Origin of the sequence: Azospirillum brasilense (assembly GCF_007827815.1) — a bacterium.
In the GTDB taxonomy this organism is placed as follows: domain Bacteria; phylum Pseudomonadota; class Alphaproteobacteria; order Azospirillales; family Azospirillaceae; genus Azospirillum; species Azospirillum brasilense_C.
This window is the reverse complement of the sequence record NZ_VITH01000026.1, coordinates 1-48,507: the sequence shown is the minus strand read 5'-3', so window position 1 is coordinate 48,507 and position 48,507 is coordinate 1. Positions and strand designations below refer to the sequence as shown.

Sequence of the window (48,507 nt, the reverse complement as noted above, 5' to 3'; positions counted from 1 at the left end):
AGCTCGACGACTTCACCGGCGACGGCCAGACCGACATCCTGTGGCGCTCGCAGAGCACCGGCGCGCTGTCGCTCTGGGCCATGAACGGAACCACCATCCAGTCCGCTCAGATCCTGGGAACCAACCCGCAGACCGGCTGGACACTGTTGTAACTGCAACTGGGCTGTAACTGCAGCCGGCTGGAGCCGGCTCTCACACTGAGACGATGTGGTGGACACGCCGCCACCACATCGTCACTTGACGGGGAGGGTCTGCCACCCGAGATTCCGCGGCACGCGTTCGCCGTGATCCAGGAGCAGCCATGGCCCCCCAGCGCCGTCACATCCTGCGCGCCCTTGCCGCCGTCGCGGTCGGTGGTGGCGCGGCGACCCTGTCCGGTCCCGCTGCGGCGTTCCGCGTGATTCCGAACGACGATCTGAAGGGCGTGCTGGACGAGGGCTGCGGCGCCACCGCCTATCATCGCCGGATGATCGACGAGGCGGTTCAGGCCGCCGGCGTGTCGCTGACGGAGGAGCAGCGCAACACGCTCCTTTCCCAGATCGCCTGCCCGACCTGCCGCTGCCCGCTCAACCAGATCGACAATCCCGCCGCGGCCGGCCTGCGCTTTTGAGCGGCTGTCACGGCGCCGCGCGCCGACGGGCACGTCCGGACACCAAGTCCCTCAGGCCGCGCGGGATCCGCGTGCGGTCGCTCCAGCGCACAGCGATCCCGGCGGCGCGGCACTCCGCGGCCAACTCGCGCCCGTTCTCGTAGCGGTGCTGGTCGAGCAGCGGCCAGCCATCCAACCCCCGGTAATCGAAGGGGCGTCCGTCGAGGAAATCCCGGAACCCGTCGAAGAATCGGGGATGCAGCACCACCGGCTTGGCTTCCCGCCATGAGCGCGCGCCGTAGAAGCGGTTGTTGGACATCCCACTCATTGGTACAGCCCCGGCCCGGCGCCCGGAGGGGTGTCCAGAACGGCCCGTCCCAACTTGTCGAGCAATCCCGCCGTCGCGATCGGCCCGTGCAGCGCGGCGAGGCGGTCCACCGCTTCGACCATCATCGCCCAGGCGACCAGCCGCTCCGGCACGCCCTCGTGGCGCCCCTCGGTCCACAGGGACCGCACCAAATCCAGCGCCGCTGTGAACTCCGCCGGAACGTCCGGCGCGTCCATGCCTTCGATCATCGTTTCCCCCGTCGCCGTCCGTCTCCAGACCTCACGCGGGAAATGTAACGTTATATCATATCAACATAAAGACAGAAGGCCACCCATGGCCGGACCTTGCGCCCCGTCACGGGGAAACGCGAGATCCGGCCGAAGGGGTGTTCAGCGCGGGGCGGTGGCGCGGTTCCAGTTGGTGGCGTCCGCCGGATTGCCGGCGGGGGCAAGGGCCGGCGCCATCGCGGCGGGCGTGGCGAACAGGGCGTCGAACTGGTCCGCGCTCATCTCGGTGAGGACGAGCGCCTGCCGTTCTTCCGAGTAGCGCAGCTGACCGGAGTCCAGCGTCACGTGGCGCCTCACCGGGTGGACCGGCGCGCCGCTCGCCACCACGAGTTGGACCGGCTCGCGCGCCGGGGTGACGACGACATCCTCCACCGCACCCAGGATGCGGTTCTCGGGAATGGACTGCACGGTCAGCCCGACCAGCTCCAGCGGCGACATCTGCGCCATGGGCCGCTGCGTGGCGCCGGTTTCCGCGCAGGCGCCGAGCGCGGCCAGGGCGCAGACGGCCAGCAGCCGGGTGGCGGGGCGGGGGGTGAAGCGTCGATGGTTCATGCGTGGCTCCTCCGTCGCGTGGGCAAGGCTATAACGCGGCAGCGGAGCGGAGGGGCCGCGGATCGGACCGGAAAAGGGCGCGGCCCACCATGGCCACGCCCCTTGTGCCATCAGCCCCTCATGCCCGCGGTACTTCCTTCAGATAAAGGGGCCGGTCCGCCGAACGACAGATCATGTGAACACATAATCGCGGCCCGCGATCAGCCCCACCGAGTCCACGGTCAGCGACGACCCGTCCCGGAAGCCGAAGGACGTGTTGGTCGCGGTCGTGGAGACGGTCAGGTCGGCAGCGGAGAAGCCGCGGAACTCGAGGCGATCGATCCCGGCCTCGAAGTAGCTGATGTCGTCGGTGCCGAAGCCGCCCGGCGCCACGTCGAATCGGAAGATGTCCGTCGCTCCGTCGCGGTAGCTGACCATATGGTCGTTGCCGGCGCCGGGCAGGAAAACGTCGGACCCGTCGTCGCGCAGCGTGTCGATCAGCCAATCATCGCCGGTTCCGCCGACCAGCGTGTCGTCGCCGCGCCCGCCCTTCACCGTGTCATTGCCCGATCCGCCGTCCAGCCAGTCGTTCCCGGCCCCGCCGAACAGCTGGTCGTTGCCCTGGCGTCCATACATACGGTCGTTTCCCGGATCGCCGGCGTAGGGATCGCCCAACCAGTCGTTCCCGAGCCCGCCATCCAGGAAATCGTTGCCGAGACCTCCGGAAAGCGAATCATTCCCCCCGTTGCCATAGACCGTGTCGGCGGCGTCGGTGCCGAGGTAGCGTTCGGCGGCGTTGGTTCCCGAAAACCTAGCCATGGTTGCCTCTCCTCAATAATTAACAAATCGTTAACATTGAGGTGGGGTGGCGGAAAGGTAAAAAAACACCGTGCTCATCGGTGCCAATTTTTGCCACGGTCCCTTGGGACTTGTTGCCCTTGTGTTTCGGTGTTGTTTCCAGATTCGAATATTCGACTTTCGGTGCAGGGGCTTCGGACAAAGAAGAAGGCCGGAGCCTGAGGGCCCCGGCCGTTTTCGCATCGGCGGTCACCGGTCGGTCGTCGCGCCCGGCGCCTTACGCCTGGGTCGGCGTCGGCATGCCCGGAGTCGGCTGGTCCGCCGGCGGCGGCATCTCCGGAGGGGTGTCGGGATTCTCGGGAACCGGGTAGGGGTCCGGCGTGGTCGGACGGTCCGGCTGCGGGGTGTTCGGGTTGCTCGGCGGCGGCACCTCGGTGGGCCGTTCCGGCGTCATGGGATCGCTCATGCGGATGGCTCTCTGTGGTTGATAAGGTGTGGGCGGGCGCGTCACTCGGCGGCGCGCTCAACGGCGCGGCCGCCGGCCTGGACATCCTGCCCGGCCCCTTCGACCGTGTTGCAGCCGACGAGCAGCGCGGCGAAGGTCAGGACGAAGCTGGCGAGGGCAATCTGGCGGACGGGGAACGGCATGGCGCGGCTCATGATCCCGAACTCCTCAATGGATGCTGTTGCTTCGTCAACGCGCCGCCGCGGGCGTTGGTTCCGGCCCATTCGGCGGATTTGCAACAGGGCGGAAGGACAATAAGCCGCCACTTGACGTGGTACGTCGCACGGTCAAGATGGCCGGTTCCGCCACCGGCGGTGACAACCGAACACAAGCGCCCCACACACAAGCGACCGACAGCCTTGATCATGCCCGACCACGCCATTCCCGCCCCTCTCCTGGCCGACCGTCTGCGCACCCATGCCGGCGAACTCCTGCGGCTGGCCGCCCCGGTCATCGTCTCGCGCGCCGGTCTGGTCGTCATGATGGCGGTGGATACGGCCATCGTCGGCCGCTACAGCGCGCAGGAGCTGGCCTATTACGGGCTGGCCCATCTGCCGGCCAACCTGCTGGTCACCACCGGCGTCGGGCTGATGATGGGCGTGGTGGCGGTGACCGCCCATGCCCTGGGGGCGGGGCAGGACGCCGAGTGCGGGCGCGTCTGGCGCCGGGCGATTCCCTACGCGCTGCTCCTCGGCATCCTCTTCGCCCTGGCCTCGCTGGCCGGGGAGCCCTTCTTCCGCCTGACCGGCCAGTCCGCGGATCTGGCGGCGGGCGGCGGTCGGGTGATGGCGGTGCTCGGCTTCGGCATGCCGGGCATGATGCTGTACGTCGCCACCGGCTTCTTTCTGGAAGGGCTGAAGAGGCCCGTGCCGGGCATGGTGGCGATGATCCTCGGCAATCTCCTGAACGCTCTGCTCGCCTGGATGCTGGTCTGGGGGCATGGCGGCTTCCCGGCCCTGGGAGCGGTCGGTTCGGCCTGGGCGACCACGGCCGTGCGCTGGGGGATGGGGCTCGGCCTTGCCTTCTACGCCTGGCACATGAGCGACCACGCCCGCTGGGCGGTGCGCGACCCGGTCCGCGACTGGTGGAGCGGCAGCCGCAAGCAGCGCCATCTCGGCTACGCCGCCGGGGTCAGCCTGGGCGTGGAGAGCGGCGCCTTCGCCACGCTGGGGCTGTTCGCCGGGATGATCTCGCCGCTGGCGCTCGGTGCCTACACGGTCGGGCTGAACCTGACGGCGCTGCCCTTCATGGCGGCGGTCGGGCTGGCCTCGGCCACGGCGGTGCGGGTGGGGGTGGCCTATGGCCGGCGTGACCCGCTGGACATGGCGCTGGCCGGCTGGACGGGGCTGGCGGTCACCAGCCTGATCCTGGCCGGAGTCGGTGTGCTCTACCGCTGGGTGCCGGAGCCGCTGGCCGCCATCTACAGCGCCGACCCTGAACTGATCGCCGCGGTGGCGCCGCTGATCGCCTTCACCGCCTGGGTTCTGGTGGCCGACGGCGGGCAGGTGGTCATGGCGAACGCGTTGCGCGGGCGCGGCGACGCCTGGGTCCCCACCGCGCTGCACTTCATCTCCTACGCGGTGGTGATGATTCCGGTGTCGGCCCTGCTCGCCTTCGGGTTGGACCGCGGCGCGCGTGGTCTTTTTGAGGGAATTTTGATCGCCAGTGTGGTATCCGTGACCATCCTTTCGCTGCGCTTCGCGCTGTTGAGCCGCCCCCGGTCCGCCAAGGCCGGAGGCCATTGACCTGCAAAGGCCAGAAACCGTGGGATTGCCGGAGCGTTGTGTGCACATGCGAAAGCTGATAGGAATTCTTATATTACATGCAGCGGCCCGAAGGGCCGTGCGGACGAGCACCGTTGAGCCTTAAGTGTTGAACCGAGTGCGTTGAACAGCAAGCGCTGAACACCGAGCATCGCCGCAGCCCGTAGAATGAGTTTGTCTCCTTGAGCACGACGCCCCTTCCTCCCGCCTCCGACATCGCGCCGGTCACCATCGAAGACGAGATGCGCCGGTCCTATCTCGATTACGCGATGAGCGTGATCGTGAGCCGCGCTCTGCCCGACGTCCGCGACGGGCTGAAGCCGGTGCACCGCCGCATCCTCTACGCGATGAAGGAGGGCGGGTACGACTCGACCAAGCCCTACAAGAAGTCGGCGCGCATCGTCGGCGACGTGATGGGTAAATATCACCCGCACGGCGACAGCGCGATCTACGACGCCATGGTCCGCATGGCGCAGGGCTTCTCCATGCGCCTGCCGCTGATCGACGGGCAGGGCAACTTCGGTTCGATGGACGGCGACCCGGCCGCGGCCATGCGCTACACCGAGGCGCGGCTGGCCAAGGCGGCGGAGGCGCTGCTCGACGACATCGACAAGGACACCGTCGATTTCCAGGCCAACTACGACGATTCGGGCAAGGAGCCCACGGTCGTCCCGGCGCGCTTCCCGAATCTGTTGGTCAACGGCGCCGGCGGCATCGCCGTCGGCATGGCGACCAACATCCCCACCCACAATCTGAGTGAGGTGGTGGACGCCTGCTGCGCCTACATCGACAACAACGATGTCACGCTCGAAGAGCTGATCGAGATCGTGCCCGGTCCGGACTTCCCGACGGGCGGCATGATCCTCGGCCGGTCGGGCGTCCGCTCGGCCCTGATGACCGGGCGCGGCTCCGTCATCATCCGCGCCAAGACCGACATCGAAGAGGTGCGCAAGGACCGCCTCGCCATCGTGGCGACGGAGATCCCGTACCAGGTCAACAAGTCCAAGCTGATGGAGCGCATCGGCGAGGTCGTCAACGACAAGACGATCGAGGGCATCGCCGACCTGCGCGACGAATCGGACCGCGACGGCGTGCGCGTGGTGATCGAGCTGAAGCGCGACGCCGTGCCCGACGTGGTGCTGGCCCAGCTCTTCCGCCACACCCAGCTGCAGACGTCCTTCGGCGTCAACATGCTGGCGCTGAATGGCGGCCGCCCGGAACTGATGAACCTGAAGGACATCATTGTCGCCTTCGTCCGGTTCCGCGAGCAGGTCATCACCCGGCGCACCGAGTTTCTGCTGGGTAAGGCGCGCGAGCGCGCCCACACCTTGGTCGGTCTGGCCGTCGCCGTCGCCAATCTGGACGCCATGATCGCGCTCATCCGCAGCGCCCCGGACCCCGTCTGGGCGCGCGAGCAGATGATGGAGCGCGAGTGGCCGGCGATGGACGTCGCCCCGCTGATCGCGCTCATCGACGAGCCGGGCCGCGGCGTGTCGGAGAACGGCACCTACCGGCTGTCGGAGGAGCAGGCCCGCGCCATCCTCGACCTGCGTCTGCACCGCCTGACCGGGCTGGAGCGCGACCGCATCGGCGCCGAGCTGAAGGACGTGACCGACCAGATCGCCGACTACCTGGAGACGCTGGCCAACCGCGCGAAGCTGCTGGGCATCCTTCGCGACGAGCTGGTGGAGATGAAGGAGCGGTTCGGCACCCCGCGCCGCACCGAGATCCAGGAGCTGGAGTTCGAGGCCGACATCGAGGACCTGATCCAGCGCGAGGACATGGTCGTCACGGTCAGCCAGTCCGGCTACGTGAAGCGCGTTCCGCTGTCCACCTACCGCGCGCAGAAGCGCGGCGGCAAGGGCCGGTCGGGCATGTCGATGAAGGCGGAGGACGCGGTCAGCGACCTGTTCGTCGCCAACACCCACACGCCGCTGCTGCTCTTCTCGTCGCGCGGCATGGTCTACAAGCTGAAGGTCTACCGCCTGCCGCTGGGCAACCCGCAGGCGCGCGGCAAGGCCTTCGTCAACCTGCTGCCGCTGATCGACGGCGAGACCATCACCACGGTCCTGCCGCTGCCCGAGGACGAGGCCGTGTGGGCGGATCTGCACGTCGTCTTCGCCACCTCGAAGGGCAACGTGCGGCGCAACCGCCTGTCGGACTTCGCCAACATCCGCTCCAACGGCCTGATCGCCATGAAGCTGGAGGAGGAGGGCGAGCGTCTGATCGCCGTCCGCACCTGCTCGGAGGCCGACGACGTCCTGCTGGCGACCGGTGGCGGCAAGTGCATCCGCTTCGAGGTCGCCGACGTGCGCGTCTTCGCCGGCCGCACCTCGACCGGCGTGCGCGGCATCCGACTGGCCGACGGCGACGAGGTCATCTCGATGACCACGCTCCACCACGTCGACTCCTCGCCCGAGGAGCGCGCCGCCTTCCTGAAGCGCAAGCGCGAGGAAGGCGTCGATATGGAGGGCGAGGCGGCGCCGGAGGCCGATGAGGTGCCGACCGAAGCCGTGACGCTCAGCATGGAGCGCTACGAGGAGCTGAAGGGCCTGGAGCAGTATGTGCTGACCGTGACCGAGCGCGGCTACGGCAAGCGGACCTCCTCCTACGAGTACCGGGTGACCGGCCGCGGCGGCCAGGGCATCTGGAACATGGAGATGGGCGACCGCAACGGTTCCATCGTGGCGGCCTTCCCGGTGGAGGACTCGCATCAGGTGATGATGGTCACCAACGGCGGTCAGGTCATCCGCATGCCGATCCACGACGTGCGCATCGCGGGCCGCAAGACGCTGGGCGTCACGCTGTTCCGCGTGGGTGCGGACGAGCGCGTGGTGTCCGTCGCCTCCATCGCGGAGGACGAGGATACCAACGGGAACGGGGCCAACGGAAACGGTGGCCTGGGCGATGATCTCGACGGCGGCGGGACGGCCGCCGTGGACGACAGCGCCGATGCCGCCGGCCCCGGCGAGACGCCCGGTGAACCGATCGAATAAGAAGAGGCGGAAGGTACTCCCATGGCCAAGCGCCGCATCGGTGTCTATCCCGGCACCTTCGACCCGATCACCAACGGGCACATGGACATCATCCAGCGGGCGTCGCGCCTCGTCGATCACCTGATCGTCGGCGTCGCCCGCAACGCCGGCAAGGGGCCGCTCTTCTCGACGGACGAGCGGGTGGCGATGGTCCGGGAGGACGTGACCGCCCTCAACAACGCGGGGGCCAGCATCGAGGTGCGGGCCTTCGACACGCTGCTGATGCATTTTGCGGTGGAGGTGAACGCCACCGTGATCATCCGCGGCCTGCGGGCGGTTTCCGATTTCGAGTACGAGTTCCAGATGGCGGGCATGAACGCCCGTCTGAACCCGAAGATCGAGACCATGTTCCTCATGGCCTCGGAGAAGAGCCAGTTCATCTCCTCGCGCTTCGTCAAGGAGATCGGGCGCCTGGGCGGCGACATCCGCGGCTTTGTCAGCGGCCGCGTGGCCGATCATCTGGCCGAGCGTTTCGCCCTGGAAGCCGGCAACGGCGACGCCAACAAGAAAGTGCAGACCCTTAAGCAGTGACGCCGAACAGCGGCGGCGGATGGCGAAATTTTTGTACGCTCCGCCCAACCCCGCTGTTGACGGGGGAGTCACTGGCCCCTATGTTGCGCCCCGCATCGGCGACAGGCCGTACGCTTCTGTGATCCGGTAGCTCAGTCGGTAGAGCACGTGACTTTTAATCATGTGGCCGTGGGTTCGAATCCCACCCGGATCACCACAGTTTCAATGACATAGCGGTCTTGACGGTGAGTGTGTCAAACTCCCGTCAGACCGCGTGTCAAACTCCCTGTTCTCGATATGTGTTCAGAGCGCCCATTCGACCGTTTCCGGAGGGCGCGAATCCGCTGGGTCCTGTTGCCAAAGGGGTTGCATGGAACTGATCTGATCGCATTTGGGCCAAGCGCCGATCAGAACCATGTTGACCGATGCGATGTGGTGTTAGCTCTTCCCCTTGTTGCCGCCGCGGAAGCCCAGAACCGGGCGTCCCTCCCTTGATTACCGGTGCCTCGGTGCGGGCCAGCCAGAGGAAGGCTCGCACCGAGGCACTCTGGCGCGGTTGGCCGGAAGACGTGATGAGCTGGTGGGGCGCTTGGCGGTGTCTGCAACGCTGGACGACTGCTGGGAACTGGAGCCGCATCGTTGCTGAACTGCGCGTATGCCGCAGGGGCGGCGGCGTGCGTCAGGCGAGCAGGACCCGGTCGCTCGCGCAGCGCCATGAGCTGCCCCTGCGTGCCGACGCCGAGAGGGCAGCTCATGGCGCTGCGTCTGACCGGTGGAGAGCGCCATGAGGTAGGCATAACTTTGCAGGAGATGTGCGTAGCCGTTGAGTGGGTAGCGCATCATAACCGATGGGCGTGCGACGGACATTCTATCGCCGAAATAGTGACGTTAGTTCTCCCTTAAAAAGGGAGTGCAGAGGCTGATAGCTTCGGAATGGTCATTTGCATGGACATAAATTAATTGTATTATTGAGCGTGCGATTGGCGAAGCACGTAATAGCTTCATATTCTACGCAACCCGTCAATTGATTGCGATAGAAGGGGGTGGGCATGTGCAATGAAGAATGTAAGAAAGACGTCGACGGAATGCCGGAGCCGTTAAAAAAAGAGAGGCTTCCCAAAAAGACCGCGCAGGTGATGTTGACTGTTTACGTCGTTTTTTCGCTTGCATTGTTTGTTTATACCCAGTTCGGCGGGAGCACATTGACAGCAATTCAAGCAACTGTTACTGTATTGGTTCCAGCCCTTTTTATAGGATGCATTTATACCATAGTGCAGTATCCGTATCTTGTCGTTCCGCTGGCGATGACAGTCTTGGTTTTGACATTATCCTTTGTTTCTTATTTTTGTTTCAGAATTTTAAAAGACATTGAAAGTTGTGATCCGTCTCCTTTGAAGGTTTACCTTAATATCTCTGACTGCGGAACCTCTAACAGAACTCTCCCCTTACCCTCTCAAGCGCCGTCGGACGGAAGCAAGAAACCCGCGAACCCATTAGTGTTCAACTTGGGTGATAAAAGTTGGAGGGAGATGCGTCTTTCGAATGTCAGATTTGAGATATCAAATGCTGGATCACCAGATGCCAAACTCAACCTTTATATCGCCGCGCAAAGCCCTCAATGTACTGTCTTTGGTGTAAATGGAAGGGAGAGAGCGGTATTGTACGCAATTCTTGGATACCAGGATGGGACATCTGCCGAGTATTTGATGAGGCCGTTTGCGCAATCAGCGAACAATCGTGGGGCAGAAATTACTGAAGGACCGAATATTGGGTCCAAAATTCCTTCGAAGGTAGATGTTCGTTTTGAGGGTAGGTGCGGGTAGAGAAATAAATATCGATTTTCTGCGAGATATTGCCTCTGTGTTAGCCGCGGAGGCAAGATTTCAAACATAATCAACTGAGTGAAGTGTGCTCCTGAACGCCATCCGAATGCTTTCGGCGGAACGCCTCCACCTTGGCAATGGCGTGCTTCGCTTGGTCACTGTCAGGGCGCCAATAGTGCTTCAGGATGTGGTGGACGCTCACCAGGGTATGACCGGTGATGCTGGCGATTTCGGGGATTGAGCAGCCGGCGGAAGCGAGGCGGCAGACACAGGTCGCACGGAGTGACCGGAACTCGATGTGGGGCAAGCCGGCGGCGTTGGCGATCTCCCGGAAGGCTTTGGAGAATGCCTGCTGCTTCCACTGCTGGCGCGTCGTCTCGGCGACAACCAACAGGATGTTCTCCTTCGGTAGCGCGGCAAGGCGGTCGCGCAGCAGCGAGGTCGCTGGCACGGTGACATAGGCGCCCGTCTTGTTCTGCACGCGACGAAGGGTTGCGCCATCCCATTCCCGGCCTCGGCGCATGTCCAGGACGTCTCCTTGACGCTGACCGGTCTCAGAAGCGAGTAGGACGGCGGTGCCGATGCTGGACCGGCTCATCTCGTCAGCCTTCGCCACAATGGCGGCGATCTCCACATCGGCCCAAATGTGCACCTCGGGTGCGTCCTTCTCCAGGCCGAGATCGGTCCACACATTGTCGGTCGCGGCACCGCGGCGGCGGCCAAAGTTCCACAGGATCGAGCCGAAGGCGGCCATCCGCGCCCGCAGGGTAGGGCGGTCATCGTATTGAGAAAGGAACTTCAGCACCGCCGGGGTGGTCATCTGTTTAATTTGCGGGTGCTGCTTTGCCTTCGACCAAGCAATCATCTGCTTGGCCAGCAGATCATACTGATATCGCGTCGCTTCAGCTTTCTTCTTGTACTTGTCGCTTTTCTGGTAATCAGCGATCAGCCATGGTAGCGTACCCTCGACTGGTCCCGCTGAGACCTGAGATCGCGCCCTATCGAGCTGCGCATTAAGTTCGCGACCACGGGCTACCGCGGCAACAGGATCGGTGATGGCGCCACCACGCTCGTCGCGCAGGCGCAACGCCCCGGACGGCCAGCCCTCCGGTTGGAGACGCTTCGGGACCTGAAAATAGAACGCCCACGTTCCGCCCCGATTCTTGGCGATAACGAACCGCGGAAGCTCCAGCGGTATTTTTGCCATGTCTATGCCCATGGATCTTCAGCCGGCGCGTGTGACGATGCCACGATTCCGCTACGCTTGTCCTGCGCGATGTCGAGCAGGTTGCGATCCCACAGGACGCGCCCGCCGCGGGGCTCGCCAGCGGGCCATATCCCCGCGCCCACCTCTTCAGCGAACTTCCCCGGCGACACACCGACATAAGCGGCTGCCTGATCGCGTGACAGGCACCGCGGCCAGAAGGGGAGGCCGGATAGATCGGCGCGCTTGGCACTCATCCCTTCCTCCCCCGACGCCCCAGCCCCAGCAGCGGGAGCGTCAGCGTTTCGCCTCCCTCCAGTTCGGAGTTGTGCAACTCCACCAACAGGCGCCCACGCCGCCGCATGTAGGCCTGGGCGAACTCGACAGGGAAAATCCACACGTTGGAATGGGAGTGCCTGGACAGTGCCAAGGGCGGGGTCTGCGCGGCAGCGATCTCAAGCAGCTCGTGCCTGATCTTCCCGCCGAGGCTTCGGCGCCCCTTCTGAACGGCCCCGGCGGCATCAAGCAGTTCGAGGACGGTGACACCGGCCACAGCCGAGTTGCGGTTGTCGGCGGTGACGATCAGGTCTTGGACCTGCTGGGAGAGGGTGGCGACTTGGTGATCCGTCGACTCCATCCGCGCGATCAGCGGCGCGACGATTCCGGCCACCGTGGCGGCGATGTCCGCGCCGGGCAGGGCGGCATACCCCTTGGTGCGGATGTCATGAATCCACTCCGTGACCTGGACGGCGAAGGCCGGGCTACACCACTGCGCGAGGTGGTAGGCGACCTGGGGGTGGACCCAGGTTCCGCGGCCGGCATTCGGTCCGGTGGTGACGGTCGCAACGAGAAGGTCAGCCGGAATTCCGACTGACCTAGAAAGCTCGGCAATGAAGTCGGCAGTGCCAGCATTCTCGTTGTAGTGCTTCCACTCCTTCCCATTCGCCTTGCACATAGCCGTGGCGTTCAGATAGCCGTCGTCCCGCTGGCCGATCGGCGTCCCGTTGAAGGTGCGGGTGATGTTCGTCATCGCGTCAATCCTCCGGCTGGGGCTCGGGTAGCGTCACAAGGAAGGCATCAGCCCCAGGTGACGGGAAGGCGTCGCCGGTGAACCACTTCCACCAGCCATCCGCCTGCTTGATCCAGTGGCCGCCGTTGACGGCGTGCGCCTTGGTGCCGACCGGATAGTCGATCCATGGTCGGTCTTTGCGTTGTTGCTGGGCGTAGCTGTCCATGGCTCAAACCCGCTGCGGCATGACCAGCGCCAGCAGCGCGGCCTCGTCCGGCCCGGTCCCGACCGGCCACAGCACGACGGGTGACGCCAGATCGGTGAACCGTGCCGAGATCCGGCCGGCGGGCATGGCGCCCAGCGCTGAACCCAGCAGCTTCGAACCGAACCCGATGGACAGGTCGCCGGACCCGGACGCCTCGGCCCAATCCTCGGCCGAGACCCCACCGGAAGCGCCGGCCACGATGGCGACACCATCGGTGGAGATGTCGAGGCGCACCGACGACGCCTTGCCCTCGGCGGCGACGCGAACCCGGCGCAGGGCGTTGGCCAGGGCGTCGCGCTCGAACTCCAGGCTGATACCCCCGCGCAGCGCGTTCGTGACCAGCCACCCCATGTTGTCCGGGAACGCCCCAGCAGTCAGGCCGGTGCGGAACCGGGCTGCCCCGATCCGGAACGCCGCGGCGTTCGGGCTGGGCTGGGCGGAGGGCGACAGCGGTTTCGAGTAGCCGATGGTGACCTCGACCGGCTCATCATCGCTGGCGCCGTCGAGCAGGGCCCGGAGCGGCGCCCAGGCGGTGACCGGCAGCATGACGTCGCGGGTCGGGATGTCACCCTCTCCGGCCACACCGGTCCGCACCATGACGTGGCTGTCCGTCGCCCAGGCCTGCAGGGACCCGTCGGCCGGACGGAGGCAGGTCACGCAGAGATGCATCCTGGCCTCTTCCGTGCTGGCCGCCCAGGTCGTGGCGTCGCCGACGCGGCGCAGTTCGCCGGCCGTGATGGTCATGACCGGACCCTTGACCGGGCTGGCCGCCGGGTAGTCGCTGGCCGGCAGTGCCGGGAACCGGAGCTTGGTGCGGCCCTGCGAGATGCGGAGGAGGCCGTCATCAAGGCTGATATCCACCTTGCCGGTGGGCAGCTCGGATACCGCCTTGGTGAGCATGGCGCCGTTCACGGCGGCGTCACCGGGCGTGGCCACGGTGGCCGGGACGGAGAGGGAGGCCCATTGCGTGGTGTCGGAGCTGGCGACGGTGAAGCCGCTGTCCTTGGCGCGCAGGACAACACAATCCAGGATCGGGACGGACTTGTTGCGCCCGGAGAGCTGGCCGCCACGGCGCAGGGCGGCGAGGAGATCGGCGCGGTCGATGGTGAGGTGCATGGTCGGGTCTCGCTCACGCGGTGGCGGAGGTGGGGGTTTCGGTGTCGTCGGCGTCTTCGTCCTCGTCGGCGCAGTCGCACGTCGGGCCGTCGAGGTCGTGTGGCTCCCCGCATTCATCGCAGCGGCCCGGAAAACCCATGTGCGCGGCTTCGATCAAGCGGCGCATCGTGTAGGTCGAGCCGAGGTTGAGGTGATGATCGGCCTCGTCCTCGGCCCGCTCCACGGCGCCCAGAACGGCCATCGGCGGTTCGTGCTCGGACAGGCCGGCATCACGGACGGCATCCTCCAACTGGGCGAACAGGCCGGGCTCGTCCCCGGCGAGGCCCCAGAGCGGATCGATGTGGAGACGGACGGCGCGGGCGTAGATGCCGTGGGGAAGGTCGGTGAGGCCGGCGGGGGTGCGGAGGTGGTCGACCGGAACTGCTTCGGCGGCGACTTCTCGGGCGGTCGGGCGGGGCGTGGTCATGCTTGCCTCCATAGGCAGGCGCAGCTCGGCCGCGCCTGCCGGATCGTGGTCAGAACAGGTCGTCGTCACCGCCAGCGGGCGGCGGCGGAGGCGGGGCAGCGGCGGTGCTGGCCTTGGGCGGCTTGGTGGCGGCGGTCGACGGCGCGGCCTGCTGCGGGGCGGTCTCCACCGCCTTGGGCTGCGCGGCCTGCGCCTGCGCCGGACGCGTGACCTCGGCGAGGAGGCGGCGGTACTCGGTCTGGACCTCGGCGATCAGACCCTCCGGCGCCGCGGCGAGACCAGCGGTGTTGCTCTCCCAGAGGCCCTCCAGGGCGGCCTTGCCGGCACGGGCGGCGTTCGCCAATTCGGCCAGGAAGGAGGTCACGTAGTTCTGTTCCTGGCCGCGCATCCAGGTCCGGACCTCACCGTCCAGGGCGATCAGCTCGTAATCGGCGCTGGGTTCCGGCTCCGGGGTGGTGGGCTCCGGCTCGGGCTGGGGAGTGACCGGCTCCGGCTCGACATCGATCACCGCGGGAGCGGTGGCCTGGGCCGGCGGACTGGCCGCTGCCTTTCCCCGCGTCGGCTTCGGTGGCGCCGTATCCGCGGCGCGCTGCACCTCCTCGTGGTAGAACTCGTCCACCACATCGGCGGCGTCGTCACCGAGGACATCACCGCCACCGATCGGGGCGGCCAGCATCAACCGGGCTTCCTGCTCGACCTGCTCGATCCGCGCCCGGTTCCGCTCCCGCCGGAGGGAGATGTCCAACGCCGTGGACTGCAGTTGCTCCATGGCCCCGGCGAAGCCCAGGGAGACGACGTAGATGGTCTGCGTCTTGCCGGTCGGGTCCGTGGCGGTCTTCGGGCGGATCGACATCGTGAGCGGGATGCCCGCCAGCGGGCCGCCGGTGACGGAGGTCAGGAAGGCCAGCGACGATGTGATGCCGACGATGGTGTTGTAGGAGGTCGTCCGCAGCACATGGACGCCGCCAACGGTCGAGGCGGTGTCCAGCATGACGGCGAGGCGGCCGTTCATCTTGCACTTCGGGTAGCGCTGGTTCTCGGCAATGGCCTGGAACGCCGGGTCGGCCAGCGGGCATTTCGAGCAGTCATGCTCCTTCCAGGTACCGTCCTTCTGGAGGCGCTGGGAGGTGATGCCGTCGCCATGGCACCACAGCGTCTTGCCCTGGTAGGCGACCAACCGGGACTGGAAGTTCAGTTCGGGATCGTCGAACACCAGCCGGACCGGCAGATCGCGCGGCTTCTCGCCGAGCTGGGCGTGGACGCGCTCATCGCGGAGGTAGTTGTTGTCCTGCCCGCGCTCCAGCGTCGTGACCAGGAAGTGGTCCAGCTTCTGCGGCGGCTGGAACTCGGTGCCGCCACGGCTCGTCCGGGCGGCGCCCTTCATGCCGATCTTGATCTTGCCGATCTCGGGGAGCTGGAGCGGCATGGTCTTGATGCGGAGGCTGCGGCCCTGCGGGCGGAAGTCGGCGAGCTGTCGCCGTTCGGGGATGACGAGGTCGGTGGACGTCATTGGTGGCCTCTGGGGATGGGGAAGGGGCGCGTCAGCGGATCGTGACGCCGGTTTCCGGCACCAGACGGGCGCCGGGGATCTCCTGGCCGGCTTCGAGCGCGGCCTTGATGCATGCGGTGTCGGGGACCATGAATTTCCGGGGGATGGCGTCGTAATCGAAGATGTCGAGCCGGTACCGGACCTGCACCTTGGCCATCGCGCCGTGGTCGGTCCGGATCGTGCCCGGCGCCGGGCCGGTAGGAACGGCGGCAAGGGCATCGGCCTGCGCCTCGCGCAGCTTGGCGGCCTCGGCGGCCTGCTCCAGCATCAGCGCTCCATCCACCGGGGCGCCCTTGGCGGCGGCTTCGGCGGCATCGCGCAGGGACTGCTCGGCGGCCTGGGCCTCGGCCGCAAGGGCGGCGGCCTCGGCCTCGGCCTTGCGGCGGGCTTCGTCGGCGGCGCGCTGCAGCCGTTCGGTGTAGCGGATCAGCCGGCCCCGCAGACCGGTTCTGGCGCGGTTGTCGCCCAAACCAGCATCGAGGCGGGTACTGCGGGACTTGAAGACGGCATCAATGCGCTTCTGCCCGTCGAGATAGGGCCGCTTCGCCGCGGTGCGGGCGGACTCCTCCTCCTTCAGCGCGGCGGCGATGCGACCGGCGCAATCCGTGGCCTTGGCGGCTTGGTCGTCGTCGGCGATCTCCGGCCGTTCCGCATCCCAGCGGGCGATGACGGATTCCAGGCGGGCGCGGTTGGCGGCGCGGGTCGGGTCATCAGAGGTCGCAACGGTGAGGAGGAGGCCGTGCAGTTCGGCGACGAGCTTGGACCGGGTCGGGTCCTCGGGATCGACCAGCGCGGAGCGGAGAACGGCCAGGGCGTCGGCGGCGTCGGGGGCGCCGTTGCTGCCGGGGATGGGGGTGGCGTCGGGCATAGGTTAGGCCTCGGCGGCGGCCTTACGGCGCGCCAGTTCGTCGGAAACGGCTTTCTCGGCCTGCTCCCTGGTGTCGGTCTCGATCTCCCACGCATCGTCAGAGCCCGCGTCTTCAGCGGGAGGCAGCGTCGCGTGGAACGAGGTCCGCACAACAGCAACGTGCTCGACCTCAGCGACCTCGCCGTGCGCGTAGTTCTCGGTAATTTCGTTGATTGATGAATGACCGGTCTCGCGGTCGGAGGCGTCCCAATAGCAGGTGACTTCAATGGTCTGCATGGCGTGGTCTCCCTCAAAAAATCGGCGCCGCAGCCCGGTCGATCGGGCGGCGCGGGTTGGCGAGCGGGTGGGCGGCGGCCTCCGGGCTCACGGCGGCGTAAGTCCGCGCCCATTCGGACAAGCGGCGGAGGTCGCTGTATTCGGCTTCGTCGATGGGCTGCCAGGGCCAGCCCCGCGGCTCCCAGCCGTCGCAGGGCACCGGACGGCCGTTGACCTCCGCGACCATTTTCCAGTCGGACATCAGCTCCCAGGTCTCCGGATCGCGGTCGCCGTCGACGATGCTCACGCTGGCCGGGACATGCGGACCGTGCTTGACGAGCCGGGTCTTGAAATACCGGGTCTCGCCGGGGCGGATCGGAAGCTGGGCAACCGGACGGCGCGGGGCGGTGTTCGGGCGGCGGAGGCCCTGGGCTGGGGTTTCCATCACGCACCCCGCAGCAGCAGCGTCAGCCCGGCCTGGGCGCGGGTGATCGCGGTGTAAAGCCATTTGGGGGCATCGTTCTGGCCGGCGCGGCGGAACGCGGCGCTGTCGTCCACGATGGTGACGTGCGGCCATTCCGACCCCTGCGCCTTGTGGCAGGTGATCGCATAGGCCCAATCGAACTCGTTGATGCCCTTCTCCAGTCGGTCCGGCTTCCGGGTGCTGGCGTCGAAGTGCTGGGCGAACTGCCAGGGATGTGTCAGCAGCGGGTTCCGCGGCTCCGGCTCATCATCCAGATGGACGCGAATATCGACGTAGGGCCGGACCTCCGGTTCGGCGTCGGCGGTGGCGATGCCGAGGGCACCATTGAAAAGCCCCTCTTCCCGGTTGTTGCGGGTGCAGATCAGCTTTTCGCCCTTCAGGGGCAGCGGCCCCTCGAAGCCGAAGCGGCGCCGGGCGCGCTGGCAGATCGTCCAGCGGACACGATGGATGCCGCAGATGGCCTGCGTCCGCGGCTGGTAGACCTCGTGCTGGGTCTCCTGCGTCAGGACGGCGACACGGACATCGGCACCGTAATCACCGGTCCGGATCGGTTCGCCCAAGCGGGCAGCGGTCGCCAACCGGATGATAGGGCTGTCCGCGGCCTGACGATGGATCTCGGACAGGAAGGCGTCCGGCTCCCGGTTCGTGAAGGCCCCGGCGCCGGCCACCGGCGGCAACTGGCCGGGATCGCCCATGACGAGGATCTTCTTGCCGAAGCTGCGGAGGTCCGAGGCCAACTCGCGATTGACCATGCTGACCTCGTCCAAGACGATCAGGTCCGCGGAACTGGCTGGCCCGTCCGCGGCAAGCTCGAAGACAAGCCGGCCCTCGACCACCTTCGGCAGGTAGATCATGGCGTGGATCGTGCTGGGGTCCGGGGCGCCTTTCTGGCGGAGGCGATGCGCGGCCTTGCCGGTGTAGGCACCGGTGATGACCTTGCGGCAGCCCTTGTAGCGGCGCTGGATTTCCTCGATGGCGAGGGCGGCGATGGTGGTTTTGCCGACGCCGGCATAACCGGCGAGGTAGAATTCCTGGCGGCCACGCTCGCCATACCACTCCACGATCTGGCGGATCACGGCGAGCTGGGCGGCGGATGGGGTGATGTTGCCGGTCTTCATCGCGGTCATCCCGGATTCCGGGGTGCAGCCCCGATCCGCTTCAGGACATCGTCCAGGGCCTTCCACTCCGGCCCGCCGCGCCCGTAGCCGTCGCGGACCTCCACCAGCTTCCCAGCCACCATGGCGCGGTACTCCGCCTTGTAGGCGTCGAGCTTGGCGGACACGACGACGGCCAGGGTCTGCGCCAGATCGGCGGGGAGTTCGTCGGGGCGGATCATTCCAGCACCTCCCGAGCGGCGGCCTGCTCCCGCTCCACCGCACCGGCCTCGGCATCGGTGCCGATGCGGGCCAGGGCGGCGTACAGCTCCGGGGTCAGCATCGCTTCCGGCAGGGCGGACCAGTGTTCGCCGTCCTTGCAGGCCTCGATGCTGTAGACCTCGAATTCGGCGGGCTGGCCGGGGTCGGTCTGGGTCCGGCGCACGGCCGGATGCATGATCCCGCTGAAGCGCAGCGACCACTTGGCGATGGTGTCGCCATCGACCGTCGAGACGATGGGGGGAGCATCATGCCAACGCATGGGATCAGTCTCCGAAGGCGATGAGGGCGGCGACGGCGAGGCCCCAGATCAGCACCAGGGCGAGCAGGTCGAGGAGGGGGGCGGAGGCCGGGGGTTCGCTCATGGCAAAGCTCTCCTGTTCCGGCGCTCCGGCCGGTTGGTGTCGGGGTCTGTGGGGTGGCGCCGGTCAGGCGTGGTGGAGGCCGGGCGCAGCCCGGATCAGGCGGCCCGGAAGTAGGCCAGCGATTCCTTGCCGGTCGGTCCGGCGAGGTCCATCGCGTAGGCGGTGGCGATGTCCAGGCTGGGGTGCTCGATGTCGAGGATGCCGGCAGCGTCGCGGACGGCGAAGCGGCCACCACCCAGCGCCCAGACCTCGTAGGAGCCGAAACTGGTGATTTTGATCGGGTCCATGGTCAGGCTCCGGTGGAGGTGCTGGCCGCGGTCCGATCCAGCCGCTCGATCTCGGCGACGAGCAGCGCGGCGGCGCGGATCAGGTCGCGGCGGCGGTCCTTCGGCTTCCACCACTCGACCTTCCACGGCCAGACCAGGGGCGGGTGAGAGGCCTGCCAGCCGGACGAGAAGGACCCGGCGAGGGCATACGCCGCTCCAGCGGCAGCCAACTCCCCGCAGTCGTGCTCGGCGTCGTGATCGGCGCTGAAACCCTCCTGCTCGATCTGCCGGAGGCGTTCGTGGGTGATTTCCACCAGCACGGCGTACGTTTTTTCACTCACGGTTTTCTCCCCTCTTGTTGCCCTCCCCGAGAAAGGGCCGGAGCGGCGGGGGTGCGCGCTCCGGCCAGTTTGGGAGGAAACGCCCCGTTAGGGACAAGGGGGAGTATTTTAGGATCAGCCTAAAATGTCAACGCGCTTTTTTGGTAATGCCTAAAAATATTTTCGCCGAGCAACGGGCGGGCACGAAAAAGCCCCGCAGGCCAGGGACCTACGGGGCTTCAGATCTAAACCAGGAGGAACCGAGCCGGCGCGCGAGCGGTCAACCCTTAACGAGGCGCGGTCTCCCGCGACGCGGCACCGGCTGGGTGTCAGAGGACGCCTCGGTCTCAGCCTCGGCGAGGCGATCCACCAAGCCCATCGGCAGTGCCGTCTTGATGCCGTAGTACAGGAAATCCAAGGAAATCCCCAGCTCCACGAAGGGCTGGAGCTTGAACGGCGGCGGCAGGATTTTGCCACCCACATAATCCGAATAGGTCGGTCGGCTGACGCCCATCATGGCCGCGGCTTCGGCTGCAGTGCGGCCCAGCGCGATCCGGGCGGCATCGAGGCGGCGCCCCGTAGCGGCTTTGAAGCTGGCTTCATCCATTCGTCGTCTCCATGTCGCGGCGCACCGCGCTTCCTGATGCTCTCCTTGTACCGGAAATCTGAATTTTCGGCAACGCCTAAATGTCAGCGTTGACTTTTTAGGTTCCTCCTAAAATAGTGAGCGGGAGTTAACCCGCTGGAGGACGATATGTCCCGAACGCAAAATGAGCCGGAGCAGAAGGGGCGCACCATCATCGTCCGGCCCGACGATCGGCTGATCCACATCACGACCATCCACCAGAGACTGCAGAACGGCGAGCCCCTCAAGCTTTTGGCTGATGAATACAAAGTGTCGGTCTCGGCGCTGGGCGACCACCTGTTCGCTGCTGGCTTGGCCTGGGAGAAGCGCGGCGGCCGCCCCCGCAAAGGGGTCTCAGCATGACCGCGCATCACGCCCCGAAGGACCCCTTCACCGCGGGCCTGCTGGACCTCATGCCGGACCTGACCGCCCGCGCCCGCAACCTCAGCAGGGGCAACTCGGCCCGCGCCGAGGATCTGCTGCAGGACACCATGATCCGCGCGCTGGAGCGCCGGCACCTCTTCGACGGCACCAATCTCCGCGGCTGGCTCTACACGATCATGCGGAACCTGTCCTGCGACGTGGCGCGCCACGACGCGCAGTTCGTGCACCGCTCCGTGGATGATGACGCGGTCTCGGACGCTTTCCATCGCCGCACCGCTGCGGCCCCGGCGCAGGAAGACGCCGTGATGGTGGCGGAAACGCTGGTCTTCTTCGGTCGCCTCGGCCCGGGCCGGCTCGCCGCCCTGACGGCCGTTGCCTTCGATGAGATGACCTACGAGGAGGCCTCCGAGGCGCTCGGGATCAACGCCGGCACGCTGCGCAGCCGCATCTCCCGTGGACGCCGCGATCTGTCGGAGATGTGCGGGGTGGGGTCATGACCGCGCCGTATCCGACCAAGGACCAGCTCTTCCTGAGTGGGCAGCAACTAATCCACCAGTGGTGTGATCTGAACGGTATCGCCTGTCCGCTTGTGAAGCGCTGGAGCAAAGCGGAATGGGCGTGGGATGCTTGCGCCTTCTATCGTCCGACCACCATCAACATTTGCGTGGATGCCTGCGCATCCATCGGGACCGCCGGTCGGGCGTGGTCTTTTCCGGGGCATGCGGTTGATCGGCCCCCCCTATGGCGTGCTTGCGCACGAGCTGGGGCACCACGTCGATGTGCTGCGCAGCACGACCGTGGACCGCTACCGCGGCAACTTCAGCGCGGACCTGCGTCGTCAGGCCAGCGAACCGAAGCTGACCAACTACTGCCCGGACGATGGCGAGTGGTTCGCGGAGATGTTCCGGCTGTTTGTCACCAATCCCGATCTGCTGCGTGGGCTGCGGCCTCGCACCTATGCCGCGCTGATTGAGCGTGGTTTCTGCCCGGTTTTTTGTTCCGACGACTGGCGCACCCGCCTCGCTGGTGCGCCGGCGCGAACCATCGACATCAACGAACGCCGGACCAGCGGGGTGGGGTCATGACGGACGCCTACGCCGACTTCCTGCGCCGCAAAGCCATCATCGATCCCCCGACTGGCATCGCTGACATCCCCAACCTCCCGGATGCGCTGTTCGATTTCCAGGGCGACATCACCCGGTGGGCGCTGAAGCGTGGACGCGCCGCTCTGTTCGCCGGGACCGGCCTGGGGAAGACGCTGATGGAGCTGTCCTGGGCGCAGGGCATCCATCAGGCGACCGGCGGCAACGTGCTGATCCTGGCGCCGCTGGCCGTTGCTGCACAGATCTGCCGCGAGGCGCAGAAGTTCGGAGTTCCGGCCCGGCAGGTCAGCGACCAAAGCGAGGTCGGTGCCGGCGTCAACGTCACCAACTACCACAAGCTCCACCGCATCGACCTGTCGTCCTTCGTCGGCGTCGCGCTGGATGAAAGCTCAATCCTGAAATCGACGGACGGGAAGTTCCGCACGCACCTCATCCGCAGCACCGCATCCATCCCGTTCAGGCTTGCCGCCACCGCGACGCCGGCGCCGAACGACTTCATGGAGCTGGGCAATCACGCCGAGTTCCTTGGTGTCATGTCGTACACGGACATGCTCGCCACGTTCTTCGTGCACGACGGCGGCGACACCCAGAAATGGCGCCTGAAGGGCCACGCCGAGGATGCCTTCTGGCGATGGATGGCGCAGTGGGCCGTCATGATCCGCTCGCCGGCGGACCTGGGATATGCCGTCGGTGGTTACGATCTGCCCGAACTGCGGCAGGTTCAGCACACCGTTCAAGTCGACGCCGCCCCGTCCATGGGGACGCTGTTCGCGGTCGAGGCCCGGACGATGAGTGAGCGGCTTGCTGCGCGGCGCGACAGCGTGGCCGCCAGGGTGGCCATGGCGGCATCGATCACGCCGAGCGACAGGCCGTTTGTGTGGTGGTGCAACCTCAACGCGGAATCCGAGGCCTTGGCGCGAGCAATCCCAGGGGCTGTTGAGGTTCGCGGCTCCGACCCTGAGGACACGAAGGAGCGGAAGCTCGCCGATTTCGCCGCCGGGGGGACCCGCGTGCTGGTCACCAAGCCGACCATCTGCGGATTTGGCCTGAACTGGCAGCACTGCGCCGACACCGGATTTGTCGGCCTCTCCGACAGCTGGGAGCAGGTCTATCAGGCCATCCGCCGCTTCTGGCGCTTTGGCCAGACCAGCACCGTCACCGCCCATTTCGTCGCTGCATCCACTGAGGGTGCGGTGGTCGCCAACCTCCGAAGGAAGGAAGAGGACGCCGAGCGAATGGCCGCAGCAATGCTGCGCCACATGGCCGACCTGTCCGCCCGAGAGGTGCGCGGCATCACCAGAGACACGATGGATTACCGCCCATCAATGCCGGTGCGGATGCCGGGGTGGGTCGAAAGGATTGCATCATGACCATCAATGCAGTCGATCAGATCATCGCCGATGATTATGCCATATACCAGGGCGATGCTTGCGAACTGATCCAAGCCATTCCGGACAACAGCATTCACTTCGGCATCCATTCGCCGCCGTTCGAGGGCCTCTACAAGTTTTCCAACAGCGACCGCGACCTGTCCAACAGCGAAGGTGACGCCTTTTGGGAGCACTACGGGTTCCTCATCCGGGAGCTTCTCCGCGTCGCCATGCCGGGCCGGCTGCACAGCGTTCACGTCATGCAGTTGCCGACCAGCAAGATTCGCGACGGCGTGATCGGGATGCGGGACTTCCGTGGCGAGGTGATCCGTGCCTATGAGGCGGCGGGCTGGATTTTGCACAGCGAAGTCTGCATCTGGAAAGACCCTGTCGTCGCCCAGCAGCGTACGAAGTCCATCCGCCTCCTGCACAAGCAGATCGTGAAGGACAGCTCCATCAGCGGCCAGGGCTTGGCCGACTACATCGTGACGTTCCGGAAGCCGGGCATTAACCCGGTTCCGGTGGCCGGCGGATTTGATCGCTACATCGGTTCCCTGCCGGAGCCGGACCGGTCCAAGTACACGGCGCCGATGGATGGCCGGAACTGGTACAGCATCGAGGTCTGGCAGCGCTATGCGTCTCCGGTTTGGACCGACATCAATCAGACCCGGACCCTACAGTACCGGACCGCGCGGGATGAACTTGATGAGGTCCATATCTCTCCGCTCCAGCTCGACGTCATCGAGCGCTGCATTGATCTCTGGTCCAACCCCAGCGAAACCGTTCTGACGCCGTTCCTTGGCATCGGGAGCGAGGTCTATGCCGCTGTTGAGGCAGGCCGTCGCGGCATCGGTTTCGAGCTGAAGCCCAGCTACTTCCGGCAGGCGGCAACCAATCTGCAGTCGGCTCGCGACCGCGCCGCGGCGGGTTCGCTCTTCGACGTACTGAACGCGGCGGGGTGAGGCGATGAAACGCCCTCCCCAATTCGCCACCGAAGCGGATCTCTGCTCCGCCTTCGTGGCCCAGCTGCCGCCGGGCTGGACCGCCTATCCGGAAACCGCGGGCTGGGACATCCTGCTCGTCCACACCTCCGGGGTGCAGGCCGGCGTCCAAGCCAAGCTCCGCCTGAACGCTAAGGTCCTGGCGCAGGCATCCGAGAACTATTGGGACCTCGAAAATCCCGGCCCCGATTACCGGGCCATTCTCGTCCCGGCGGAAGCCAGCACCGACCTGGAGGCGTTGGCGGCTTACTGCTCCATGACCGTGGTCCGGTGCTGGCCGCCGCAGACCTACTGGATGTCCTCGAAGGGCAGCCATAGCCCCGACCTTCCCGGAACGGTGGGCAGCCACGAATCGTACTGGTTCCCGCTCCTGCCGACGAAGCGCCACCCGCTCCCGGATTATGTGCCCGACGTCACCGCTGGGGCATCGGCGCCGCGTACCCTGAGCCGTTGGAAGGTGTCCGCGCTGCGGGTCCAAGCCCTGCTCGATGAGACCGGATACGTCACCCGCCAGGACTTCAAAGCCCTGCAGATCGATATCCGGCGCTGGATCGCTGGTGGCTGGCAGGCGTGGCTTGAGGCCGTCCCGAACTCCAGCACCGACGACATCGGGTTCCCGCATTTCCGGCGCGGAACCACCATGCCCGACTTCGGTGCCCAGCACCCGGAGGTTTATCCGCAGGTCAAGGCGACGATGGCGGACTGGATGCCGAAGTGGCGTAGCGCCGGGGAGGTCACCCAATGACCCTCACCCTCCGCGACTACCAAGCCGATCTGGTCGCCGGCCTCCGCTCCAGCATCGCCGCCGGTGCCCGCGCGCCCCTGGCCGTGCTGCCCACCGGCGGCGGCAAAACGGCCGTCTCCGGCTCCATCGCCGATGGCGTTGCCAAGCGCGGCCGGCTGGCGTGGTTCGTCGTTCCGTCGCTGGTCCTGCTGGCGCAGACCGCCGAGAAATTCCGTGAGTATGGAATCCGGGCCGGGGTCCTGCACTCCGGATTCACCCCGGACGCCGCCGCCCCGGTCCAGATCATCACGATCCAGACGCTGGACCGCTGGGCGCGGAAAGGTCTCCTTCGTGATGCCCGGTCCGACCGGCTCTACTTCCCGGCCAGTGGTCGCCGCCCGTCACTGTGGGCGCCGGACCTCGCCGTGCTCGATGAGGCCCACCACGCCTCGGCGGCGCAATATCTCCGCGCCCACACCGCGCTGTCCGGAACCCGCTGGCTGGGCGTCACCGCCACCCCGGAACGGCTGGATGGTAAAGGTCTCGGGGTCGGGCACGGCGGCATCTTCGATGCCCTGATCGAAGGGCCGACGATCGGCGAGCTGATCGGGCGCGGCCACCTCGCCCGGCCCGTCGTCTATGCGCCAATGATCGCCGATCTCAGCGGCATCCATACCAGAGCCGGCGACTTCGCCGCCGATGAGGCCGCCGCCAAGCTGGACAAGCCGGCCATCACCGGTTCCGTGGTCGGACATTACCGCTCCCTGGCCCCCGGCGCCCGTGCGGTGGCGTTCTGCTGCAGCATCGCGCACAGCCAGCATGTTGCGGCCGAGTTCCGTGCCGCCGGCATCGAGGCCATGCATCTCGACGGTGAGGCCGATCCCGATGAGCGTCGCCGCGTCATCACCGCCTTCACTGCTGGACAGATCCGCGTCCTGACGAACTGCGCCCTGATCTCCGAGGGGTTCGATGTGCCGGCGGTCGAGGCCGCCATCCTGCTCCGTCCGACGCAATCCCTGGCGATGTTCCTCCAGCAGGTCGGCCGCGCCCTGCGGCCAGCGCCGGGCAAGGATCGCGCCCTGATCCTGGACCATGTCGGCAACGTGCTCCGCCACGGCATGCCCGATGATGATCGGGACTGGAGCCTGGGCGGCAGGGCCAGCCGGAGCAAGGGGAAATCGGAGGACAGCGGTCCGCCGGTGAAACAATGCCCGCAGTGCTTCGCCTGTCACCGTCCGGCCATGACGTGCCCGGCCTGCGGTCACGAATACGCGCCGGAGGGCCGGACGCCCGAGGAGGTCGACGGCGAGTTGAGGCCCGTGGATCGCGACGCCCTGGCCGCCGCGAAGGAGGCCGAGAAGGCTCAGCGTCGCGCCGAGGTCGGACAGGCCCGGAGCAGGGATGATCTGGAGAGGATCGCCGCCGAGCGTGGGTACAAACCGGGCTGGGTGGATCATCAGATGCGGTTCCGTGGCACCGGCCGCAGTCGCATCGATGGGCTCATCGAGCATCAGGAACGGCTCTACGGGTCGCGGAGGGCGGCGGGATGACGGCGCGCGAGACCCCCATCCTCCGCAGCATCCTGCTGGCGCTGGGCGCCCGGCCCGATGCCAGACTGTTCCGGAATAACGTCGGCACCGGCTGGGCCGGTCAGGTGGTACGGTTTTCGGCGCCATCCACGGTCCGCGTCGGGTCGGGCGACGTCGTCGTCCGCAACGCCAGACCCCTGCATGCCGGCCTCTGCGTCGGCAGCTCCGATCTGATCGGCCTGACCACCATCACCATAACGCCCGAGATGGTGGGGCGCAGCATCGCCGTGTTCACCGCCGTCGAGGTCAAGGCCGCTCGCGGCCGCTCGACCGAGGAGCAAAGAGCGTTCGTCTCCATGGTGACGCAGCGCGGCGGGATCGCTGGTGTCGCACGATCACCAGAGGAGGCCGCGGCGCTGCTGGCGGCAGGGCCGGGTGCCGCGCCGGGCGAGGGGAGGGGACCGTGAACCTCCTCCACGAATTCGCCACGGCATCGGCCCGGATCACCACTCGGCATCGCGACTTCCTGGTCTCCGCCGGCGTCCTGCAGGTCGATGCCGCCCACACCTCCTCGATCGGCTGGCGCTTGGTCGGCGGTCATCTCGAACCGGTCCGGGCCGAACCACAGACCTACACCGCCCGCCGGCTGGTCGGCTGGTCCCAGGTCTGGGCCGATCCCGCTGGGGCTGGCCTCTCCGGTGCCTTCGAGCCGGTGAGCGATGCCCCGCAGTCACCGGGCACGGAATCGGTCAAGGCCTTCATCGTGCCGGTCGGCAGTGCTGATCCCGATACCGGGATGTGGGCGGAGGTCTGGGACCTCTGCGCCTTCAACCTCGCCCGGCCCGGTCAATGGTGGCTGCGCTCCGGCTTGGCCGAGATGATCGGTGAGGACTACATCGCGGACTGCGTCGAGACCGGTGCTGCCGTCCGGTTGGTCGCCACCCCCCTGGATTGGCTCCGTGCCGCTGGCCGGGCGGCGTGCGTGCTGGATTGGTCCCGCATCGATCCCCGTGCCGCGTTCGCCGGCTGCAGTCGTGTCGAGCCCGCCGCCCCCGATCTCGGCCGGACGCTGAAGGCCAGGATTCGGCAACTCGCCCGCGCCCCGTTCGTCATCGGTGAGGCCGCGGCGACGGAGACCGCCCATGCTTAAGTCGCCCCCCATCGGTCTCGGCAGCATCGCCGACGCCACCCGCGTCATCGTGACGACGGACTCCGAGGCCAGGAACCGGCTGGCTGCCGCTCTGCCCGGCATCGCCGTGCTGGCCGGGCGCCCCGATTTCGACTGGTCCCGTGTCCCGGCGCCGGGCCGGAAGCTGGTCACGACCGATCCCGACATCGGACAGGCCCTCTACGGAGCCGGCGCCGATAAAGTCGCCATCGCGGATCTGGATGCGGTGCTGGCCGCCGCTGAGGCCGGAACCATCGAGGAGCGGTTGGCATCCATCGGTTCGGCCTGCCGGAAGCTGGACCGCATCGAGGCCGCACCCCAGGCCACCCCCACCCCCGACATCGACCCGCTGGGCTGCCCACCGGCGCGCGACGCCGAGGCCGATGATCCCGGCCCGCCCATCTATGACGACGGTCTGCCGTACCGCGCGCTGGGCTACAACCGGCGCCGCTACTACTTCATCCGGCGCGCCGGGGGCCAGATCGTGGATCTCGCCAGCCGCGACCTGAAGGAGATCGCCTGCCTCATGGAGTTGGCACCCGCCGACTTCTGGCAGCAGCGCTATCCCGGCGGAAGGGGCGGCTTCGATGGTACCGCCGCGGCGAACGCCCTGATCGCCGAGGCCCACGCCGTCGGCATCTATGATCCCGACCGCATCCGTGGTCGTGGCGCCTGGTGGGATGAAGGCCGCGCCGTCCTCCACCTCGGAAACGGGATGATCGTGGACGGCAACCCCACCGGCATCATGGCGCACCGCTCCTACTTCCTCTACGAGCAGGCCCAGGCCTGTCCGGTGCATCTGGCTGCCCCGCTGTCAGCGGCGGAGGCTAGGAAACTGTTCGACATCTGCAAGCTGGCCCGCTGGGATGATCCCGGCTTGGCCCCACTGTTCGCCGGGTTCCTCGTCGTCGCCCCGGTCTGTGGCGCCATGCCGTGGCGTGCCCACGGCTGGCTGACCGGTGAGAAAGGCTCCGGTAAGACCTGGATTCTGGACAACATCGCCAGGGCCGTCATCGGCACCATCGCGCTCCGGGTGTCGAGCAAGACCACGGAGGCCGGCGTCCGCCAGCTCCTCGGCGCCGATGGTCGGCCCGTCGTCTTCGATGAGGCGGAGACACAGAACCAGCAGGATCGGGAGCGGGTGCAGCTCATCCTTGATCTGGCCCGACAGGCCAGTTCCGAGGACGCCGCCCCGATCGTCAAAGGGACGCAATCCGGACGGGCGCAGACCTTCAGCATCCGCAGCAGCTTCCTGTTCAGCTCCATCAACCTCGCCCTGCATCAAGCCGCCGATGAATCCCGAACCCTCGTGTTCTCGCTCCAGGGGCGCGGCAACCTGTCCGAGGAGGGCGCTCTTGCCGCGGCTGAACAGTTCGCCGAGCTGCAGCGCCTCGTCACCGACACCCTCACACCGGAATGGTGCGGCGGTCTTCTCGCCAGGACACTGTCCCTGCTGGGGGTGATCCGCGCCAACGCCCAAACCTTCGCCCGCGCTGTATCGGAGCGGTCCGGTTCCCAACGGCACGGCGATACCGTGGGCGGCGTCCTGGCCGGTTTCCACAGCCTGTTCAGTTCGAAGACCCTCACCATCGACGAAGCCCGGACGTTCCTCGATCGGAGCTGGGCGCGCAGGGCCGGGGAGGATGACACCGCACCCGATCAGGACCGCGCCCTTGATCATCTCCTCGAACAGATGATCAGGGTCCAGCCCGGCTCCGGGGCGGCCTTCGAGAGGCCGGTGGCGTCCCTGGTCGCGGCGGTGGCTGGCGGCGTCCAGGACCTCACCGGAAAGCTCACCGGCGATGCTGTGGACGGCGTCTTCCCCGACGTCGCCGAGATGCATCTGCTCCACCTCGGACTGCGCGTTGACCCGTCATCCGGGATGCTCTGGGCGGCCAGATCGCACAGCCGGCTCAGCGCCCTGTTCCGGGACACACCCTGGGCGTCGGCCTGGGAAACACAACTCGGACGCGTGAATGGCGCAGTCAAAACCACACCGAAATCGATGCGATTTGGGAAAATGGTGAAGCGCGCCGTTGGCGTCCCGCTGTCCGAAATACTGAAGCCCGAGCAATAGCTTGCGCGTAACGGCGCGTCGTTACATCGGGTTTGTAACAAACCACTCGTTACATGGTGTGGAAATGTGTGAAACGGGAAAATGCAGTGAAATCAATGCGGTGACGTGTGACAAGGCGCGAAACGCCCGGTAACGACCACCGGTTACGCGTTAAGTCACTGATCTAGAACCGAAATTTGCCCTTTGTAACGAAGTAACGAAAAAACGGCGAAAGGATAGATATATATACAGAGAGACCCATATAGACACACTCTCTCATATATATATCTATATCCGTTACATATGTTACTTAGTTACAGGGGCTTTCTTATCAACCACTTAGCCGAAACCCGTGGGTGTAACCACTGGTAACGGCTGGAGAGGTCAAGGAAGCGCCCGATGACTGGAACCCAGACCACCAACACCACCGGAACCCCGCTCGCTGACCTCGACCTCGATGGTCGCCGCTGGCATGTCGTCGTCGTCGGGACCAAGCTCAACGATCACCCCAAGGCCGTGGCCGCCCTGCTGGCCCGTGGCTATCAGGTCATCGCCCCGCGGTGCCGGGAGGTCATCACGGATCGCAGGGACCAGCGCCGGGAAGTGGAGCGACCCATGTTCGGGCGCTACGTCTTCGCCGGGTCCATGCCCGGTCAGGAGGCGCGCAAGCTGGCCCTGGTGCCCAGCGTGCAGTACGTCAGCCTCGACAGCCGCCGCCGTGCCCTGGTGCTGCCGGTGCGGGCCGTGGAGGCTGTGGTGGCCCGCATGCAGGCCGGCGCTGGGATCGTGGACCTCCGTCCGGTGGAGCCGGTCCCGGTCGAACCTGCCGAGGCCGTGGTCACGGCACCCCGCTTCCAGCCCGGCCAGACCGTCCGTGTCACCGAGGGCGCCTTCGCCGGCTGGGATGCCCTGTTCGTCGCCGACGAGGGGGAACGCATCCGCGTTCTGCTCAGCCTGTTCGGCCGCCAGAACGAAGCCCGTGTGAGGGCTGCCGGCGTCAAGGCGGCGGAGTGACGTGCTCGGCGCTGCTGAGACCCTTGACAGCCTCGTTCGATTGGGGTAGGGATACCCATCCTACGAGGCCTCAAGAGGTCTCAGCAGCCGGTGCCCTGAAGGCTCCTCGGCTGCGGCAGCATGCCAGAAACAGTAGCCCGCCTGACGCTCGTCACGGCGGGTTTCGTTATTCCGGGGCGTCGCTGGCAGAGGACCCGATGGGCGACAACCCGGCGGCGATAGCAGCGCAGGCAAGGGCGATGGTCCGGCTCACCGGCTGGGTTCCGGCCTCGTAAAGCTGGATGCTCCGCTTGGTGATGCCGATGGCGTCGGCGGCTTCCTGCTGGGTCAGGCCAAGGCTCTTGCGCCAGCCCTTGAACTCGTCAGCGGTCATGGTAACCTCTGGGTTTAGGAGGTGATGCGCTTCGTCTTCCGGGGAGGTGGAGCCGGTTTCCCGACCCCACCCTGTCCGCTTACTCGTCCTCCTTCTGATCCATGGTTTCCAGTTCAAGTTCGGCGGCCAACCTCACCTTGATCCGGAACCGCGGGAAGAGGCGTTTCAGCCACCCCAGGATATCCACTGCGCATCACCTCCTTTCAGTCGGTGGGGACCATCCCCGTCCGACAAGAGAAGAATAGGCGAAATCATTTCGTCAGTCAATCGGAAAAGCGAAACCATTTCGCCTTTTGTCCAGCCCGCCCGGTTCGCCGCGGCGGGTTTTGTCGTCTCTGGGCTCACACTGGAGGGCGCCATGACCGATCCCCTGACCCTGATCTACCTCGCGCTGGCCGTCTTCGTGTCGTTGGTGATCGGCGCTGTCGTGATCGGCGTGCTGGTCTGGCGCGGCGTCTCTCGGAACATCGACCGCGCCCTGGGGCGGATGGAGGCCCGGCGGGCGGAGTTCGACCGGGGCGCCCGGCTGACAGGGCATCGCCTGCCGCTGTAGGCGGGGGACCCTGGAGGGGGTCGAGGGCCGGGGGGTCGCTCCCTGCCGCGCAAACCCACCGGCTAAGAAAATTTCCGTTTCGGGGCAGCATCAGCACCCCTCCGCTGAAAAGTGAGGGTTTCCAACGCTTTCCGGCTCTCATGGGGTGCTGAAACATGGCGGGACGGACCTACAGCCTCAGCGAGGCGGCAGCGATCCTCGGCAGGGACCGAAACACGGTCTCGAAGTGGCTCGGACAGGGCTGCCCGGCGGTGACGAAGGCTGATCGGTCGCGCGGCGTCGAGTGGGCGCTGTCCATCCCCGACATCGTGGGTTGGCTCATCGACCGGGCGGTCGGCGATGCCGTCCAGACCGCCGACGGCGAGGCCGATCGGATCACGAAGGAAGAGGCCGACCGCCGCAAAGCCGTGGCCCAGGCCATAGCCGAGGAGGTCAGCACCGCCGAGCTGCTGGACGACGTCGTGAACCGGCATGAGGCCGCGGCGGACGTGGCGGCCTTCGCGGTGGCGCTGCGGACCGGCATGGCGAACGTCTGCGGCAAGGTTGCCGGCCGGGCGGCGACCATGACGTCCGCCGCCGAGATCCAGGAGTTCCTGGAAGCCGAGACGAACAAGGCCTTCAGCGCCGCGCAGGAAGAGCTTGCGGAGAGGTGGGCGGATGCTGAACCAGCGGGCAGCGGAGGCGACGGAGAGGATCGCCCTCCACCGGGCGGGTGATTACTGCCGCGGCCGCGCCGCCTTCCGTGCCAGCCTCCTCGGGCTGATCGACAACACGCTGAAATTCCCGCGCCGGCTGACCGGTTCGGAGTGGGCGGAAACCTACGGCCGCATCCCGAAGGGCACCGGCGCCGAGCACGGCAAGGTGACGCTCTACGGCTACCAGCGCGGACTGCTGGATGCCATGTGCGATCCGACGATCCCGCTGATCACCGTCATGAAGGCGGCGCGCGTCGGCTTCACCCGCTGCGCCACCCTGGCCATCGGCTACCACCTCCACCAGGACCCGACGCTCTGCGCCGTGGCCCAACCGGTGCTGGAGGATGCCGAGGACTTCGGCGGGTCGGAAATCGCGCCGATGCTGCAACAGACGCCAGTTCTGGCCTCGATGATCCGGCCGGTGCGGAAGGGGGAGAAGCAGGACAAGGCGACGAAGCACCTGCTGTCCAATGGCGCATCGGTGCGCGTCGTCGGCGCCGCCTCGGACGACGCCTTTCGCCGCTACTCGGCCCGCTGGCTGTTCGCCGACGAGCTGGATGCCGAGGGATGGTCCCCGAAGGCCAAGACGCAGGGCGACAAGCTCAAGCTGTTCTGGACCCGCGGGGAAACGTTTTGGAACCGCAAGCAAGTCCGGGGCGGGACGCCGCTGCTGGAGGAGACCAGCCGCACCAACAAGCTCTGGCTCCAGTCCGACCAGCGCCGGTACTTCGTGCCCTGCCCGCAGTGCGGGGAGATGCAGGCGCTGGAGTGGGGCGGTCCCGATGTCCCGCATGGGATCAAGTGGTCGGTCAGCGAGGACGGCGACCTGTCGGTTTGGTACGTCGGAACCTGCGGCTGCATCATCGATGAGGGCCGCAAGGCCTGGATGGATGCGCATGGCGAATGGCGACCGACGGCCAAACCGTCCCAGCCCGGCCATGTCGGTTTCCATGTCTGGACCGGGATGAGCCTGAACCCCAACGCCGCATGGACGGTGCTGGTGAGTGAATGGCTGGAGGCGCAGAAGGACACCGCCACGCTGGTCCAACCCTTCGTGAACCTCGTCCTCGGCCGCCCCTACAAGGCGACCTACGGGCAGGAACTGAAGGTCTCGGCGTTCGCGGAGCGGACGGAGCCATACCCAACGGAGATCCCTCCGGGCGTGCGGTTCCTGACGCTGGGCGGCGACGTGCAGTCCCATCAGGGCGTCGACCCCCGCATCGAGGCCTCGGTCTACGGCTGGGGTGCCGGCAACGAGTGCTGGCTAATCGGGCATTGGGTGTTCCGCGGCGATCCGGCACAACAGGAGGTCTGGGAGCAGCTCGACGGGCTGCTGCTGACCACCTTCCTCGGGCCGGATGGGAAGCGGTTCGCCATCCAAGCGGCGTCGATCGACTCCGGTGGACACCACACGGCCGAGACGTATGCATTCTGCGCCGCCCGAGCGCAGCGGCGCGTCTGGGCAATCAAGGGGCGGTCGGAGAAGAACGGGCAGCGGGCCAAGGTCTGGCCGCGCCGACCCTCCAAGGGGCAGAACGGCGGGACCGTCTACCTGATCGGCGGCAACGCGGCGCGCGACTTCGTGTACCGGTCGCTGGCGGTCGAGAAGCCCGGCCCGCGCTTCGTCCACTTCCCGGCGCAGGTCCCGGCCGGCGCCGAACCGCTGACCGACGCCTTCTTCGAGCAGCTCACCGCCGAAAAGTTGGTTGCCCGCAGGGGCGGCTACACGGAGTGGGACAAGCCGAAGGGTAAACCCCACGAGGCCGGCGTCTGCCTCGTCTACGCCTACGCCGCGAAATGCGGCCTCGAAACGCTGCACAAGGGGTGGGCCATGGCGACGGAAGCCGACAAGACGCCGCGGGAGAAACCTGCGGTGACGGACGAGGCGTCGGCTCACGCCGATGCCTCCCAGGCCCTGCCAGCACCCGTCGAGCAGCCGAAACCCGCACCGAAGCCAGCACCGAAAAAGGCGCCGGTCCGCAAGGTCGGTCGCTCCTCCTACCTGAACCGCCTGGGGCGCTGACATGGCCTGGACGCAAGACGATGTCGACACCCTGAAGGCGGCCATCGCCACCGGGGCGCAGGATGTCCAGTACAGCGACGGCTCCCGCACGACCTACCGCTCGCTGAAGGACATGCGCGACACGCTGGCGATGATGCAGAGCGAGGTGGACGCCGCGGCGCAGCTCACCCGTCGGACCTACCGCGCCGTCCGCGTCACGCCCCGCTCGGGATACTGACCATGCGAACCGCCAAGATCCGTCTCCGGAACAAAGCGACCGGGGAATACCTCCCGGATGTCCGCATGGATGCCGGGCCGCTCGCTCCACCGGCAACCACCGCCTACCAGGGGGCGTCCACCGGTCGCCGCATGGGTGGCTGGCGCCCGTCCAGCTCCGGCCCCAACGCCATCGTCGCGGCCGAGGGGCCGGAGCTGATCCGCCGGGCGCGCGACATGCGCCGGAACAACCCGCACGCCAAGCGCGGCGTCAGCCTCTACGGCACGCACATCATCGGCACCGGAATCAAGCCAAGGTCGCTGTGCTCGAACAAGCGGGTTCGGGATGCGATCCACCGGCTGTGGGCCGAGTGGTCGGACTATGCCGATGCCGACGGCGCCTTCGACATCTACGGCCTGCAGACGCAGGCGGTGCTGGAGACGGCGACAACCGGCGAGGAGTTCGCCCGGCTGCGCGCCCGCCGCTCCACCGATGGCCTCCCGGTGCCGCTCCAGGTGCAGTTGATCCCGGCCGAGCAGGTGCCGCTGGACTACTCCGTCCCAAACGAGGAGCGGCAGGTCGTGCAGGGCATCGAGCGCGATGGACTTAGCCGCCGGGTCGCGTACTGGATGTACCGCCAGAACCCCGGCGATGCCGGCGTCATCATGGACGTGAACGGCTGGGAAAAGACGCGGGTGGATGCAGCCGATGTCTGCCACATGCGTTTCGCTCCGCCGAACCAACTCCGCGGCCTGCCCTGGCTGGCGTCGGCCATCACAACGCTGCACCAGCTCGGGCAGTGGCGGGATGCGGCACTGCTCCGCAAGCAGATGCTGGCCTCGCTGGTCGGCTTCGTGAAGCGCGCCGTCACCGAGGAGATGGACGCGGCCAAGATTGCCGAGATGTGGGGTGCCGTGCAGGAGGAGTTCGGCGAACTGCCGGCGGTCGGGCTGGAGCCCGGCACCATGCAGTACCTGAATCCCGGTGAAGACGTCACCTTCACTCAGTGGCAGGAAACGGCGGGTCAGGACGAGGTGTTCGAGCGCACCGCGCTTCGCACCACCGCTGCCGGACTGGATCTGGTCTATGAGGAACTGTCGGGCGATTGGGAGAAGACCAACGACCGCACCTTCCGGGCCGCCTTCAACACCATGAAGCGGACGGTGGCCCAGCTCCAACACCAGATGGTCGCCTTCCAGCTCTGCCGGCCGATCTGGAACCGCTGGATTGATGCCGCCGTGGCGAGCGGTGCCCTAAAGGTGCCGAAGTCCGTCACCGAGGCCGACCTGAAGCGCGTGGAATGGCAGCCGCAGGATTGGGAATACCTCCAGCCGGTGCAGGACGTGGAGGCCAAGCTGAAGGCAATTGCCGGCGGCCTGGACTCCCGCTCCAGCACCATCGCCCGCCGCGGTGACGACGCCGAGGTGATCGATGACCAGCGGGCCGCCGATGCCGAGCGGGAGCGGGCGAAGGGGATCGTCCCTGCTGCTGCGGCGCCTCCTCCAGCCACCCCGCAGGCCAACCCCGAAGACGAGGAGACTGGATCGTGAGCGCGATCGTACGAGGCAACGAGATCGTGCTGACCGGCACGGTCGGCGGTGATCCGTGGTGGGATGACGACGTCTTTTCCCAGGCCGACGTCATCAACGCCCTGGCCCAGGTCGGGCGCAACACCGATGTGACGGTACGCGTCAACAGCGGCGGCGGCGTCGCCACCGAGGGCGCCGCGATCCATTCGGTGTTTGCCGCCCACAAGGGCAAGGTGAACATGGTGGTTGAGGGCTGGGCCGCCAGTGCCGCCAGCCTCTTCGTCATGTCCGGCCACACCATCACCATGCGCCCCGGCGCCTTGCTGATGATCCACGACCCGTCAGCCGGCAACTGGGGGACCTGCGACGATCACCGCCGCGTGGCGAGCGCGTTGGACACCATGGGCAACACCTACGCCCAGGTCTACGCCGACCGCTGCGGCAAGAGCCCCGAGGAGGTGCGCGAGATGATGCGCGCCGAGACGTGGCTTGGTCCGGCCGAGGCTGTCGCCCAGGGGTTCGCCGACGCGGCCGAGGGCGACGATGCCGATGTCCCGGAGCCGGTCGCCTTCGCCCATGTCCGCGCCTACGCCCGCGCGCCGGAGCGCATCGTGGCGCTTGCGAAATCGCGCGGGTGGGGAGCCCGCGCCTCCCTGGCGGCGACCGCCGCCGCTCCCACCCGTCCAACCATGGAGGCACCCTTGCCGGAAGAGAACAAGCCGACCGACGATAAGACCGTCGTGACACCCCCCGCCGAAGCCGACGCGGTGGTCGATCCGGTCGCCGTCGCCGAGGCCTGCGCCACCGCCGGCTTCGCCACGCTGACCGCCGGCCTGCTGAAGTCCAAGGCGACGATGAAGGCGGTGAATGCCGCCCTGTCCCACGCCAAGGAGATCGCGACCGCCTGCGACACGCTGCGGGTGCCGAACATGAGGAACAGCCTCGTGCAGTTCGTGGCGGCCGGCGGCGACATGCAGGTCGCCCGCAACATGGCGACCGACGCCGCGGCGGCGCGGGACGAGGCCATCATCACCGACACGACGCGCCAACCGCTCGCGCCGGTCGCCTCCGGCTGGGACAAGGCCATCAACAACGTCAACCAGCGCGCCGCGCGATAACCGGAGGGCCACCAGATGGCAGCTTTGACCGAGGGCCGCCACGCGGCCGAATTCATCCTTTCCGAGGGCAACGGGAGCGTTTCCCGCGATGCCATCACCATCGTCTCCGGCGCCGGCAAGCTCGCGGCCGGCACGGTGCTGGGCAAGATCACGGCCTCGGGCAAGTACACCGCGTCGCCGGCCACGGGCTCCGACGGCTCCCAGACCGCGGCGGCCATCCTGCTGGCTCCCGTGGACGCCACCTCGGCCGACGCCACGGGCGTCGCCGTGACCCGCTTCTCCGAGGTCAACGGCAACACCCTGACCTACGACGCCTCCGTCGATGACGCGACCAAGCGCGGCGCCAAAGCCACGCAACTCGCCACCGTCGGCATCATCGTCCGCTAACGCTGAAAGGACATCCTGAGATGTTGGACGTTTTCAATCAGGACGCCTTCAGCGTCCGGTCGCTCACGGACGCGATCAACAAGATCAAGTTCGTGCCGGGCCGTGTCGGTCAGCTCGGCATCTTCACCGAGTCCTCCGTCTCGACCACCATGATCATGGTCGAGGAGAAGGACGGCATCCTGTCGCTGGTCAAGCCGTCGCCGCGTGGCGCGCCCGGCCAGACGATCGACAAGGGCAAGCGCACCGCCCGTCCGTTCGTGATTCCGCACTTCGAGATCAACGACGCCATCATGGCGGAGGAGGTCCAGAACGTGCGCGCCTGGGGCACGGAGAGCCAGTTGGAGACCGTCCAGGGCAAAGTGGCGGAACGCATGGCGATCCATTCGCAGTCCATGGCGGCCACCGAGGAATATGCCCGCATCGGCGCCATCAAGGGCATCGTGACCTATGCCGACGGCTCAACGCTGAACCTCTTCACCGAGTTCGGTGTCTCGCAGGAAGCCGAAGTCGATTTCGACCTGGACAACGCCAGCCCCGTCGCCGGCGCGCTGCGCAAGAAGTGCGCGACGGTCGCCCGCACCGTCGCCACCAACCTGGACGGCGTGCCGTACACCGGCATCCACTCCCTCTGCGGCGACGCCTTCTTCGACGACCTCCTGGCCCACAAGGAGGTCATGGAGTCCTACAAGGGCACGCCGATGGCCCAGGTGCTGCGGGAGGGCTACGTGCTTCCCAATGGCAACAAGATCTACGGCGCGTTCGAGTTCGGCGGCATCGTGTGGGAGAACTACCGCGGCGCCGTCGGCGGCACGGCCTTTATCGACACGGACAAGTGCCACATCTTCCCGCAGGGCGTGCCCGGCCTGTTCCGCACCGTCTACGCGCCGGCCGACTACACGGAGACGGTCAACACCATGGGGCAGCGCCTCTACGCCAAGCAGTACCCCATGCCCAACAGCAAGGGCGTGAACATGGACACGCAGATGAACGCGCTCCAGTACTGCACCCGTCCGAAGTCGCTGATCAAGGGCAAGCGCACCTGATCCTGACCGCCTGACCGACATCGCGAGGGGCCGCTTCCGGGCGGCCTTTCGCGTGTCTGGAGATCCGCATGGACTTCACCCCCCACATCCGCACGCTGTTCCAGCTCCGCGGCAAGCCGGCAACCTACACGCCCACCGCTGGCGCCCCGGCCCCATGCCGGGCGATCAGGCAAGGCGGCGGACAGGTCGTCGCCATCGGTCCGGTTGTGATCATGCTGGAGCGGGTCCAGTTCCACGTCCGTCGCGCTGAGGTTCCCTCCCCGGAGATCGGCGCCGTCCTGACCGTTGGTGCTGACGCCTTCACCGTGCAGGCGGTGCAGCCGGTCCAGCGTGACGCCGACGGGCTGATATGGGGCCTGGACGTGGCCTGGGGGTTGCCCGTGATCTACCGCTCCGCTGCGGCTTCCGGAGGCGTCCAGGGCGGGCCGTGGAGCACCGTCACGGCGGCTGCGGCAGGCGCTGCCTCCATCAGCATCCAGAGCCAGCACATCAACGTCACCGGTAAGCTCCAGCCGGGCGACATTCTCACCATCGGGGGTGCCGCCTACACGGTCGGCACCGTGATCGCCCCGAGCGCGGCGAAGTCCTTCAACAACATCCCGATCAGCCCGCCGCTCGCCGCTCCGGTGGCGGCCGGCGCCTCGGCGATGATCACCCAGCCGTCCGCGGCCAGCTACGCGCTCACCGGCGCCATGGCCGATTACGAGGCGTCCGATATCAAGGATGCCGTGCTGGTCGGCGATCGCCGCATGGTCATCCTGCAAGCCGACTTCGTAGCCGTCGGGCTGCCTGCCGGGCCGAAGCCGGGCGCATCCATCGAGGCCGATGGGCGGACCTACAACGTCATCCACACCAAGGCCCATTACGCCGGATCGGCTGTGGCGGCCTGGGAGCTTCAGGTCAGGGGGTAGCCCATGGCGCGTCTCCAGTCCTTCCGAGCCCAGGTCGATCTCTCCAAATCCCGCCTCCTCGGCGAGACCCGCCGCCAGATGCTGGTGCAGGCAGCCCGTGAAGCGCATGCCGAGGCCTCGGCCATCAACACCCGCGCGCTGGGCCATCCCGTCGAGAGCATCACCATCGTGGACGGGCGCCGCGGCGCGCCGGTGGAGAGCGTGAAGGCCGGCGGCGTCGTGGTCCACCTGTTCGCCGTCCACCAAGCGGCCGTGGAGTTCACGGCGGACACCCTGGCCCGGTATTCCCCGATCGACACCGGCCAGTATGCGGACAGCCATCGGCTGCTCATCAACGGCGAGCAGGTCGAATGGGGCGTGACCGTCGGTGTCGATGACGTCGTGACCTTCGTGAACCTGCTGCCCTACTCGCGGCGGCTTGAGCAGGGATGGTCCGATCAGGCGCCCGATGGGATCTATGAGGTCACGTCGGAGATCGTGCGCGCCCGCTTCGGCAACATCGTCAATGTCCGGTTCGGCTACCGGCATTTCGTCGGACACGAGGCCGGCAAGCACCGCCCGACCGAAGCCGGTAAGCAGCGCGCTTCCAGCTTTCCCTACATCGAGCTGTCGCCCAAGGGCACAAGGAGCCGCCGATGAACAGCTTGGCCGTCAAGACCGCGGTGCGCGCCCGGCTCGCCACTTTGTGGGACCCGGTTGACGCCACCATCCGGGAGCCGAACCGGCCCTTCGACCCGCAGGGGCGGCCCTGGATCGACATCCGCTTCCCTGGCGCTGCCGATGATCGCGCGGACATCGGCGATGCCGAGAACCCGCTGTGGGATGAGGTCGGCGCCTTCATGGTCCACATCTACACCCCAGCCGGCGACGGTCCCGATCTGGCGGACGCCCTGGCTAAGGCTGCGGCGGCGATCTTCCAGGGCCAAGAGTTCGATGGAGTCGAGTGCCGCAACCGACTGCCCGGCCAGTCCGGAGAGCGCGCCCCGGAGGGCATGCAGGGCGCCTGGTGGGGCGTCAGCTTCGGCATCGGCTACCGGTACCAGTCCATCGGCAGTCCATAGACGGCTGCCTCCCACCAATCCCAACGGGCTCGCTTCGGCGGGCCTTTTTCTTTGAGGAGAGAAGGCCATGCCGACCACCGGCTATCAGGCCGGCGCCGACAGCAACGATCTGGAGCTGTCCTACGCCGCGGAAACGACCTGGGGCACGTCGCCGACGGGTGCGTATCAGAAATTTCGCGTGAATTCGGAGGGCTTCTCCGAGAGCAAGAACCGCACCCGCCCGCCGGAGATCCGCGCGGATGGGCAGGCCGCCGCCGCGGTGACGCAGGACGTGTCCGCTTCGGGCAACATCCAGTTCGGCATCAGCCACGGCAACGTCGATGACCTCTGGGCGGGTGCAGTCAATGGTGCTTGGTCGACGGCGCTGAACATCACCGGCACCGACATCGCGTTCACCTCCACCGGCCTGTCGAGCGCCACCGCCGGCAAGTTCTCCACCATCGCCGTCGGGCAGTGGATCAAGATCGCTGGCGCCACGGCCCCGGCCAACAACGGCTTCAAGCGGGTTACCGCCGCGACCGGGACGGCGGTGACGCTGGAGGGTGGCGCCACCACAGCGGCGGCCGGTGCCGCGGTCACGATTACCGGCACGATGCTGCGCAACGGCACGACGTTCACCAGCTTCACCATCCAGAAGCGTCTGGGCGCCTCGCTGGGTTTCGCCTATCCCGGAACCTACTTCACCGGCGGCCAGATCAACGCGGCCCGTGGCGACTTCTTCTCCGGCACGCTCGATGCCCTCTGTCGGAGCGAGGAAAAGCAAGTCGCCGCGCTGGGCTCCGGCTTTACCGCGGCGCCGACGAACAAGGTCATGAGCGTGGTGACCCATCTCAAGTCCGTGGCCCTGGACGGCGGCGCCCTGGCGGCGAAGATCATGTCCGTGAACTCGACCTTCCAGAAGGAGGGCGCCGCGGCGCAGTACGCCGTCTCCACCTCGACGGTGGATGGCACCAAGGCGCAGGGAATGCGCAAGGGCACCCTGACCGCGAACGGCACGCTGGAGGCCTACTTCAGCGATTACGCCCTCTACGACAAGTACAAGGCCGAGGCCGAGGTGAACACGAGCTACCGCGTCACCGACGGCGCCGGCAACACCTACATCGTCACCTATCCGGTGGTGGTGCTGGGCAAGTCCACCATCACGGCCGGCGGCGCGAACAGCGACGTCATGGCCCGGTTCGAATGGGGCGCCGACCCCGATCCGGTCACCGGCTGCACGATGCAGATCGATCGTTTCGCCGGGCCGTAAGCCGGACGACTACCTATCCCTGCCGACACAGGACCCGATCCCTCCGGGGATGGGGAGCGCATGCGCGCATGGGCGGGGGTGTCGGACCCCGCCCACCCCACATTCCTTTCCGACAGAGGGACCGAATCAATGGCTCACGTCTTCGAGGGCGAGCCCGACGCACGGCATGCCGGCGACATCGCGCCGAGCCGCTTCCGCCCGCAGTACCGCGCCCTGTCCGACGAGGAGAAGGCGCTGCATGATCAGATCGAGACCAAGGCCACCGAACTGGAGACCCTGTTCGAGCAAGCCCGCGATCTGCGCTACCCGATGTCCGCGGTCATCAGCGGCCTCGATGGGATCAGCGCGGTCGAGATGGAGGCGGCGACCATCATGCCCGCTGAGGTCGGCTTCGCGCAGCTGGAGCCGGGTGCCCTGGCTGCAGGCTTCTCGGCGACGATGGGCACCGACTACTTCGGCGAGGGCATGAAGTCCCTCGAACTGGCCGTCATGTGGACCGTCAAGGGCCTAACGGCCTGATCCCCACCATACCCAGACCCTTTCCGACAAAAGGACACCATCATCATGGATCTGAACGATTTCGCCGTGGACCCCGCCACCTACGAGAACGGCAAGAAGATCGAGTTCGGCGGCGGCACGCACATCTGCGTCCGCAGCGCCGGCGCCGACCGCGCGCAGAAGGTGCGCGAGCGGCTGTGGAAGCCCTATGCCTCCTGGAAGGAAGTGCCGGCGGAGATCCAGGCCAAGATCAACGCGAACTGGCTGGCTCAGGGCCTGCTGACCGAGTTCGTCGGCTTCACGGTGGACAAGAAGCCCTTCGAGGTGGATCTCGCCAAGCCGGAGGATCAGAAGCGCCTCGGCGACCTGCTGGGCCAACCGAAGTACAAGGCGTTCCGGTCCAAGGTGCTGGGCATCGCCCTGGATGAGGGCAACTTCCAGGCCGCCGCCGATCAGGCAGCGGAGGGAAACTAAGGGCCTTCGCCCGCTGGACCTTCACCTGGGGCCGGCGGGCGGAGGAGATCGGCCGGGCCTGCATCGAGGACGACGAGGAGTTCCCTCCCGTCCTTCTCGATGCGCCCGATCTCAATCCCGGTCTGCGGCGGTTCTGGCGGGCCTTCCAGGACCTGTCCGGGGATCGTCCTGTGGGAATGGCCGTTGGCGCCATCCCCATGACCGCCATGCTGGCCTACGCCAAGGACATCGACGGCGACACCGACCCGCAGAACCTCCGGCGCTTTGTCCGGTTCGTGCGGGCTATCGACGACGAATTCCTGAAGGCGGAGGCGAGCAAGGGCAGCAAGGGGCAGCCGGAGGGGTGAGGGTGGATGCTCAGGTTAAAGTCGCCATCCTCACAGTCCGGAAGCATCCGATCCGCCTGCAGGCGTATACATGATTCTTGTCGAGATGTCGGAAAGCTGATGATAGTCGACTAAATTGCTTGATTTTACATCACGCCAAACTCTATGAGGGCCAAATTTATTGTTTTGCTCTATTGCCGCCCCGTAAAGTCCAGTAAGAGATTGTAGCAAAGAAGCGCTTTGCGTCATATCTCTCAACGTTAAAGATACGGCGGATAACTTGTCGTTCTTAAAATAAAATATACCATCAAAATCATAGTTGCCGGACTTGTAGGGGAACTTGTATTTGGCCTCCAACCCGAGCCCAGCGATCCTTAGCCCTCCTGCTTCGGCTTGTGTGACGGCGACGGCACTGCCTTTAGATGCTGCGAGTACACTCTGCGGGGACATCCCCCACTTCGTGTACTGCCAGTCGGACGCGGCGGGTGATGCGAAAGCTGCTACCACAAGAAAAGCGGCTACTCTGATCATGACATCCTCATGCGATGGGATCAGTATGCTGACGCATGCCAACGGTTGAGTCTATCGTTTGGTGTCTAAATTTCTGCAATGGCGCCCGGAGTTCCGCGGCGCCTTTCCTATTTCTGGGGGAGATCACCCATGGCCGTTGAACTCGCGCAGGCGCTCATTCACGAAGTCGTCGTGGATGATTCGAAGGCCGTTGCCGGGGCGCAGAACGTCTCCCGAGCCATGGACGGCATGGCGACCGCATCGGACAAGGCGACTGCCGCGGCGACGAAGCAGGTGAGCGGCCTCAGGCTGCTGGATGAGGCCACGGTGAAGCTAAGCCGTGCGCAGGAAAGCGCGTGGGGGGCGCTCCAGAAATGGAAGGCAGTGGCCGATGACAACGAGCGCGCCATGCAGCGGTTGGCTCGCGCCGAGGCTGACCTTAACCGGGCGGTGCGCCAAGGAGTCGCGGACGAAGAGGAGAAGATTCGCGTCCTCGACCAGCTTCGCCAGAAGCTGTCGGGCTATGCCGTTGCCAACGATAACGCCGCAGCCTCGACGGGCCGGTTCAAGGGTGCACTCGGCAACATGGGCCTTCAGCTTCAGGACGTGGCTGTGCAGGCCCAGATGGGCACGTCCGCCTTCATCATCCTGGCGCAGCAGGGACCGCAAATTGCATCGGCATTCGGCCCAATGGGCATCGCCATCGGTACCGTCGTGTCGATCGCCTCTGTCGCGGCCGGCGTGCTCTTCACGCTCGGCGATGAGACGAAAAAGTCGGCGAAGGAAATCGATACCTTCGGCGATGTGTTGGGGATCTTCGAAGGGCGGGCGAGGGAATCCGGCGCCGCCATTGAAACGTTGACGGACAGCTATCGCGCCCTTGGTGGAGAGCTGCGCGCCCTCTCGAAGCTCGCCCTGCAGGCCGATATCGCCACCCTGACCGAGAAACAGGCGAAGGACCAGAAGTCGGCGTGGGACACCATCCGAAACGCCACGATGGCGGGCGCGAAGGACGTACCTGCGTCGCTGAGCGCCCTGCAGCAGCTTGGACAGGATAAAGACCTCGCCGGCTTCCTGGGCAAGCTCCAAGCGCTGAACGAGAAAGGCGCCATCAAGCTGATGCGCGACGAGGACATCCGCGCGTTGCTGGAGACCGGGGAGGCCCTGCGCGTCGCCGAGGCGCGCATGGCCGATCTGGAGGGGCGGGCGACGCCGGCGCAGAAGGCGTTGCTGGGCTATGCCGATGCGGCCCGGGAGGCGGCGAAGGCGGCGGCTGAATTGGCGACGTCACAGGCGAAGGCCGGGGCATCCCTGTTCACCACCGAACGCGACCTTGACGCAAAGATCCAGGCGCTGAAGGGCGGCGAGGCCGCCATGAAGGCCTATGGGGAGGAGCAGGTCAGGACGCAGGCGCGCAGCAAGGCCTATGACGACGCCATCCACTCCGGCCTGTCCACCCTCGATGCGACGGCGGAGGCCAACCGGATCGCGGCGAAGGCCGTGGAGGCCTACCGGCTCGAACAGCAGCGCGCTGACGAGCAGACGGCCGCCAACGCCGCCAGCCGCAAGGCCGAAAGCCAAGCGGAACGTGACGCCAAAGCCTACGCCAAGGTGTCGGAGGAACTGGATCGCGGTATCGCCGAGCAGCAACGGCTGGCCGGTGTGGTCGGGCAGAGCGTCGAGGCGCAGCGGGAGGCGAACACTCAGACCAAGATCGCGGAGGCTCTTTCGAAAGCCCATACCACCGCGTCGACGGCGGAGGGCAAGGCCATCGCCGGAAAGGTCCGGGAACAGGAGAAGTGGCGGGCCACTGCCGCTGACGCCGCGGTGCTGGATTCCTCCAAGCGGCAGCTCGCCTACGCCCAGCAGGAACTGTCCCTGATGGGGCAGGCCGAGCCGGTTCGCGCGCGGGCGTTGAAGTCCTTCCAGATCCAGCAGGAGGCGGGGGAACTCGCGAAAACGACCACGGCGGAGAACGTGGCCGAATGGGTCCGTCTCCAGGAGCAGATCGCCGACACCCAGGCCATCAAGGCATTCCGGCTGGAAGTCCAGGGGGAGGCGAAGGAGATGTCGCGCGACGTCACCGAGGCCCTCTTGGATCGCGAGGCAAAGTGGCGGGATGTCGGCAAGACCATCGGCAAGCGGATTGCCCTTGGCTTCCTGGAAAACCAGTTCGTCATGCCCATCATGACGACGGTGGTAGGAGCTGTCCCAAGCCTGTTCGGCATCCAGGGTCCGGCCACGGCGGCCAACATGAACGCCGCCAACCAGAACGGTGCCGCCGGGCTGACCGGTCAGGCCACCGATATGGCCACCAACTGGGGAGCAGGGAAGGCGCTCTCCTGGGCGGGTGACAAGCTGGGGCTGACGGGCGGATTCGACGCGCTGATGAACACCCCGGTTTGGGGATCGGCCGTGGGCATGTCCTCGACCGGCGCAGCGGCCTACACGGGAACCCTGGTTGCCAACCCGGCCTTGGCGGGTCCGGGCTTGGTGCAGGCCGGGTCCCTGAACGCGGCGAACGGCGTCGTCAACGCGGGCAACACCGCCGCGCTCAACGCCTCCTATTCCGGTACCACGACCGGTGCGTCTGGGACGGCCGGCGCCACGCTTGGCGGTGTGCTGGGCACCGCCGGCGCCGGCTTCGCGGCGGGCTCTTTGCTTGGCGGTTGGGCCGGCACCTCGACCAACAGCAAGGTGGTCGGCGGGCTCTCCGGGGCGGGTGCCGGGGCGGCCGCCGGTGCCGCTATGGGAACATGGGTGTTCCCCGGCGTCGGGACGCTTGTCGGTGCGCTGATTGGCGGTGGCGCCGGCGGGCTGGGCGGGCTGATCGGCACCCAAAAAGCCTCGGTCGGCCCCAACGCCCAGGGCAACGTCGTGGTCAGCGGTGGACGGTTCGCCGAAGGGCCGTCCGCGGCGGACAACAAGGGCGATGCCACCGGGGTTCGGCAGGCTACGGCGCAGATCGCCGCGGCCTTCAACAGCATGGCGGACGCCTATGGCCTGCGGGCGCCGGACGGCACCTACGGGCTCTATACCGGCGGCGACAAGGTCAAGGGTAACGGCGTGCGGACGCCCGAAGAGCTGATCCGGCAGATCGTCGGCAGCCTGTCGGCGGACGGGTTGGTCGGGCGGGCGCTTGGCTCGGACGTGGTGAAGGGGTCCGCCGACCTGGAGCAGATCAACAGCTACCTGTCCCTGGCCAAGCGCATCGAGGCGACGACAACCGCTCTGGATGGGCTCGACAAGTCGCTGGGCGGCGTTCAGAAGGCCGCCTTCAAGGCTGCCGGTGAGGGTCTGCAGCCCATGCTCGAGGAGCTGAAGAAGGCCGGCGAGATCGGCGCATCGGCCGAGTACAAGGCGCTGGTGTCCGGGCAGGTCTCCAGCATCCTGGACGACATCGCCAACCCGCGGGCCTACACCGAGACGGAAACCGCTGTGGCCACCCTGACCGGCCAGCTTGCGGCCTGGAAATCGGTGCTGGAGCAGGTCAACCCGGATCTGGCCAAGACCGTTGATGCGATCCAGGAGAAAGGCCTGGAGCGCATCAACAAGGGGGTGCGGGACACCTTCGCCGCGAACCTCAACGAGGCGAACGACAAAGGTTTCCTGAACCAACTGGCCGACGTGCGCAAGACCTGGGATGCCGGCGCCACCGACGCCCTAAAGGCGGGTGTGAAGCCGGAGGACTACGTCAGGCTGTACGACGCCCAGGCGCGGCGGATACTCGACGGACTGGATAACAGCCAAATCGACGGCGTGGTGTCCTACTTCAAGGACCTCGACCCGGTGATGGCAGGGCTGGCCGACAGCCTGCGCGGCACCACCACGGCAGCCAAGGAAGCCCAGAAGGCGGTTCAGTCCACCGCCGATAGTCTGACGGCCTGGCTGAACGGCCAGAAGCTGGGCGATGCGTCGTCCCTGTCGCCGGTCGCCAAGATGGAGGAGGCGCAGCGCCAGTTCGACGCCGCGCTGTCGGCCTCGCGGAAGAGCGGGGATATCTCGGGCGCCACCAAGGCGGCCGACGCCCTGCTGTCCGCATCCAAGCCCGTGCTGGTCATGGGCACGGAGGGGTACAGCCAGCGGGAAGATTGGATCACCTCCACGCTGAAGAACCTGGGTCACGAGCTGGGCCTGCCCGGTTTCGCGACCGGCGGCGATCACCTCGGCGGTCTCCGCATCGTCGGCGAGCGCGGGCCGGAGCTGGAGTGGACCGGCCCGTCGCGGATCTTCAGCGCCGATCAGACCCGGCAGATCCTGGCGGGAGCCACCGCGCAGGCGGCTCCACAGGTCACGGTCAACGTGGACATGCTGCCGGTCATGCGAGCGGTCAGCCAGTCCACGAATGAAGTGGTGTCCGAACTTCGCCGTCTCCGTCAGGAGGTGGCGGAGCTGAGGGCCGAGAAGCGGACCGGCACAAACCTCAAGCTGGCGGGGGCGGCGTGATGACCTGGGGAACCTCAGCATGGGGCGCGGTGCCGTCGGGCGCGCGGGGCTTTGCCGCCCTGCCGTCCCCTCCGGCCTTCGTCTCCGCCACGCAAGACAGCGTGTGCGACGTGGTGTTCCTGGTCGAGATGCAGCCCGCCACCGGGGCCACGGCGACGGTGGAGCGCAAGCCGCTCGTCCAGGGCACCTACGCCTGGGGCACGCTGCCCTATCGCCAGCCGTCGCCGCCGTCGATCCGCATCGACTGGTCGGATCGGGACTGGACCAGCCGGCCGGACGACACGCGGGCCAACGTCCATTTTGAAGGGCGGGTGGAGCCGCCGCAGTTCGACCGGTCCATCCCCATCGTGCCGGGATCGGGCAGGGCGGCGGTGTCCATCGGCGAGCTTGTGGCGGTCAACGCCGATGGGGTCTACGACAGTTACCCCGACG

56 protein-coding genes, 1 tRNA gene and 1 pseudogene are annotated in these 48,507 nt (G+C 66.8%); 35 read left to right on the top strand and 23 right to left on the bottom strand.

Annotation, left to right across the window (positions count from 1 at the left end):
• Positions 1-152 (top strand): FG-GAP repeat domain-containing protein (locus FBZ83_RS32590; protein WP_145690899.1); only part of this gene is annotated, 152 nt, incomplete at its 5' end.
• 149 nt (positions 153-301) lie between these two features.
• Positions 302-610: a hypothetical protein gene (locus tag FBZ83_RS30605; protein ID WP_145690897.1), complete on the top strand. Its 309-nt coding sequence runs from the start codon at positions 302-304 to the stop codon at positions 608-610.
• Positions 611-617: 7 nt separating this feature from the next.
• Here the strand turns inward: FBZ83_RS30605 and FBZ83_RS30600 are convergent, their stop codons facing one another.
• From FBZ83_RS30600 to FBZ83_RS30575, 6 genes are all read right to left on the bottom strand, one after another.
• Positions 618-917, bottom strand: coding sequence for a hypothetical protein (locus FBZ83_RS30600; RefSeq protein ID WP_145690895.1), 300 nt, complete (start codon positions 915-917; stop codon positions 618-620).
• Complete coding sequence (locus tag FBZ83_RS30595) at positions 914-1,165, bottom strand: hypothetical protein (protein WP_145690893.1); 252 nt, start codon at positions 1,163-1,165, stop codon at positions 914-916. Before FBZ83_RS30595 ends, FBZ83_RS30600 begins: the two co-directional genes overlap by 4 nt.
• 141 nt (positions 1,166-1,306) lie before the next feature.
• The gene (locus FBZ83_RS30590) at positions 1,307-1,756 is read right to left on the bottom strand and encodes a hypothetical protein (protein WP_145690886.1); all 450 of its coding nucleotides are present in this window, start codon (positions 1,754-1,756) and stop codon (positions 1,307-1,309) included.
• A 171-nt stretch (positions 1,757-1,927) separates the two neighbouring features.
• Positions 1,928-2,554: a calcium-binding protein gene (locus tag FBZ83_RS30585; protein WP_145690878.1), complete on the bottom strand. Its 627-nt coding sequence runs from the start codon at positions 2,552-2,554 to the stop codon at positions 1,928-1,930.
• A 256-nt stretch (positions 2,555-2,810) separates the two neighbouring features.
• Positions 2,811-2,999 (bottom strand): hypothetical protein, encoded by a 189-nt coding sequence (locus FBZ83_RS30580; protein WP_145690869.1) that lies wholly within the window; start codon positions 2,997-2,999, stop codon positions 2,811-2,813.
• Between the two features lie 41 nt (positions 3,000-3,040).
• Positions 3,041-3,193 (bottom strand): entericidin A/B family lipoprotein, encoded by a 153-nt coding sequence (locus tag FBZ83_RS30575; RefSeq protein ID WP_145671776.1) that lies wholly within the window; start codon positions 3,191-3,193, stop codon positions 3,041-3,043.
• 210 nt (positions 3,194-3,403) lie between these two features.
• On the opposite strand from FBZ83_RS30575, the gene FBZ83_RS30570 reads away from it, so the two are divergent.
• The 5 genes from FBZ83_RS30570 (at position 3,404) to FBZ83_RS30550 (ending at position 10,169) form a co-directional block, all read left to right on the top strand.
• Positions 3,404-4,783: an MATE family efflux transporter gene (locus FBZ83_RS30570; protein ID WP_145690861.1), complete on the top strand. Its 1,380-nt coding sequence runs from the start codon at positions 3,404-3,406 to the stop codon at positions 4,781-4,783.
• A 200-nt stretch (positions 4,784-4,983) separates the two neighbouring features.
• Positions 4,984-7,797 carry a DNA gyrase subunit A gene (gyrA, locus tag FBZ83_RS30565; protein WP_145690852.1) on the top strand — a complete coding sequence of 938 codons (2,814 nt, stop codon included), beginning with the start codon at positions 4,984-4,986 and terminating at the stop codon, positions 7,795-7,797.
• 21 nt (positions 7,798-7,818) lie between these two features.
• Positions 7,819-8,367 (top strand): pantetheine-phosphate adenylyltransferase, encoded by a 549-nt coding sequence (gene coaD, locus FBZ83_RS30560; RefSeq protein WP_145671779.1) that lies wholly within the window; start codon positions 7,819-7,821, stop codon positions 8,365-8,367.
• Between the two features lie 120 nt (positions 8,368-8,487).
• Positions 8,488-8,563, top strand: a tRNA-Lys gene (locus FBZ83_RS30555).
• Between the two features lie 832 nt (positions 8,564-9,395).
• Positions 9,396-10,169: a hypothetical protein gene (locus FBZ83_RS30550; protein ID WP_145690844.1), complete on the top strand. Its 774-nt coding sequence runs from the start codon at positions 9,396-9,398 to the stop codon at positions 10,167-10,169.
• A gap of 70 nt (positions 10,170-10,239) precedes the next feature.
• Here the strand turns inward: FBZ83_RS30550 and FBZ83_RS30545 are convergent, their stop codons facing one another.
• The 15 genes from FBZ83_RS30545 to FBZ83_RS30480 form a co-directional block, all read right to left on the bottom strand.
• Positions 10,240-11,388 (bottom strand): tyrosine-type recombinase/integrase, encoded by a 1,149-nt coding sequence (locus tag FBZ83_RS30545; protein WP_145690837.1) that lies wholly within the window; start codon positions 11,386-11,388, stop codon positions 10,240-10,242.
• 238 nt (positions 11,389-11,626) lie between these two features.
• The gene (locus tag FBZ83_RS30540) at positions 11,627-12,403 is read right to left on the bottom strand and encodes a KilA-N domain-containing protein (protein ID WP_145690829.1); all 777 of its coding nucleotides are present in this window, start codon (positions 12,401-12,403) and stop codon (positions 11,627-11,629) included.
• Positions 12,404-12,407: 4 nt separating this feature from the next.
• Positions 12,408-12,608: a hypothetical protein gene (locus FBZ83_RS30535; RefSeq protein WP_145690821.1), complete on the bottom strand. Its 201-nt coding sequence runs from the start codon at positions 12,606-12,608 to the stop codon at positions 12,408-12,410.
• Positions 12,609-12,611: 3 nt separating this feature from the next.
• Positions 12,612-13,763 (bottom strand): DNA polymerase III subunit beta, encoded by a 1,152-nt coding sequence (locus tag FBZ83_RS30530; RefSeq protein ID WP_186466238.1) that lies wholly within the window; start codon positions 13,761-13,763, stop codon positions 12,612-12,614.
• Between the two features lie 13 nt (positions 13,764-13,776).
• Positions 13,777-14,229, bottom strand: a complete 453-nt coding sequence (locus FBZ83_RS30525; RefSeq protein ID WP_145690809.1) for a hypothetical protein — start codon at positions 14,227-14,229, stop codon at positions 13,777-13,779.
• Positions 14,230-14,278: 49 nt separating this feature from the next.
• The gene (locus FBZ83_RS30520) at positions 14,279-15,739 is read right to left on the bottom strand and encodes a hypothetical protein (protein WP_145690802.1); all 1,461 of its coding nucleotides are present in this window, start codon (positions 15,737-15,739) and stop codon (positions 14,279-14,281) included.
• A gap of 31 nt (positions 15,740-15,770) precedes the next feature.
• Positions 15,771-16,646 (bottom strand): hypothetical protein, encoded by an 876-nt coding sequence (locus tag FBZ83_RS30515; protein ID WP_145690796.1) that lies wholly within the window; start codon positions 16,644-16,646, stop codon positions 15,771-15,773.
• A 3-nt stretch (positions 16,647-16,649) separates the two neighbouring features.
• The gene (locus FBZ83_RS30510) at positions 16,650-16,922 is read right to left on the bottom strand and encodes a hypothetical protein (RefSeq protein WP_145690789.1); all 273 of its coding nucleotides are present in this window, start codon (positions 16,920-16,922) and stop codon (positions 16,650-16,652) included.
• Positions 16,923-16,935: 13 nt separating this feature from the next.
• Positions 16,936-17,346, bottom strand: a complete 411-nt coding sequence (locus FBZ83_RS30505) for a hypothetical protein (RefSeq protein ID WP_145690783.1) — start codon at positions 17,344-17,346, stop codon at positions 16,936-16,938.
• Positions 17,346-18,512 carry an ATP-dependent DNA helicase gene (locus FBZ83_RS30500; protein ID WP_186466237.1) on the bottom strand — a complete coding sequence of 389 codons (1,167 nt, stop codon included), beginning with the start codon at positions 18,510-18,512 and terminating at the stop codon, positions 17,346-17,348. Before FBZ83_RS30500 ends, FBZ83_RS30505 begins: the two co-directional genes overlap by 1 nt.
• A complete protein-coding gene (locus FBZ83_RS31615; RefSeq protein WP_186466236.1) occupies positions 18,509-18,721 on the bottom strand; it encodes a hypothetical protein in 213 nt (70 codons plus the stop codon). Before FBZ83_RS31615 ends, FBZ83_RS30500 begins: the two co-directional genes overlap by 4 nt.
• Positions 18,718-19,020 (bottom strand): hypothetical protein, encoded by a 303-nt coding sequence (locus FBZ83_RS30495; RefSeq protein ID WP_145690767.1) that lies wholly within the window; start codon positions 19,018-19,020, stop codon positions 18,718-18,720. Before FBZ83_RS30495 ends, FBZ83_RS31615 begins: the two co-directional genes overlap by 4 nt.
• A 198-nt stretch (positions 19,021-19,218) precedes the next feature.
• Positions 19,219-19,410, bottom strand: a complete 192-nt coding sequence (locus FBZ83_RS30490) for a hypothetical protein (RefSeq protein ID WP_145690761.1) — start codon at positions 19,408-19,410, stop codon at positions 19,219-19,221.
• A 2-nt stretch (positions 19,411-19,412) separates the two neighbouring features.
• On the bottom strand, positions 19,413-19,730 hold the full coding sequence (locus FBZ83_RS30485) for a hypothetical protein (RefSeq protein WP_145690753.1): 318 nt from the start codon (positions 19,728-19,730) through the stop codon (positions 19,413-19,415).
• A 259-nt stretch (positions 19,731-19,989) separates the two neighbouring features.
• A complete protein-coding gene (locus FBZ83_RS30480) occupies positions 19,990-20,316 on the bottom strand; it encodes a helix-turn-helix domain-containing protein (protein WP_145690746.1) in 327 nt (108 codons plus the stop codon).
• Between the two features lie 147 nt (positions 20,317-20,463).
• Between FBZ83_RS30480 and FBZ83_RS30475 the strand changes: the two genes are divergently transcribed.
• The 11 genes from FBZ83_RS30475 to nusG all read left to right on the top strand — a co-directional run bounded on the left by FBZ83_RS30475 (position 20,464) and on the right by nusG (position 30,683).
• Complete coding sequence (locus FBZ83_RS30475; protein ID WP_145690739.1) at positions 20,464-20,697, top strand: hypothetical protein; 234 nt, start codon at positions 20,464-20,466, stop codon at positions 20,695-20,697.
• Complete coding sequence (locus FBZ83_RS30470; protein ID WP_145690732.1) at positions 20,694-21,215, top strand: sigma-70 family RNA polymerase sigma factor; 522 nt, start codon at positions 20,694-20,696, stop codon at positions 21,213-21,215. The genes FBZ83_RS30475 and FBZ83_RS30470 overlap by 4 nt, the downstream gene beginning before the upstream one ends.
• A 222-nt stretch (positions 21,216-21,437) precedes the next feature.
• On the top strand, positions 21,438-21,803 hold the full coding sequence (locus FBZ83_RS30465; RefSeq protein ID WP_145690725.1) for a hypothetical protein: 366 nt from the start codon (positions 21,438-21,440) through the stop codon (positions 21,801-21,803).
• Positions 21,800-23,191, top strand: a complete 1,392-nt coding sequence (locus FBZ83_RS30460) for a DEAD/DEAH box helicase (RefSeq protein ID WP_145690718.1) — start codon at positions 21,800-21,802, stop codon at positions 23,189-23,191. The genes FBZ83_RS30465 and FBZ83_RS30460 overlap by 4 nt, the downstream gene beginning before the upstream one ends.
• Positions 23,188-24,153 (top strand): DNA-methyltransferase, encoded by a 966-nt coding sequence (locus FBZ83_RS30455; protein ID WP_145690710.1) that lies wholly within the window; start codon positions 23,188-23,190, stop codon positions 24,151-24,153. Before FBZ83_RS30460 ends, FBZ83_RS30455 begins: the two co-directional genes overlap by 4 nt.
• Positions 24,154-24,157: 4 nt before the next feature.
• Positions 24,158-24,937: a hypothetical protein gene (locus tag FBZ83_RS30450; RefSeq protein WP_145690708.1), complete on the top strand. Its 780-nt coding sequence runs from the start codon at positions 24,158-24,160 to the stop codon at positions 24,935-24,937.
• Complete coding sequence (locus FBZ83_RS30445) at positions 24,934-26,466, top strand: DEAD/DEAH box helicase (RefSeq protein ID WP_145690706.1); 1,533 nt, start codon at positions 24,934-24,936, stop codon at positions 26,464-26,466. Before FBZ83_RS30450 ends, FBZ83_RS30445 begins: the two co-directional genes overlap by 4 nt.
• Positions 26,463-26,912 (top strand): VRR-NUC domain-containing protein, encoded by a 450-nt coding sequence (locus tag FBZ83_RS30440; protein ID WP_145690704.1) that lies wholly within the window; start codon positions 26,463-26,465, stop codon positions 26,910-26,912. The genes FBZ83_RS30445 and FBZ83_RS30440 overlap by 4 nt, the downstream gene beginning before the upstream one ends.
• Positions 26,909-27,595 carry a hypothetical protein gene (locus FBZ83_RS30435; RefSeq protein WP_145690702.1) on the top strand — a complete coding sequence of 229 codons (687 nt, stop codon included), beginning with the start codon at positions 26,909-26,911 and terminating at the stop codon, positions 27,593-27,595. Before FBZ83_RS30440 ends, FBZ83_RS30435 begins: the two co-directional genes overlap by 4 nt.
• Positions 27,588-29,690 (top strand): hypothetical protein, encoded by a 2,103-nt coding sequence (locus FBZ83_RS30430; protein ID WP_145690700.1) that lies wholly within the window; start codon positions 27,588-27,590, stop codon positions 29,688-29,690. The genes FBZ83_RS30435 and FBZ83_RS30430 overlap by 8 nt, the downstream gene beginning before the upstream one ends.
• 378 nt (positions 29,691-30,068) lie before the next feature.
• Positions 30,069-30,683, top strand: a complete 615-nt coding sequence (gene nusG, locus FBZ83_RS30425) for a transcription termination/antitermination protein NusG (RefSeq protein ID WP_145690697.1) — start codon at positions 30,069-30,071, stop codon at positions 30,681-30,683.
• 166 nt (positions 30,684-30,849) lie between these two features.
• Here nusG and FBZ83_RS30420 read toward each other — a convergent pair whose 3' ends face one another.
• Complete coding sequence (locus FBZ83_RS30420; protein ID WP_145690695.1) at positions 30,850-31,056, bottom strand: helix-turn-helix transcriptional regulator; 207 nt, start codon at positions 31,054-31,056, stop codon at positions 30,850-30,852.
• Between the two features lie 358 nt (positions 31,057-31,414).
• Here FBZ83_RS30420 and FBZ83_RS30415 point away from each other — a divergent pair, with 358 nt between their 5' ends.
• The 15 genes from FBZ83_RS30415 (at position 31,415) to FBZ83_RS32585 (ending at position 43,140) form a co-directional block, all read left to right on the top strand.
• Positions 31,415-31,609 (top strand): hypothetical protein, encoded by a 195-nt coding sequence (locus FBZ83_RS30415; RefSeq protein ID WP_145690693.1) that lies wholly within the window; start codon positions 31,415-31,417, stop codon positions 31,607-31,609.
• 155 nt (positions 31,610-31,764) lie between these two features.
• On the top strand, positions 31,765-32,325 hold the full coding sequence (locus FBZ83_RS30410) for a terminase small subunit (RefSeq protein WP_145690691.1): 561 nt from the start codon (positions 31,765-31,767) through the stop codon (positions 32,323-32,325).
• Positions 32,267-34,327, top strand: a complete 2,061-nt coding sequence (locus FBZ83_RS30405) for a phage terminase large subunit family protein (RefSeq protein WP_145690689.1) — start codon at positions 32,267-32,269, stop codon at positions 34,325-34,327. The genes FBZ83_RS30410 and FBZ83_RS30405 overlap by 59 nt, the downstream gene beginning before the upstream one ends.
• Before the next feature lies 1 nt (position 34,328).
• Complete coding sequence (locus tag FBZ83_RS30400; protein ID WP_145690687.1) at positions 34,329-34,544, top strand: phage head-tail joining protein; 216 nt, start codon at positions 34,329-34,331, stop codon at positions 34,542-34,544.
• A 65-nt stretch (positions 34,545-34,609) separates the two neighbouring features.
• Positions 34,610-36,073, top strand: a complete 1,464-nt coding sequence (locus FBZ83_RS30395) for a phage portal protein (RefSeq protein ID WP_186466235.1) — start codon at positions 34,610-34,612, stop codon at positions 36,071-36,073.
• Positions 36,070-37,170 carry a head maturation protease, ClpP-related gene (locus FBZ83_RS30390; protein ID WP_186466234.1) on the top strand — a complete coding sequence of 367 codons (1,101 nt, stop codon included), beginning with the start codon at positions 36,070-36,072 and terminating at the stop codon, positions 37,168-37,170. Before FBZ83_RS30395 ends, FBZ83_RS30390 begins: the two co-directional genes overlap by 4 nt.
• A gap of 15 nt (positions 37,171-37,185) precedes the next feature.
• Positions 37,186-37,557, top strand: coding sequence for a head decoration protein (locus FBZ83_RS30385; protein WP_145690680.1), 372 nt, complete (start codon positions 37,186-37,188; stop codon positions 37,555-37,557).
• Between the two features lie 20 nt (positions 37,558-37,577).
• The gene (locus tag FBZ83_RS30380; RefSeq protein ID WP_145690678.1) at positions 37,578-38,600 is read left to right on the top strand and encodes a major capsid protein; all 1,023 of its coding nucleotides are present in this window, start codon (positions 37,578-37,580) and stop codon (positions 38,598-38,600) included.
• Between the two features lie 68 nt (positions 38,601-38,668).
• Entirely contained in the window at positions 38,669-39,511 is an 843-nt protein-coding gene (locus FBZ83_RS30375) for a head-tail joining protein (protein ID WP_145690658.1), read from the top strand.
• Positions 39,512-39,514: 3 nt separating this feature from the next.
• Complete coding sequence (locus tag FBZ83_RS30370; RefSeq protein ID WP_145690656.1) at positions 39,515-40,150, top strand: hypothetical protein; 636 nt, start codon at positions 39,515-39,517, stop codon at positions 40,148-40,150.
• Positions 40,147-40,572: a phage tail terminator-like protein gene (locus tag FBZ83_RS30365; RefSeq protein ID WP_145690654.1), complete on the top strand. Its 426-nt coding sequence runs from the start codon at positions 40,147-40,149 to the stop codon at positions 40,570-40,572. Before FBZ83_RS30370 ends, FBZ83_RS30365 begins: the two co-directional genes overlap by 4 nt.
• 67 nt (positions 40,573-40,639) lie before the next feature.
• Complete coding sequence (locus FBZ83_RS30360; protein WP_145690652.1) at positions 40,640-41,821, top strand: phage tail tube protein; 1,182 nt, start codon at positions 40,640-40,642, stop codon at positions 41,819-41,821.
• Positions 41,822-41,950: 129 nt separating this feature from the next.
• Complete coding sequence (locus FBZ83_RS30355) at positions 41,951-42,340, top strand: hypothetical protein (protein WP_145690650.1); 390 nt, start codon at positions 41,951-41,953, stop codon at positions 42,338-42,340.
• 45 nt (positions 42,341-42,385) lie between these two features.
• On the top strand, positions 42,386-42,793 hold the full coding sequence (locus FBZ83_RS30350) for a hypothetical protein (protein ID WP_145690648.1): 408 nt from the start codon (positions 42,386-42,388) through the stop codon (positions 42,791-42,793).
• A gap of 47 nt (positions 42,794-42,840) precedes the next feature.
• Positions 42,841-43,140, top strand: a complete 300-nt coding sequence (locus FBZ83_RS32585; protein WP_432612508.1) for a phage tail assembly chaperone — start codon at positions 42,841-42,843, stop codon at positions 43,138-43,140.
• A 30-nt stretch (positions 43,141-43,170) separates the two neighbouring features.
• On the opposite strand, the gene FBZ83_RS30340 is transcribed toward FBZ83_RS32585, so the two are convergent.
• Positions 43,171-43,650, bottom strand: coding sequence for a hypothetical protein (locus FBZ83_RS30340; protein ID WP_145690644.1), 480 nt, complete (start codon positions 43,648-43,650; stop codon positions 43,171-43,173).
• 129 nt (positions 43,651-43,779) lie between these two features.
• Between FBZ83_RS30340 and FBZ83_RS30335 the strand changes: the two genes are divergently transcribed.
• Positions 43,780-48,075, top strand: a complete 4,296-nt coding sequence (locus FBZ83_RS30335; RefSeq protein WP_145690642.1) for a phage tail length tape measure family protein — start codon at positions 43,780-43,782, stop codon at positions 48,073-48,075.
• Positions 48,075-48,507 (top strand): annotated as a pseudogene (locus tag FBZ83_RS30330) (hypothetical protein); the annotation flags it as partial. The gene FBZ83_RS30335 and the pseudogene FBZ83_RS30330, both read left to right, overlap by 1 nt.

Coding starts and splice junctions, on each gene's coding strand:
- FBZ83_RS30605 (WP_145690897.1), top strand. CDS start 302: ATGGCCCCCCAGCGCCGTCACATCCTGCGCGCCCTTGCCGCCGTCGCG.
- FBZ83_RS30600 (WP_145690895.1), bottom strand. CDS start 917: ATGAGTGGGATGTCCAACAACCGCTTCTACGGCGCGCGCTCATGGCGG.
- FBZ83_RS30595 (WP_145690893.1), bottom strand. CDS start 1,165: ATGATCGAAGGCATGGACGCGCCGGACGTTCCGGCGGAGTTCACAGCG.
- FBZ83_RS30590 (WP_145690886.1), bottom strand. CDS start 1,756: ATGAACCATCGACGCTTCACCCCCCGCCCCGCCACCCGGCTGCTGGCC.
- FBZ83_RS30585 (WP_145690878.1), bottom strand. CDS start 2,554: ATGGCTAGGTTTTCGGGAACCAACGCCGCCGAACGCTACCTCGGCACC.
- FBZ83_RS30580 (WP_145690869.1), bottom strand. CDS start 2,999: ATGAGCGATCCCATGACGCCGGAACGGCCCACCGAGGTGCCGCCGCCG.
- FBZ83_RS30575 (WP_145671776.1), bottom strand. CDS start 3,193: ATGAGCCGCGCCATGCCGTTCCCCGTCCGCCAGATTGCCCTCGCCAGC.
- FBZ83_RS30570 (WP_145690861.1), top strand. CDS start 3,404: ATGCCCGACCACGCCATTCCCGCCCCTCTCCTGGCCGACCGTCTGCGC.
- coaD (WP_145671779.1), top strand. CDS start 7,819: ATGGCCAAGCGCCGCATCGGTGTCTATCCCGGCACCTTCGACCCGATC.
- FBZ83_RS30550 (WP_145690844.1), top strand. CDS start 9,396: ATGTGCAATGAAGAATGTAAGAAAGACGTCGACGGAATGCCGGAGCCG.
- FBZ83_RS30545 (WP_145690837.1), bottom strand. CDS start 11,388: ATGGGCATAGACATGGCAAAAATACCGCTGGAGCTTCCGCGGTTCGTT.
- FBZ83_RS30540 (WP_145690829.1), bottom strand. CDS start 12,403: ATGACGAACATCACCCGCACCTTCAACGGGACGCCGATCGGCCAGCGG.
- FBZ83_RS30535 (WP_145690821.1), bottom strand. CDS start 12,608: ATGGACAGCTACGCCCAGCAACAACGCAAAGACCGACCATGGATCGAC.
- FBZ83_RS30530 (WP_186466238.1), bottom strand. CDS start 13,763: ATGCACCTCACCATCGACCGCGCCGATCTCCTCGCCGCCCTGCGCCGT.
- FBZ83_RS30525 (WP_145690809.1), bottom strand. CDS start 14,229: ATGACCACGCCCCGCCCGACCGCCCGAGAAGTCGCCGCCGAAGCAGTT.
- FBZ83_RS30520 (WP_145690802.1), bottom strand. CDS start 15,739: ATGACGTCCACCGACCTCGTCATCCCCGAACGGCGACAGCTCGCCGAC.
- FBZ83_RS30515 (WP_145690796.1), bottom strand. CDS start 16,646: ATGCCCGACGCCACCCCCATCCCCGGCAGCAACGGCGCCCCCGACGCC.
- FBZ83_RS30510 (WP_145690789.1), bottom strand. CDS start 16,922: ATGCAGACCATTGAAGTCACCTGCTATTGGGACGCCTCCGACCGCGAG.
- FBZ83_RS30505 (WP_145690783.1), bottom strand. CDS start 17,346: ATGGAAACCCCAGCCCAGGGCCTCCGCCGCCCGAACACCGCCCCGCGC.
- FBZ83_RS30500 (WP_186466237.1), bottom strand. CDS start 18,512: ATGACCGCGATGAAGACCGGCAACATCACCCCATCCGCCGCCCAGCTC.
- FBZ83_RS31615 (WP_186466236.1), bottom strand. CDS start 18,721: ATGATCCGCCCCGACGAACTCCCCGCCGATCTGGCGCAGACCCTGGCC.
- FBZ83_RS30495 (WP_145690767.1), bottom strand. CDS start 19,020: ATGCGTTGGCATGATGCTCCCCCCATCGTCTCGACGGTCGATGGCGAC.
- FBZ83_RS30490 (WP_145690761.1), bottom strand. CDS start 19,410: ATGGACCCGATCAAAATCACCAGTTTCGGCTCCTACGAGGTCTGGGCG.
- FBZ83_RS30480 (WP_145690746.1), bottom strand. CDS start 20,316: ATGGATGAAGCCAGCTTCAAAGCCGCTACGGGGCGCCGCCTCGATGCC.
- FBZ83_RS30475 (WP_145690739.1), top strand. CDS start 20,464: ATGTCCCGAACGCAAAATGAGCCGGAGCAGAAGGGGCGCACCATCATC.
- FBZ83_RS30470 (WP_145690732.1), top strand. CDS start 20,694: ATGACCGCGCATCACGCCCCGAAGGACCCCTTCACCGCGGGCCTGCTG.
- FBZ83_RS30465 (WP_145690725.1), top strand. CDS start 21,438: ATGCGGTTGATCGGCCCCCCCTATGGCGTGCTTGCGCACGAGCTGGGG.
- FBZ83_RS30460 (WP_145690718.1), top strand. CDS start 21,800: ATGACGGACGCCTACGCCGACTTCCTGCGCCGCAAAGCCATCATCGAT.
- FBZ83_RS30455 (WP_145690710.1), top strand. CDS start 23,188: ATGACCATCAATGCAGTCGATCAGATCATCGCCGATGATTATGCCATA.
- FBZ83_RS30450 (WP_145690708.1), top strand. CDS start 24,158: ATGAAACGCCCTCCCCAATTCGCCACCGAAGCGGATCTCTGCTCCGCC.
- FBZ83_RS30445 (WP_145690706.1), top strand. CDS start 24,934: ATGACCCTCACCCTCCGCGACTACCAAGCCGATCTGGTCGCCGGCCTC.
- FBZ83_RS30440 (WP_145690704.1), top strand. CDS start 26,463: ATGACGGCGCGCGAGACCCCCATCCTCCGCAGCATCCTGCTGGCGCTG.
- FBZ83_RS30430 (WP_145690700.1), top strand. CDS start 27,588: ATGCTTAAGTCGCCCCCCATCGGTCTCGGCAGCATCGCCGACGCCACC.
- nusG (WP_145690697.1), top strand. CDS start 30,069: ATGACTGGAACCCAGACCACCAACACCACCGGAACCCCGCTCGCTGAC.
- FBZ83_RS30420 (WP_145690695.1), bottom strand. CDS start 31,056: ATGACCGCTGACGAGTTCAAGGGCTGGCGCAAGAGCCTTGGCCTGACC.
- FBZ83_RS30415 (WP_145690693.1), top strand. CDS start 31,415: ATGACCGATCCCCTGACCCTGATCTACCTCGCGCTGGCCGTCTTCGTG.
- FBZ83_RS30410 (WP_145690691.1), top strand. CDS start 31,765: ATGGCGGGACGGACCTACAGCCTCAGCGAGGCGGCAGCGATCCTCGGC.
- FBZ83_RS30405 (WP_145690689.1), top strand. CDS start 32,267: ATGCTGAACCAGCGGGCAGCGGAGGCGACGGAGAGGATCGCCCTCCAC.
- FBZ83_RS30400 (WP_145690687.1), top strand. CDS start 34,329: ATGGCCTGGACGCAAGACGATGTCGACACCCTGAAGGCGGCCATCGCC.
- FBZ83_RS30395 (WP_186466235.1), top strand. CDS start 34,610: ATGGATGCCGGGCCGCTCGCTCCACCGGCAACCACCGCCTACCAGGGG.
- FBZ83_RS30385 (WP_145690680.1), top strand. CDS start 37,186: ATGGCAGCTTTGACCGAGGGCCGCCACGCGGCCGAATTCATCCTTTCC.
- FBZ83_RS30380 (WP_145690678.1), top strand. CDS start 37,578: ATGTTGGACGTTTTCAATCAGGACGCCTTCAGCGTCCGGTCGCTCACG.
- FBZ83_RS30375 (WP_145690658.1), top strand. CDS start 38,669: ATGGACTTCACCCCCCACATCCGCACGCTGTTCCAGCTCCGCGGCAAG.
- FBZ83_RS30370 (WP_145690656.1), top strand. CDS start 39,515: ATGGCGCGTCTCCAGTCCTTCCGAGCCCAGGTCGATCTCTCCAAATCC.
- FBZ83_RS30365 (WP_145690654.1), top strand. CDS start 40,147: ATGAACAGCTTGGCCGTCAAGACCGCGGTGCGCGCCCGGCTCGCCACT.
- FBZ83_RS30360 (WP_145690652.1), top strand. CDS start 40,640: ATGCCGACCACCGGCTATCAGGCCGGCGCCGACAGCAACGATCTGGAG.
- FBZ83_RS30355 (WP_145690650.1), top strand. CDS start 41,951: ATGGCTCACGTCTTCGAGGGCGAGCCCGACGCACGGCATGCCGGCGAC.
- FBZ83_RS30350 (WP_145690648.1), top strand. CDS start 42,386: ATGGATCTGAACGATTTCGCCGTGGACCCCGCCACCTACGAGAACGGC.
- FBZ83_RS30340 (WP_145690644.1), bottom strand. CDS start 43,650: ATGATCAGAGTAGCCGCTTTTCTTGTGGTAGCAGCTTTCGCATCACCC.
- FBZ83_RS30335 (WP_145690642.1), top strand. CDS start 43,780: ATGGCCGTTGAACTCGCGCAGGCGCTCATTCACGAAGTCGTCGTGGAT.